This is a genomic window from Bacillus sp. XT-4, from assembly GCF_050864245.1.
GTDB lineage: Bacteria > Bacillota > Bacilli > Bacillales > Bacillaceae > Bacillus > Bacillus altitudinis.
Map to the genome: position 1 here is coordinate 1 of NZ_JBPAFI010000007.1, position 57671 is coordinate 57671.

Here is a 57671-nt window from a genome sequence, read left to right on the forward strand (position 1 = left end):
AAGCTAATAAACATGTCCACATTTCCGGCGAGTTCTTTGTAGAAGCTTTTAATGTTATCGGCACCTTTTCCAGTGAAATCATCACCGAGATTCGCCACACCCTGTAGCGCTTTTTTTAAATCAACCATTTCTTCACGGAGTTCCTGATAGTGTTTTGCCCTTGTATCCATGGCACTGGTTAGTGCTTTTGCATCAAGTATCTTACCCAGAAAAATCCACTCCCTCCATTATTGATCATAAAGTCTATTTTACCTTTCTCATCGAATTGGAAAAATAGGCTTTAAGTTACAAAAATCCAGTCTGTATATTTTTATACAAAAGAAAACAAGTGACAATTGAAATGTTTTTCCTTGTTCAACAAAAAAGTCAGTCCCCCTAATTGGAGGACCGACTACCTGCTGTTTAGAAAAAGCGTTTGAGGCTTTTCTTGAGTGGAGGGATATCCAGCTCACCTTTTTCAAAGAATTTTTTCAATAAATATTTACTAAAGCCTGCTGCTTGTGTGTATGTGATTTTACCAGGTAACGGTGGTTCATTGGTCACCGCAACATCAATGATCACAGGTTTATCAGCTTGAAGTGCTTGATCAAAGGCTGGTGCTAGTTCTTCATGTGATGACACCGAGATTCCTTTACCGCCGCATGCCTCTGCAAATTTTGCAAAATCAATATCTTCCAGCTCTATACCATAGTTGATGTTGCCTTTTACCTGTTGTTCATATTCAATCATACCAAGGTTGTTGTTGTTTAAGATCACAACGACAATTGGCAGTTTATATTTTACCGCCGTCACAAAATCTTGCATCACCATTGTGAAGCCTCCATCACCACAGACAGCAATGGCTTGGCGGTTTGGTTCGTTTAATTTAGCTGATATTGCGCCAGGTAAACCACAGCCCATTGTGGCAAGCCAGCTGGAAATAATGAAATCCTGCTGTTTCATTTCGAAATGACGTGCCATCCATACCGTCACATTACCGACATCAACTGAAAGAATGGCATCATCATCTACCGCTTCTTCTAATCTAGCGATGACTTGCTGCGGTTTAAGCGGTGATGTGGCAATAGATTTTTCCTTATCCATTTCTTCTCGCCACTTCATCATATGCTCTGTACAAGCTTCAAGGAAACCGCGCTGCTCTTTATATTCAATATAAGAGGTTAGTTCATGAAGACCATTTTTACTGTCACTTACAATCCCCACTTCTACTGGATATCTTTTACCTATCTGATCCGGTTTGATATCCAATTGAATGGCAGGTGTGTCTTCTGGTAAGTAATCCCTATATGGGAAGGAGGTTCCAAGCATGATTAATAAATCGCACTCTTCCATCGCTTCATATGCAGGCTTCGTCCCGATCTGACCTAGGTTCCCTAAAAAGTATGGATGCCTGTCTGGAACAACACCTTTTGCAGGAAGTGTAATGACGATCGGTGCAGCTGCCTTTTCTGCAAACGAAAGAAGCTCTTCTTTTGCATTTCTTAATCCTTTTCCTGCTAAGATGACTGGCTTCTTCGCATTGTTAATGAGTTGAGCAGCCTTTAGCAGTTGATCTTTCTTGGGCCGCACGTCTCCCTCTACGTAAAGAGGAGATGTATAAACGGGACTCCGCTTAATTTTCTGAGAAAATAAATCATCTGAGACAGTGAGAACCGCCACCCCTTTATGGGTATAAGCAGCTTTGATGGCTTGATTCAATAAGTCAGGCAGAGCTTCTGCTGTTTGTACTTGCTGATTAAAGACAGCAACATCGTCAAACATCCGCTCTAATTTGATTTCTTGAAATGCATCTCTGCCTACTTCAGTTGAGGCAACCTGCCCTGCAATCGCTAATACAGGTGCACCATCCGCTTTTGCATCGTATAGTCCATTTAATAAGTGGACAGCACCTGGCCCAGCAATTGATAAACAAACACCAAGTTTGCCTGTTAGTTTCGCATCAGCTGCTGCTGAAAGTGCTGCCACTTCTTCATGTCTTGTTTGTATAAATTGAATTTTGCTTGATTCATGCCTTAGTTCTTCGATTAATTCGTTAATACTGTCGCCGGGCATTCCATAAATATGTTTCACGCCCCACTCTTCCAGTAGCGCTGTTACTTCTTTTCCTGCGGTTCTTTGCGGCATGTGAGAAAACTCCTTTTTTCTTACTCCATACCACCGCACCCTTTTGATCAAACGTTTCAACTTGCTCTTGCTACTTTTTAAAGTGATATGGAAGAGTGGCGACAACAATATCCCGTTTCCATAATAAACGGAATCTTAATAAGAAAGCAGATTGATTGTGCAAAATGGTGTGCCATCTTTTTTTCGGAATAAATTGAGGGACGAGCACCATCACTCTATATTGATGTGCATTTGCTTTCGCTTCAATCGTTTCAAGAAATTTATCAAGCGGGTGAATGAGACTTCGATAAGACGAATGTAAAATCACAAGACGCACATCACTATTCAGCTTTTCCCAATCAGCTTCAATTTTCTTGTCTTTCTCTTTATCAAACGATACATGAACCGCTATGACCTGGTCTGATAAGGATTTTGCATATTGCACAGATTGTTCGACGACACGTGTGACACCTGCTATTGGGACGATGACCACATTTCCTTTGATTTCGACAGGCTCGGTTTCATTCAATAAACGTAATTGTTCTCCAACAGACAGATAATGTTTCTTAATAGAATGAAAAATAAATAGAACAATTGGCATGAAAACAAATACTGGCCATACAAGATGGAACTTGGTCAAAATGAGAATCATGAAAACCGTAAATGAAATAAGTGCTCCCACAATATTGATAGGCATTTTCACTTTCCATCCCTGTGGTTTTTCACGAATCCACTTTACACACATACCTGTCTGAGACAAGGTAAATGGAATAAACACACCGACAGCATAAAGTGGAATGAGGTGTTCTGTTTTCCCATCAAATAGCCAAATGAGCAGCATAGAAGCTACACCTAAAAAGATAATGCCATTGGAATAACCGAGTCGATCTCCTCTCACTGTAAACATGCGCGGCATATATTTATCTTTTGCTAAGTTGACAGCCAATAATGGAAAAGCTGAAAAGCCTGTGTTTGCCGCTAATATTAAAATTAAAGCTGTGACAGCCTGAATGACATAGTAGAAAAATGTCCGTCCAAATGTGTCTGATGCAATTTGTGACACAACCGTTTCTTCTGGCTTTGGCGAGATGCCAAAACCAAACGCAAGCAATGTCACTCCTACAAATAGAACGGCCAGTAATCCCCCCATCATCAATAAAGTTCTCGCTGCATTTTGTGCAGCTGGTTTTTTAAAGGATGGAATTGTATTAGAAATCGCTTCAACACCAGTTAAAGCAGAACAGCCAGACGAAAATGCCTTTAATAAAAGAAATAACGTGATGCCTGATACATGTGTGCCAAATGCTGTATGTTCAGGTGCTGGCGGCACTTGCCCTGTTAATAGTTTAAACCCGCCCACTCCAATTAAAATGAGCAATGAAAAGACAAATAGGTACACAGGATAAGCCAAAATAGATGCCGACTCTGTCAGTCCACGAAGGTTTAACACCATAATCACTAGAACTAATACGATTGAGATCATGACATGATATGGATATAGAGCTGGAAAAGCCGATGTGATCGCATCGGTCCCAGCAGAAATGCTCACTGCTACGGTTAAAATGTAATCGACGAGTAATGATCCACCAGCAACCAGCCCTGGTTTTTCACCTAAGTTTCTGCTGGAGACGACATACGCCCCGCCGCCTTCTGGATAAGCATAAATAATCTGGCGGTAAGATAGAATTAACGCCATTAAAAGGATTAATACACAACCTGCAATCGGGAGTGAGTACCAAAACGCTGCCGCACTGACAACTGATAATACAATCAAGATTTGTTCTGTACCGTATGCGACTGACGACAATGCGTCTGATGACAATAATGCCAAAGCTTTGATTTTTGATAGTTTTTGTTCTCCTGCTGCCTGTGATTTTAATGGTTTACCAATTAAAATACGCTTCATCAAACTGTACATGTGTTGCCCGCTCCTTTAGTGTCAAACGATTTGAGTTACAAAATTTTGGATCGCCAAAAAGACACAGAGGCAATAGAATGCCCCTGTGCCTATTGTTTAGATCACAGGTTGGTCTTTGCTCTCTTTAACGCTTACGAGGTTAGCTGACGGATTCGGGCGCATGAGATTTTGCCCTACCTTAAAAGGATTCACCCCACGTGGTGTTTTATACCACCACAATTGGTTCCCCCGCTCATCGAAATGATTCAGCGATTGGTCTTTTATAAAAGAGATCATACTCCCGTTTGACACCAAAGTAAAGAGATTTTTTCAAGGTCTTTTGATCGTTTAGAACTCAGTCTTTTTACGGTTTTTTCGTACGAAATAGACAATCATCACAAGCACAAAAAGGATGAGTGCAGCGATACACGCAAAGTAAATCCAAGACTCGCTGCTGCTTTGTTTTTCACTTGTTTTCAGACTGCTCGATGTGCTGCTGACGGATTGATGATTAGAAAACACGCCTTTGTTTTTACTCTCTATTGCAACTGTTGCTTTTTCTGTATTTGTTTGAAGAAATTGCATCACTTCATTTGACACGTTAGCTTCAGCTGCAGTCATTCCTGAAAAGACTGTCATTATCTGTTCTTTATTCCAAACAGATGGCTGCGTCCATACAATTCGAGCCGTTGTTTCGTTGATCATGCCGAAAGAAGATACATCATACTGATCCTTTTTCACCGGAACAATGAGCTCAGCCACTTTTTCTTTCAGAAGAGAGAATGTTTGAATGCCTCCGATGAAAATGAGAGGGTGATTTTTCAATTGTTCATTTGTGACTTGAGAAGCTTTCATTAAATGATATTGAGCTACTTCTGGCTGACTAAAAGATTCCGTCAACATGGCCATTTGATTGATTGTTTCACGTTTGATTTGATCTGGTATGATGATCAATGTATTTTTCGAAGTGAACGGGAGCGGCCATGCGGCTAAATCTGGCTTTTCACTCATTGTTCCTTCTGGTATTTGAAGAGAGCTATTTTTGTCAATGAATATCCAGCCTTCTTCATCTGTATGTCTGCAGGATTCCATGTTTTTAAAACCACTTGTGACAAATTGCAAATCAATATATTCATTTTTTTGAAGTATCTTTGAATCTACTGGAATCGAGACATGATAGAATCCATTCGCATCTTTGTTGCCTAGTTTTGTTAATGGTACGTCGTGCGGTTCGTCATTGATCATAACAGTTAACCGTTCTGTTTTGCTTGCTGCTGTATCAGATTTTTTGAATGAAAGATTGAGCTTTGCACCTGATTTTTGGTTAGCCAGTAGCGCTTTCGGATAATAGTAGTGGTCGGATGCCGTCTTGTTGGTCCCAACCGTGACATCATCTCCGCCAAAATCTTTCAAACGAATCTTGTGAGATGGTTTAGACGTTTGAGCTGCAGTCTTTTGAATCAGTAAGTCCGTTCCAGTCAGTTGACCCGTTAATTCTGACTGAGTCAGAACATTGATTTTTTCAGCAATTGTCACAGGTTTTTCCGCTGTCACAAATAAAATGGGCTGTTCTGTTTTCTTTGCTGTCAAAGTTCTCATCGCTAATGTAAGATGACTGCTTTTCGTTTTAATTCCTGCACCTTGTTCAATCGTTTTCATCCGTCCATCCCAGCTTCCTTTAGCTCCCACAGCAATCGTTGGGTGCGTCACTTGCTTGATGTCCTTTTCTTGGATAAGTTTGATCTCTTTTTGGCGATCTTTGTTTTTCAACGTACGGTATACTTTGATGGCTGCTTCTAATTCAGCTCCATCCGGTGAATTAGGAATGACAATGTCTGTCTGTTCTTTCTGATCACCCGTTTGAATAAAAGGTGATGGAAAGTTGTCTAATGCGAGGTCTTTCTTTTGAATTCCTTTGAATACAAGTTCACTTTTAGGATACACTTTTAGCCAATTAGCAGGTGTCTCTTGGTTGATACACACGCCTTCTTTTAAGACACCATAAAATGCGACCTGAATGCGGTGAGTACCTTTTTTCAATTGTGCTTTGTTCAACTTGATTTGAATCGACTTCTTCTGGTTTTTCCCTGATACAGGGATGGTCTTTTCGATCTCTCCATCAATCATAACAGTGAATGAAGAAGGTGAAATCAATAATGGTGAAGCCTCTATATTTAACGTCAATGTGCTTGACTCTGTTTTTTCCTGATCCACTTGATAGGTAAATTCAGTGCGGTCTTCTTGTCCATATAAGGTCACTACGTCTTCTGATAGATGCTGCGTTTTTGTTTTGCTTTCTTTTGAAGGTTGAACCCAATCATCTTTGACTTGAACTCGGTTGGATTGCGCCATTGCTTGACCTGCCATGAAAAAAGGCTGGATCGCTAAGGATAATCCTAATATATAAATCAACCATTTTAACGATTTCAATATGTCACCCGCTTTTCTTTTGTTGTTGATTGTAACGCTCGGTTTTGTACCATTTCACTTCTTGTTTCAATAATCGGCTTTTCGCCTCTACACATAAGGAGTACACAACAAGCGCAATCCATACTTGGGAGTAGGTAAAGTACATGAGAATCACAATGAGAATGTTTTGTTTGGTCAGCTCTGTTTTCTCTATGCTTAACGTAATCATCACTTCTGTTAAAAAGAGGAAGAAGGCTAAGCCCCATAGAATGAGTGCCACAGCTCCCACAGATAAGTGAAGATCAACGAATAAGTTTACGATAAAAATGCCATTGGAGAGCAGTACACCAAAGAAAAATAAGAAATACGTAAAGAAAAAATAAAATAAATCGAAAATCATTCGTTTTCGTTTTAATTTCATAAACTGCCTTAAAAATTTAAGCACAACATATTGGTTGCCTCTAGCCCAGCGTGTTCTCTGCCGCCACCAGACTTTCCATGTTTCAGGCTCTTGTTCCCATGTAATCGCAGCAGGAAAGAACCGAATCACATAGCCCAGGTTATACACACGAATCGTTAATTCAGTGTCTTCAGCTAGTGCATGGACATCCCAGCCGCCAAGCTCTTCTAAAATGTGCCGGCGGATCGCAAAGTTGGTGCCTGGTATTGTCGCAATGCCAAACCATTTCCATCTCCCGCCTTGCGCCATCCACTGGAAGCAGATCGTTTCTATGTTAATGAATTTTGTCAGGAGGTTTTTGGCTGCATTGATGACCCTGAATTTCCCGACAACAGCACCTGCTTTAGGATCATTCAATAATCCAAGAACCAAATGGTAGACGGCTTTCTTTTCAGGCATATTATCTGCATCGTATACACAAATAACGTCTCCTGTCGAAGCCTTCAAGCCTTCATTCAGTGCAGTAGATTTCCCCTTCCCTGCAAATGGCGGCTTTGTTTCAATTATATGGACATGATCGTATTGCTCACTAAATGATTGCACAATCTCCCCTGTACAATCAGAGGAATTGTCATTAATCACAATGATTTCAAGAAGGTGTTTGGGATAGGATAACTGGACCATGGCTTTTAGCGTCTGCCGAATGACCACTTCTTCATTATGTGCTGGAATGAGAATGCTGACGGTCGGCAGATCTTTCCCTTGTTTCGTCCATTTAGGCAGCACTTTTTCGTAAGTTAAATAGTGCTGAAAGCCTCCCTGCATCAGAAACATATGATATAGGAGCATGATCCAAATCAGTATTAATGATAGGTAAAATAAGATATCAGCCACCTGATTTTCTCTCCTTAAAGATCCGTTTTTTCATCGTCAGCCTTAAATACAATGTGTAAAAAGCAAATGCCACAATAAAGAGCAGCACCACCATTGTGAGCATTCGAAGCATATTTTCCATCCCGCTTCGTTTGTTTGTTTTTGGTTCAGCTATATTGGATTGCTCTATTTGAATATGTCCATTTCCTGTTGTTTTGATCTGGACATGCGGGGTTTCAACAGTCTGTTTTGTTTTCTTTAAATCTAGCCATTCACTAGAAGGGATCGCATCCATTTGTGTGATTAACTCTTGCAGCCCATCTATCCCCGCTTCCACATCATAGGACAGCCCAATGGCGGCGGATTGGATATGCTGCATGGATTGAATTGTCTGCTCAGCCAGTATGTTTGCACCTTCTTGGCCAGACGCTGTATCTATAGACTGTTCAGGATATAAAGTCATGCCATGAAGCATGGCGGGTGTCGACAAAAATGGTGATGCACTACTTGTTTTCCATGTACGGTCTGAGAGCTGCACCTGTCCAAATAGACTGGACACATGGCGGGAAATCACTTCATAGCCTTGCAGGGATATGGCGTCATTCGGCACTTCAAATGCAAGTGGATATAACCCCTGCTGCGTGAGCAGTTCAATGCCTTTTGTCAGCTTTTCTTCTGTATAGATGGCTTCTTGATGTTGATTGGATTTGATATACACATTAAAATCTTTTTCATTCGGAAAAAAGCTTTTGTTCAGCTGCTGATCAGCTTTCTCTGGTTCATTTGACGTAACGGGCTGATCGTACTTTACATCCCAAAATTCAAAGCCTTTACCCGACTCCTGCATTCGATACGTACGGCTAAACCCATGAAGAACGACACTAGCTCCATTGCTTTGCAATTGTTTTAACACGTGGACAAGTTTAGGTCGGTCACTCAGCGTCACTTCATCCCCTGTTGCTGGATCAATCCATATAGGGGTCACCGCCAGCAGAAAAGGGATATGGCGAGCTGTTACGTATCGTCCAAGTTCAAGTAACTTCTTCTCATCCGTGACGGGGTTAATCTTCCCAAGCTGTAAGTACTTTGTCTTCGTCTGACTAGAAGCCGGCAGGAGACTTTCAAGCACCTCTGCAAGTAGCTTGTCGTGCTGAAGGATATTTAGCATTCCGACATATGCCGCACCTTCTTTTGTTTGAATCACAAATGGCTGTTCAGCTTGATTTTTCTTCAATAAGAATTTACGTTGCAGATCTGTCCCTTGAACCGTCTGAGCTGTGATTCCTCTCTCTAGCTGACGGTATTCTTGATCATCAGTATCTTTGATTTGACTGATGTGATCTTGTTTGTGAAAAGTAAGCTTCGAGAATGGACGAAGCTGTTCCGCATTGTATCCTATTGCGATTAAACGTTTTGATTCGTTTATGAGACGTACGGTTTGTGCTTTCAACGTTCTCTTTTCTTCACCTATATAGATAACTTGCTGAAAGTCATTGAGGTTCTTTTCAGTTATTTGTTCATCAGATAAAATGGTCGTTCGTGTGGAAAAATGCCCCACAAGTACATCAAGCATATGAACAGTTGGAGTTGCCTCACCTGATTGTGTGGAATAGACGATGAGGGTCCTGAACTCTTTCTCAAGTGCACCAGCTGATGTACTGTCTTTGATCGAAAGCATAGAGAAAAGAACGAATAACAAACAACATTTCGTCAAAACATTAAAGTTCATTCATCATCATCTCGTTTTCTAGTTCTTCTAAAAATTGCTCTGGTGTCCGATAATCCGAGCTGCTTGTTAAATGACAGACATGAAAAGTTAAGGTCACTTCACGACCATTTAGCAGGACATGCGTTTGCAGTTTATCCTTTAGCTTTTCAAGAACGATCGAGACGTTTTCTGCAGGTGTGTGAGTGAGCAGCAGCCCGATTCGTTCTTCGGATAATCGAAATTTCTTATCGGTTTCTCTCACACTTTCGCGAATCTTCATACTGAGTTGCTGGAAAAGATGCTGCATTTCTTTTTCCCCATATAATGTTTTGAATTCCGCTGAGTAGTGCATATGAAGAAGGATAAAGACGAATGGCTGTTTGTATCGTTCTGCTCGTTTCATTTCCTCAGACAACTCGAGCCTCATCCGCTCTGCATTGTCAAATCCTGTGGTTGAGTCAATCGCTACAAATTGTTTGATGGCCCTCTTTTGTTGGTCAATGGTGTGACGCATCGTTTTTATTCGCTCATGCACGTTTCCAGCAGAAATAGCAAAAAAGAGAAGCGCCACGCCCCATATCACGACATCTTGCAACGTTTGATTAGAAAAGAGTGAATTTGTGTGACCGAGCTCTGTAAAGAACATCCCGCTTCCTATAAAGAACAAAATCAACAAAGTAAAAACCAATGCTGGCAAAATACCAAATAAAATGCCGCATCCTATCACGACAAATGTGAGTGTGATGATCATGACACTCTCCGCATCACGTCCATTCAAGTAGCCCATAAATAAAATGAGTCCCGCAAACGTGAGGAGCAGCGTATAATACGTGCGATAGGTGTTACTGAATAACCTTTTCATTTAGAAGCTCCCTTTCTGCAATTAGAGGCAATAAATTATCAAATGAGTGTGTATCTTTTTCGTTCATATAGCCTCCGTAATAAGGCTTGAGAGGATCTTGGATTTGCAGCTCTTTCATTCGGTGATAGACGTCTTTTGCAAAATCATCTTCTCCTTGTTTGAGTGCATATAAGATCACCAGTGCATAGACTGAAGGCGATTCATACGTCACTGCTGGCTGTAATGTGCTCAGTTTATATCGTCCATACAGTTTTCCTTCCTTTTGGAAGTTGGCTTTCAGCCATTTCATGATGACTGATGTATCAACCTGTGCACGTTCGGCATAAAAAGCCGTATAAAGCTGGTCGATCAAGTTGATTTCATGATCAAATGAGTAGACTTTCTTCGCTATGTCATAGGATTTTGGAAAAAATCCTTTTTGTCTCGGTGCATTTTGTAGAATGGCCAATTGGTTGTTCATCATTTGTTCTGTGAATAGGTGGAGGGATACTAGTTCTTTGATTGCTTTTGGGTCAAGATATGAGAGTGTGATTGTATGTGAAGTTTGCTTTGTCGATGCATCATAATAGTCGGTCAACATACCCTTGAACATGTTTTTGTCTTTTAACGCTTTTGCGATTTTTTTGGCTGTGGTTTGATACACTGACTTCTGCCACAATTGATCTGCTTTTTGAAGCGCTGTTACTACACGTAAGTCATCAACTAAAGCATTGACTTTGCTTTTTTGATGAGATTCGATTTGCCAGCTAAGAAGATCATGTTCCAGTAAGAATTGAGTGCGCAGGACGTCTACTTGTTGATCAAAAGATGTTTGATCTTTTTTTCTAACAAGATAATCCATCCAAAGTCCGAGCGATTCTGATAAGTAAGTAGGCTGTTCCGCAAGCGAGGTTCGAATCATACCTTGGTCTGTCATTAAGTGGTGAGTCATAAAGTACTCTCCTGACAATACTGGCTTTGCAGGTTCTGGTTGAGCTGAATGTTGCTGCTGTTTCCAGGTACATCCGCCTAGTAGAATGACAATGAGTATAGCGATAGCTGTACGATATATGGGTGTATCCATTCGTGTCCCCTTTCAATCCTTGTTCTCTCTAAGCATCTAACGATTTATTATAGAGCGTTTCTGTTTAAATGAAAATAAATATTTTATGCCAAATTACGAGTCTTTTCGCTTACATATTCCCATTTACAGAAAAACAACATGTCAAAATACTCGAACAAACAAAAAACCCATGCGAATTCACATGGGTTTTTACACAACTATTGATCTAATTTTAGTTTCTTCAATTGTTCTGCAAGTGCGTTATTGATCGGTTCTTCCACTTTCTTTTGTTTTTTCATATATTTAGACACATCGTGCTTACTGGCTCGTTTTTGATTGGATTGGGATTTGCGTTTTTCGAAAACAGACAGTTTCTCTCTATGACCACAAACACAGGCAAATATTTTGCCATCGCCTTCCCCGCGCAGCTCAAGCTTTTTATGACAGTTCGGGCAGCGTGCATTTGTTTTCTTTGCCACATTTTTTCGATGTCCGCATTCTCTATCCTGACAAACAAGCATGGTGCCGTTTTTCCCGTTCACTTTTAACATGAGTTTTCCGCAGTCAGGACAATGTGTACCTGTCATGTTGTCATGCTTAAAGGTTTGGTTCGTTTGTTTGATTTCAGATACGGCTTGTTTTGCATATGACTTCATTTCACTCATGAATTGAGAAGCTTTCAATTGGCCTTTCGCAATTTTAGAAAGCTTTTGTTCCCATTCCGCTGTTAACGCAGGTGACTTTAAATCTTCAGGTACTAAAGAAAGAAGCTGCTTCCCTTTCGATGTGATGAAGATGTCTTTGCCTTTTTTCTCAATTAAGAAGCTGTTAAACAGTTTCTCAATGATATCAGCTCTTGTGGCCACTGTCCCCAATCCACCCGTTTCGCCAAGGGTTTTCACTAAGTCTTTTTCCTTGTTCTCCATAAATGCAGACGGGTTCTCCATGGCAGATAAAAGGGTCGCTTCGTTAAAACGAGCAGGAGGTTTCGTTTCGCCTTTTGTCTCTTTTAATTGGCGTACGTCAAGTGACTGCCCCTCTGTTAATGCCGGCAAGTGCTGATCTGCTTCGGCTGATTCCTCGTCTTCATAGGAATCATCGTACATAGCTTTCCAACCGGCTGATTGCACAATTTTCCCTTTCGCTGTGAATGTCTCACTGCCGATCTTGGCGATCACTGTTGTTTCCTCATATTCAAAGGGGGTCATCAGTACAGCGAGGAATCGCTTGGCAATCAGGTCATATAATTTACGCTCTTTATCGCTTAATGCACCTGGATACAGCTCTTCCTCGGTTGGAATGATCGCATGGTGATCTGACACTTTGGCATCGTTGACGAAGCCTTTATGTGCTTTAATGCCTGATTGTAAAATGCGATTCACATGCTGCGCGTAAGGTCTAACGTTCATTCCTTTGAGTCGATCTTTTAATGTAGGCACGATATCTGCCGAAATGAAACGTGAATCTGTACGCGGGTATGTGACGAGCTTATGCTGCTCATACAGACGCTGAAGTGTAGACAGTGTTTCTTTTGCTGAAAAACCGTAGCGTTTATGGGCATCACGTTGCAATTCTGTCAGGTCATACAATCCTGGAGCAAAGGATTTTTTCGCTGTTTTTTTCAGTGCATCAATCACTGCAGGTTTTCCTTTACAGGCTGCCAAGCGCTCCTTCACTACATCCTCTTGGAATGTACGGTTTTGTTTGGTCTTTGCATCCTGCCAAGTCAGCGTCAGTCCGTCTACTTGTGCAGTCAGCCCAAAGAACGGCTTCGGCTGGAATTGCTGAATGTCTTCCTCTCGCTTGGCGATCATAGCAATCGTTGGCGTTTGCACACGTCCACAGGATAACTGCGCATTGAACTTCGTTGTCAGCGCTCTTGTTGCGTTGATTCCTACAATCCAGTCGGCCTCTGCACGTGCAACCGCCGAGCGATACAAGTTATCATACTCTCTGCCGTCTTTTAATCGTTTGAACCCTTCTTGAATGGCTTTGTCTGTAACAGACGAAATCCATAGACGTTTTAGAGGCTTTTTCACATGTGCTTTTTCAAGAATCCACCTTGCCACAAGCTCCCCTTCACGTCCAGCATCTGTTGCGATGACAATGTCTTTCACATCTTTTCTCGCCAGCTGCGCTTTGACCGCTTGGAACTGTTTTCCTGTCTTTTTCATCACGACAAGCTTGAGTGGTTCTGGAATAATTGGTAAATCCTCTAGACGCCAGGATTGAAATTCTTTCCCGTAGCCTTCTGGATCAGCCAGTGTCACCAAGTGACCAAGCGCCCACGTGACAATGTATTGATCTCCTTCTAAGAAACCATTTCCTTTTTTATGACACTTCAGTACACGTGCAAGGTCACGTCCTACCGAAGGTTTCTCTGCTAATACAACTGTTTTTGACACTAGATTTCACATCTCTTTCTTCTATCCATCCTTTTATTATAGCAGACGTGGAGATGCGGTTCTAATGACGGATTATTTCTTCAATCGTTTAATGATTTCGTTTGTGACCTCTTGTGTTTGATAAGCTCCGCCGATATCTGCCGTTAAAAAGCCGTCTGCTGTGACAGATTCAATCGTATCGAGAAGGTGTGTGCCTAATTCTTCCTCTCCGAAATGATCAAGCATGAGTTTAGCGGTCCAGATTTGTCCGATAGGGTTTGCGATCCCTTTTCCAGCGATATCTGGTGCTGATCCATGTACTGGCTCAAACATGGATGGATATTTACCATTTACATTGATATTGGCTGCTGGTGCGACGCCAATACTACCCATTATGGCGGCACCAAGATCCGTCAAAATGTCACCAAATAAATTGCTGGCTACGATGACATCGAATTTCTCTGGTCTTGTGACAAAGAAGGCTGAGAGCGCATCAATGTGCTGAGAATCTGCCGCCACCTTAGGGTAGTCCTTTTTGACGTCTTGAAACACTTCATCCCAAAATGGCATGGTATGCACGATGCCGTTTGACTTTGTTGCACTTGTTACATGCTTTCGTCTCTTTTCTGCTAATTGAAAAGCAAAACGCATCGCACGTTCTGTCCCTTTTCTAGAGAAGACGGCATTTTGAATCGCAAGCTGATCCTCCCCTTGATAAATCCGACCCCCAATTTCACTATATTCGCCTTCTCCATTTTCTCTTACAACTAGTAGATCAAAATCTTTTGGCTGAGCAAGCGGAGAACGGATGCCCTTTAGCTGTTTTGCCGGTCTTACGTTAATCACCTGTTCAAATTCCCGTCTAATTTTAATGAGCAGTCCCCAAAGCGAGATATGATCAGGCACTAAGTTGGCATCACCGACAGCCCCTAAGAAAATACTGTCAAAGGCTTTCAGTTGTTCCAATCCATCCTTTGGCATCATTTCGCCATGCTCTAAATAGTATTCGCAGCTCCACGGAAAATCCTGAAAAGAAAAAGTCAGACCGCCATGCACCTCTGATATCGCTTTCAAAACACGTACTGCTTCTGGTACAACTTCTTTTCCTACCCCATCACCAGGTATCGTCGCAATCGAAAAGTGTTTCATTGTATTCTCCCCCTTATGAATGGTCGACCGTCGACCGATTAAGTTGAGTTTACTAAAGAGTTCATGTTCTTTCAATAAACAAAAAGACGCTTTTTGATCAAAGCGCCTTTTTGTTCTGCAACTGTAATGGGACTGACTGTTTTTTTCTACCTGCTCCTTTTTTATCTGAAAGAAGCAATCCTCCCAAAGTCAGAGCTGTTCCGAGCAGTGACATGAAGGTCAATCTCTCATGGAGAACGATCATTGAAATGACCATCGTGATGATTGGAACGCCATAAATGTAGATACTCGATTTCACCACACCGATCGTCTTCACGGAAAAGCTCCATGTCAGAAAACAAATAGCAGATGCAAAGACGCCTAAAAACAGCAAGTGGAAGGCAAACGATGGATTCGTCAACCGCTCCCAGTCTAAACGAATCTTAAAATGCCAGATCAGTGGAATCATCCATAACAGCCCGTAAAAGAAGACACGTCTTGTCACCTGAATAATATGGTAGCCATATTGATTGATCATTTTCGATAAAATGGAATAAAATGCCCAGACAATGGTAGCCATAAATGCTAAAGCATCGCCGAGTGGATTCAATTGGAATGTCGTCATCCCGTTCAAGCTAATCAGCACAATTCCCGTCATCGCAATGAAAAAACCGATAAAAAACCGGCTATGTAGCGGCTCATCTTTTAATAAAAAATAAGACAATAGAAAAGAGAAAAATGGGACAACGGAGCTGATAACACCTGCATTCGAAGCAAACGTATAGGTAAGTGCAACATTTTCTAAAAAATAGTATAAGACCACACCGCATAACCCTGCGAGCGCAAACATCCCTTCATGCTTTCTATGCTGCACCTTCATGGTGACTGGATAAATGATCATCAGGGCAAGGTACCCAAGGAAAAAACGAAAAAATAAAATCTCTGTTGGAGAAAAAGCCGTTAATAATATTTTGGTTGATATAAAAGTAGATCCCCATAAAAAAATGGTGAGCATGGCTGCTAGATGACCAAGAAGTTGTTTATTTTTCATTTTGCTATTACCTGCTTTGAAAAAATTGCTGATACTGCCCTGGCGTGAGCCCAATAAATTCTGAAAAGAAATGACTCAAATGACTTTGATCAGAAAATCCAGCGGAGGCAGCCGCATCTACAGGCTTCACTCCTTGGGCGAGAAGCTCCTTCGCAAAGTTCACTCTGACTGTCTGTAAATAACGATACGGCGTGATGCCTCTAAACTTTGTAAAAGCACGCAGCAATGAATATTTGTTCATGGACACAAGCTCGCCTAAGTCATCTAACGATATATTTTCCGTGAGGTGTGTTTCGATATATTGCTGTACGTCTCGGACTTTTTGTTCGTTGGCACGTGTGGCTGATGCTTTTTCCTCTGAGGTATCAGCATAGGCTTCAATCAATTGTTTCATAAAGAAATAGAAGGTTTCCTGTTTATTCAAAGCAGGAGCTTCTTCTGTGATCATTTGATGTAGATCATATAATGGCTTTGTTAGTTCACTTTGTGAAAACACAGGGGCTTTAAAATGCGGTTTGTGCTGAAAGACCTTCTCTAGCACACCTGCTTCAATATTTAAGCAGCGATAATCGAGTGTCCTGTGATCAATTTGTTCACATGCGTGATTATCATACGGATTAAAAAGAAGGATATCACCTTTTTCAATGATGTATTCTTGATTTTGGCAGACCAAACGTCTTTGACCGTCTTCAATAAACCCAATCACATAATATGTATGAAAATGATTCGGGAACTTTTGCATGATGCCATGAAAGCGATATGCCTCTATTTGTAAGTCTTGATCAAAATGTACAGTTCGTTCCTCTTGTGTGTTCATGTCGATCCCTCTTTTCGCTGAACTGATCATAAGTGTAGCACACCCCTTTTCTCTTGGATTGTACGATATTGACTTTTTGATGCAGGCTTGCCTAGAGGGAAAAACTTGGATAACATGAGACAAAAGATGATGTATAAAAGAGGGAATGATGGCATGAATTCATTCGAGATGGAAAGACCAACACCGTATCACATGCAATTTTATGAACAGCTGAAGCAAATGATATTTAACGGGCAGTTCCAGCCAGGAGAGCGCATCAATGAAACACAGCTTGCCAAACAATTTGGCGTAAGCCGTTCACCAGTGAGAGAAGCCATGCGGCTTTTAGAAAAGGACGAACTTTTAATCGCTGATCCTAAATCAGGCTATTCCGTCTATACGTTAACAGAGCGGGATGTCGAGGAACTCTATCAAGTTCGAATGGCTTTAGAAACGCTTGCCGTTAAGCTTGCCTGCAAAGAAGCCACAGATAGAGAGATAGATGACATTGAACAGGTGCTCACGAAGGCAGACGAAGCAATCAAACAGCAGCTGCCATCTCAGGATATCGTTCAGTTACACGAAGCGTTTCATCAAACAATCATACAAGCCAGTCACAATCACCGTTTATCTAAACAATTAAATCACGTGAATGCGCTCATTCATTATTGCCGCATCTTTCATTTTAGCGGCGGGCCTCGGGCCGAGACGATTCAAAAAGAGCATACGGCCATTTTCACTCAAATAAAAGAACGCCGGGCTGCAGCAGCCGTTCAGGCGATGACAGACCACCTCATACATGATGTGGCGCATTTAAAGCAAGTACTCTCTGAAACAACCGAAAAGTAACGCGTGTCATTTCCCATTTTTTAAGCATTCGATGAACATATTTTGAATTTTTCGTAGATTATCGCATGTCCAGACGATCTTTCGTTTATATTAGAAGATGAGAAACTAGCTTTTATACAGGAGGATTTGTATATGCATACAAGTATCAGCCGTCTGAGACAGGCGGGTTTTATTGAGGGTATGTCTCTTTTAACCCTTCTTTTAATTGCCATGCCTCTAAAATATTTTGCGGATATTCCGATGGCGGTCACCATTGTGGGCTCTCTTCATGGCGCATTGTTTGTGATCTATATGCTCATTTTGGCATATGTGACATTTAAAGTTCGCTGGCATTTGAAATGGTCCATCGCCGGATTCTTTGCGGCATTCATTCCTTTCGGCAACTTCGCCTATGATAAGGTGCTTCGCCAGTATGATACAAAAGCTTAATCAAAAGGGCTAAAACGACATTCGTTTTAGCCCTTTTTCTACACGCTGAAATATTTTTTAAATCGATGCATACTTCACAATGGCTGCTTGACGTGTCATTTCGTGATATGCCACCCATAATTCATCACCTGGCAGTACGCTAGTGATCGGATCGATTGGCTGGTTCACTTCATACATCACGCCTTCTCTCTCAATCTGAATGATCGCTAACGGCTGGTTGCCGATGACACCGGAAAATGTGACATGGGTCACTTTTGCACTTCCTTGTTTCTCTTGCATAAGACTGATTTCTTTATCTAGCTCTTCTTGTTTTGTCTGCATCGTGATTTGAGTTCCTGGCGCGACCTCCATATGATCAGGGATGAATTGGCTGACCGTTTTTGTGATGGATTGATCTCCGCTAGAAACCGTCACATCCAGCATAATAGGCTTCTGATCATGAATTGTGACTGGATATTGCTTCACCCGTTGGATCGTTCCTGTTAATGTCACGTCTTTCCCCGAACGATTCCGCACTTCATGGCCATAGGCTGCCATTTTCAACTGACCGCTGATGTCAACGAGATCGGCTTTTTCTCCTGTTCTAAACTCAAAACCAGCGGCTTGAATCATCGGAATGGTATACCTTTTCTGATCTGCTTCAAATGTAAGCGATAAGACGGTGCCTCGTCCTACGGTTCCATATGATTCTATGTTTCTTAAAATAGCGCCTTTGATGAACTTTGGCTCGCTTGGCTGCGAGAAGTCACCCTCTTTTAAGAGCATCGCTTTTTTCTTTTTCGGATTGTAGAGAATGGCGATACGCTGACCCGGTTGCGGTATCTGAGTATAGGATACAACCGTTTTAACCGCCTTCTCGATATTTTCCCCATCATATTGAAATTGAAGCTGCATGTTGACCAGCGGCTGTTCATTGATGTAGGTACCCGTTTCTTTGACAGATACAATATTGGCTTCTAATGTGACACTGTCTTTTATCTTGTTCTTTCTCACCAGTCTCAAAATCGGCGGCAGGAAGATCGCTAGCACAAATAACAGCAGTGGGATAAAGAGCCATATCGCCCAGTTGAGAATGAGTGGTCCGCCCTTCATGACATATTGTATAAAGGTGTCAACAGACGTTTGGTGGGCTGGACTGGCATTTTCGATTGAGATGACCTTTTGCAAAGGAAATTCCTTTAGCTGTTTGCTTTTCGTCTCAAATGCCCCCGTTAATTGGTTGCCAAGTGAATAATAGAGCCAATTGCTCTTCACATTTTTATGAAAAGAGAGATCTTCTTTTTGTAAAGATTCATATGACAACGACTGAGACAGCTTGCTGGCAGACGTCGCCTTATTCGTGCGATGATTATAAATATAACCAGTCAGCTTGCCTTTTGCTTCGTCCCTTGCTGTAGAGCCTAAAAGAAGAACTTCTTCTTCATTCAGCTGGTAGATAAAGGTTTGGTACATCGGTTTTGGTGTTGGGACGACTTCCCCAAGCCTTCCCTCTGCATCCACTTTCCTTGGTCTTTTTGGATAGTTGGATTCGACAGCGACAGCAACGTTTTGTGATGATCCGATCGTTTTTTTCAGTTGCTGCACGACTTTATCTTCAATGAGGCTAAACGGTTCAGCACTTTTGGAGACATAGACCCCAAGCTGATGCTTCTCGTTTGAGATTCCGCTGACATACGCCTTCTGGTCATTTTTCAAAGTCAATTCAAACATAGGGAATGGGGTCTGCCCTCTAAAAGAATTCATGACGACATCGATGGAAACAGGTCTTGCTGGTAGCTTCAGCTCGTTGAGATTGTGGACATGAAACTGACCATTCTTTAGCTCACCGAGGACCGCAGCAGCGCCTTCCTTTTCTCCTGTAAACAAGAGTCGTCCATTCCATTGATATGTATTCGTTTTTAAAAATGAGGGAATCTGTAAGTTTTGCTTGACGAGTTCTTTCTTTGCTCCGCTTGGAGACAGTTTTTCGATCAACAGCTGCTCGTCTTTATTTTTTAAAGCAAGTAAGAGATGGTTCCCTTGAATAGATGGCAGCATTTCATTAAACGTATCGCTTTCCGTGGTCCATTCACTGATTCTTTTTCCTGATTGAGGATCATACATTGCAAAATGGAGCTGCTGGTTTTTTGATACAGCACTCACTACTCGTTTTCCTTCATCGAATGTAAATATTTGTTTGACGTCATATTGCGTCGCTTTCCCTGCTGACAAATCATCTTGGTAATGGTTCCACACCAAGACACTAAGAATGATTGCTGGAATAAAGAAGACAATATACCTGAGGAAAATCACTGGTATTCTTTTCACTTGATCGCTTCCTTTCATGGAGTTCCTTTTTCTTATACGTCAGTGCAGCGAGAATGTTTCATGCTAGAAGAATACCATTCCAACTTTCTAAATCCATATTTTACATATTTGATTGTTTACGATAAAATCCAATCAGATTCAAAAAAAAGGATGTTATCTCAATGGATAAGCTATCATCGATCATTCTAGCGGCTTGGCTGCGTGTTCCCCGTTGGTTCAAGCAAGGGGTGCTCGTATCTATTACCATTTTCTTTTTTTATATGTGCTTTGTAAAGGGGCTGACTAGCTGGTACACCTTGCCGCCTGTCACTTTGCTCGCTTGCGCCATTTGTTCCTTTTTCATCTGGATGGTGTGGCTAAACAGTCAAAAAAATAAGTAAAAAGGAGAATTTCATGAAAGAATCCATCTTTTATTTTGCTATCTCTTTTGTTCTTCAATGGGTTTGGTTTGGGGTTGTGCATCCAGATAGAGGCGTGACACTGCTGGACATGTTGATCTTCTCTATTTTGTTTACGGTGATGTTCTTTTTTATTGGCCGGATTTGGAGGTATCAGAAGAAAGGGCGAAGGGAGTAATGATGAAGCATTTCCTCTTTCTGTCGATGAGTGTTCGTTGTTCTATTGTTGGCGGCGGATCTTTTTGAAGGAGATATCATGCGGACGGTGTCCGCTTTTATCTTCCTTTTTCCTATTTTATTGTTTAAAACGTAAAAAGGCTGCCAAATAGATGGCAGCCCGTTTCTTACTCTTTTCATGCAAATAAATAATCAATGTTTAATCTCCGTCACGGAGTGTATGAATTAAGATTCGATCATATCAGTGTGTCATATGTGTTCCGAGTGAACCTACGTTTGAAAGTAAACGCCATGGAAGTTCTGGATAACAAGACAACGAAAGCCCTACCTCTCATTCGTCCTTACGGCTCCGAAGCCGTGCCAGTGTGAATTGTAAATCAAAACGTCTTTTTTCCATTCTTCCGCTTTTATAGGGGGCGGTTGCAGAAGGAAAAGAATAAGTTTGTTCGCTTTGACAGCGTCTCGTTCTTATCAAGTAGAAGCTCTATTGCTTCTCATTATGTCATAGAAAAAAGAAAGTTTACTTTCTTTATTTATTTGCTATTTCAACACTTAATATAAAACTATAACACGTTCCCCCAACTTACGCAAGTGTTAAAGTGATAATTCTGCTGGTGTCCGGTTTCCTTCGTTCATATAACGAATGGAGGTTGGGTCAATCTTAAGGATCACTAGGTTTGGATCATCTTTTCCTTTAAACCATTTCTCCATCTCATCAGACCAAAGGCGGTCGATCAATTCTGGATCATCAGTTAATGTGGCTTCACCTGCGATTTCTGCATATGTGTCCCCAAATCCTTCACCTGAATAACCAATGAGAATATGAACATTCGGATTTTTTTCAATCTCATCCGCTTTATGTGTTTCTTTGCTTGTTGGTGTATATAATGTCAGTCCTTCATGGAAAAAAGTCATATAGCGAGTATGCGGCTTATCTTGTTCAACAGTCGCCAATGTTCCAACTTTTTGTTCATCTAATAAGTTCATTACCTTTTGTTTTAACTCTTCTTGTGACATGTATCTTCACTCCTTCAAAATGTCATCCGTACTCTTAGGTTTCCACGACAATCCATTCATTAAACAAAGAAATGTGTTTTTCATAAAAAGACATCTTCTAGCTGATGCTATAAAAAACGGACACATTGAAAGGGGAAGTTGAACATGCATCATGAAACGATGTTCCATTTGAGTTCACTTGTTATTGCAGCGGTTGTTGTGGGCATTATCATATGGTCTGTCTCATCTGTACAGAAGAATCGGAAGAAATACTAAACACACCGCCCAATCAAAGCTGGGCGGCGTGCTATTGATCATGTATTCATAAAGGAACCGCCGTTGACATGAAGTGTCTGTCCCGTCATATAAGACGATTCGTCTGAAGCAAGCAGTACATAGCAGCCTACATGCTCCACAGGCTGTCCTGGTCTTCCCATTGGTGTCTCGGCCCCGAAGTTTTCGACACTGTCTTCATCAAATGTAGATGGAATGAGCGGCGTCCAAATTGGACCGGGTGCTACACCGTTGACCCGAATTCCATCTTTCACAAGCGACTGTGCCATAGAACGAGTAAAGCCGTTGATGGCCCCTTTTGTCGCCGTATAATCAATGAGCACTTTGTTGCCTCGATACGGGTTAATAGATGTTGTATTAATAATGGAACTTCCCGATTTTAAGTAATCGAGTGCCTTCTTCGTAAAATAAAAATAAGAATAGAAATTGGTTCTAAAGGTTTGGTGAAGCTGTTCACTAGAAATATCTTTAATACGTTCTTTCGGATGCTGTTCGGCCGCATTATTGACTAATATGTCCAGCTTCCCAAAGGCTTCAACTGTCTTTTCTACCGCTTTCTCACAAAAGGCTTCGTCCCCGACATCCCCTGCAATCGTTAAACATTTAACGCCTTCCTGTTCTACACGTTTTTGCGTATCTTCTGCATCCTCATGTTCATTTAAGTATACGATCGCGACATGAGCTCCTTCTTTGGCATACGCGACAGAAACGGCACGTCCAATTCCGCTGTCTCCACCTGTAATCAGCGCTACTTTTCCTTTTAGCTTACCAGACCCTTTATACGATTCATCCTCATAGATCGGCGCAGGATTCATTTCTCTTTCACTGCCCGGCTGCTGATCCTGCGTTTGGCGCGGAATGCCATTTGTTAAGTATTCACGTAAATCCATGTGTAAGCTCCTCCTTGATTTGTTGATGTATCCTTTCATTACCACTTCATTTTTTCACTCAAACATCCCTATGAGTCATCAATGCGTTTTCAAAACTGACAGGTTTCAGGATGGGAAAAATCGGTTACATAAACATAAAAAAGGAGCGTTCTCACATGCTGTCAACCATTTCTAAAACCTTTAGCAGACCAAAAGGCTGGCTCGGAAGCATCGCAGGTTTTATTATGGCAAATGAAAATAAGGCACTGAATCAATGGGCGATCCAGCATTTAGATTTATCAGATGGTGAAAACATATTGGAAATAGGCTATGGCCCCGGCTATAGCATCAAACATATGCTCAAGCATTATGACGATCTTCACATTGATGGACTAGATGCTTCTTCAACTATGAAGGAACAGGCGCATTCGCGTATAAAGAAACGATCCAAAGAGAAGCAGGTCCGGCTGTATGTCGGAAAAATTGAAAAAACACGCCTGCCGGCAGATCAGTATGACAAAGTACTTTCTGTTAACAATTATACGATTTGGGATGACCCAAAGGCTGGCGCACTCAACCTTTATCACACCTTGAAACCTGGCGGAACACTCGTCATTGTGATGCAGCCAAGAGAAAAAGGAGCAGACGCCAATCGGACAAAAGAAATGGGCGAAAGCATCCTCAATGACTTAGAATTTGCTGGTTTTGATCAGTTTTCTGTTGAATATGAAGAGATTCGTCCCACCCTTGCTGTCTGTGTCACAGCAAAAAAGCCGAGAAGCGAATAAGCTCTCGGCTTTTTTCTTACCATTTTGCCTCTTTGACAAATTGATAAAAAAGTTGATGTAATTTCTGTTCAATCTCTTCCTTTGTTCCTTGTCCATAAAGCGCCATGCTTTCTTCGCTTTCAATGATAGATGAACTGATTAGGCTAAACATTTCGGACCCTTCTTTGCCAAGCTCTAGCGGTGCCAGCATGAGGAGCATTCTGGACATAAGCTGCTGCCCGCCATCCATGCTTTTGATCTCGTATGCCTCATCAAGATCATAAATATGAAAGACCGGTTTCTTAATGAGATCATGCTTTAAGTGAAAAAGAGCAAACTCAGTTCCCGGAATGCCTAAACCACCTTGCTGCTCACGCTCAAGTAAACCGGCTGTCACTTCGTCTGCACGTTCTAAATAGCCTTGACTTTCAACCTGACGCAGCAGCGCTCTCATTGTTGACTCATGCTGCTCCGTCGTCTTCTTTTTTTCGATTGTAAAATGGGACAAGATGCTGCGAATCACTGACATATAATTCGTGATTTGCTCTGCCATCCCGATCATATCAACCGTTTCCTCCACCGATTCTTTTGCAGATTCCTGCGCTCTTTTTTTCTCAATCAGATAAGGAATTTTTCGTTTAATATGAGACTTGACCCGCACCGCGTCATCCTCGTTTAAGAGCGGGCTGACCATAATGTAATCAATATGCTCATATGGGATCGGAACGGTTGATACGATCATGTCATAGCTCGCAGCGTCGATTTCCTTTAACTCCATTAAGGAAGATAGATCGAATTTGGCGATCTCAGGCAATTCTTTTTTCAATCGTGATGCGAGCATTTTGGACGAACCAATACCGCTTGAGCAAACGACCAATGCATGAATCTTGGTTTCTTCTTTTTTAATTTCAAGCACCGAACCAAAATGAAGCACGATAAAGGCAATTTCATCCTCTGGAAATTCGATCTCAGGAAAGAAGCGCTCCACACCTTCTTCAATCGCCATGAACAGCAAGAAGTAGTCTTTTTTTATTTGTTGTGTGAGCGGATTATAAATCCGCATCTTTTCTTTCAAACGGTTCATAGCTGGTTCAAGATGAGACACGAGTCCCTCATACAATGAATCGTTTTCATTTAAATGGTAACCTGTTTTATGAGAAATAAAGTCAATGAGTTTCTTCGTTCTCAGCGCGATATCTAACTCAATCTCATCAATGCGGTATTCTGCCGTAAAGCTTCGATTTGCACTGCGCAAATGGATGGTCATGTAGCCGACCTCCGCTTCAGGAATCTCTACATTAAACATGCGTTCTAATGCTCGTGCGATTCTGAGTGAAGATTCAAATTCCTTCGTCCGCTTTAATTCAAGCAATTCTTCCTCTTCCATCCGAATGGTTTCACCGATTTGAATGCGTTCAATGGCATAGGTTAAGTGAACGACAAGTGCAATATAGGCACTATCTGACAACGAGAGAGAGAGTCTGTTTTTCAAATGAAAGAGCAGCCTTTCTACCTTGAGCAGCTGTCCTCGACTGACTACCCCAAATACCTTTTCAGTCGCTTTCGTTCGATGTTTAATATTCATCTCAATCGTTTCGAGAAATAATTGAATGTCGAGACGGTCAACGATCAGGTTCCCGACAATTTTTCGTTTGGCTTCCTCCGGCCCTTTTAATTCAATGCCGTACCCACGCTTGCGGATAAGCAGTAAACCGTAGGGAGCGATCCAGTCCGTCAGTTCATCTAAGTCGTAGCTGATGGTCGCATTTGTAACCTGCAAGTCGGCTGCAAGTGTATATAATTTCACCGGTTCTTTTGCTTCAAGCAGGGCACACAGGATTAAGAGCTTCCGTTCATCAGAACTATATTCAATTTGATCTTCATTTGAAATATGAGACAGAAGCCGCTGTTTGTCTTCCTGTTCACCGACCGCCTTCAAGCCCTTCCCCGGCTGTTTATCAAGTGATAGGTTGTAATTCTTTAAAATAGGTTTAATGGATTTAAGTTCTCTATGAATGGTTCTTGTACTTACTTGAACAGAATCGGCGATCTCACGAATGGTGACATAACGATTTTGCTGAATCATATATTTGATTACTTTCTGTTCTCGTGCCGTTATGTACATGAAATGCCTCCTTCTGCTTAAATAGGTCTATTGTCACACTTTAATATAAAACGCTTTCACTGATCGATGCAACCTGAAGTTGATCTAAATTTGGCACACAGGCTGTGACAAAATGAAAGACTCACACGTTTCTCCAAAAGGAAGGTCCATAATCCTTTTGATGAAATTGAATCGTTTGTTCATGAAATGGCAGTGTGCCCCCGACCTTTAATGAATAGGTAGGATGATAGACGGGAGAGCCAAAGCAATACTCCATCGTCCCTTCCTCCGGCCGAAACATGACGGTTCGCATCGTCCCAAACAGCTCTTCATAATTGTGCACAGTCAGACCAGCAGGGTATTCTGCCTGAAATAGTTCCGTAAGAGACTCGCTTGACGGCTGTTCTTCTAAAGCTTGAATTAACATGTCGTACCTGACAACAGAATGATGTTTCGTCAACCCTTTTGCCGAGTGATCAGCAAGCGGATGGTTCGTAGCCGCAATAAATCCACGCTCCGGCCTTCTCACCTTTTTTTGCCCATCAATCATTTCAATCACAGCCGCCTCTCCCTTCCGGTCAGCAAGCATGAGATGAACATTAGACGCGACGGGCATTTCCTGTACCAAACGGACGGCATCCTCCACCGTTTTACAGGACTCTAGCACAGCACGAATAACATGATATACTTGCAAGCCAGCAACAGCCGGCGGCTTTAAGCCTGGTTCGTTGCCAATAGGCGGACCGCATGCAGAAAATGTCACCGATAGACCATGCTCATTCATCCCATCAGATCGACCAAATAAGATTAATGATGAGCCTGTATGGACTGCTGAGCCCATTACATGTGTAGATACAAGACGCATATCATCAAACAGCGGAGAAAAATCATAGTTGCGCAGCATCACCGTTTGTTGATTGGCAGCCTCATTCCCCTGCATCACACAATGGGAACAGCCTGGCTGAAGATGCGAAGAATAGAAAAAGGTCAAATCGCTTTCATCTATTTGCATTTCATCACAAAATCCCGAGATCTCTTCTTCTAACTGAGGAAGAAACGGTCGAATCAGCTGCTTTGTTTCCCTCACAGCCTCTTTTGATAACGGTTCTGATTGAATGTATTGTTTCTTAAGCAAAGGGCGCTCCTTCAGCCAAATAGCCTGCTGCTTTCCTACCTCATAAGCTGTTCCTTTCAATTCATGAAAATACGCACTCATCTCCTGCATGCATCCACCTCTTTTGTCTTTGTTTCTTTTATCATATCGAAACAGCCCTTCATTTAAAAGAATGAAAAAACTGCAATCCCGAGGGATCACAGTTGCTAAGCGGATTGTTGAAACAGCGCTTCTGCCATTGCTTCATATCCTCTGTGGTTCGGATGAAATTGATCAATCGATAAGTATGCGCTTTGATGACCTTCAAATACACCGTAAATATCCACCACTTCTACATGTGGATTCGCAGTAAGCTGGCGAAGGTGATGGTTGTATTGCTTCAGCCATCTCTCGGCGATCGGAATCTCAGGAAAAGGATTATATAAATTCAATAAATATACGCAGTATGGATGATGTTGCCCTCTTTTTATCAGAGCGATTTCTTGAACCATTTTGCTAAAATTCGCCTGACAATGCATAGACGCTTGCAGCAGTGTCTTTTCATCTTCCCCTTTTTCATACTGCAGAACAGCTTGAACAAGATCATTCCCGCAGCCTGTGATGGTGATGATGTCAGCATGAGCAATCGCCCGTCTTACATCAGACCGCTGAAAAAGCTGCAAGATCTCTTCCGTTGTTAACCCTGATTTCGCAAATACGGACAGTTTCACCGGTATATGCAGCTTCTTTTCAAGCTTCGCCGCATATCGCTCCGTAAAACCGCCGCCAAATAAACGTGCCCCCACCCCAACCGTTAAGGAATCTCCAATCGCAACATAGGATCGTCCCACTCTTATCCCTCACTCTCTCCTGCCTTCTCTTATATATACGAAAAAGAAGAACAAATGCTTGTAGCAGATGGCTTAAAGGCATCCACCTTTTTTTCAAAAACGCAGGATGGGCGCATTTACAAACACTTTACTTGCGATATCGATCCATTTTTTGTTCAATGGGAGTAGGGTTTTTTTGCTTAAATCGCAGCTTTGAAGCGTTTCAGAAAAATTTACAAACTTTTTATCTTGATTTCAAGACTTTATACCTTGACTTCAAACTATATAGTGATTACAATGAAAATATCAGTTTTTATGTAACTGTGCTTGTTACATCTTTTTCATAGCATTCCAATATGATTAAAGATGCCACATATTCAGTGTATCTTTGGGATACGCTAAAAAAATCATTGAAACAGGAAGGATTGAATAAACATGGCAAAAGTTTTATACATCACTGCACATCCGCATGATGAAACAGTTTCTTACAGTATGGCTACTGCTAAAGCATTTATCGAATCTTATAAGGAAGCAAATCCAAGTGACGAGGTTGTACATATCGATTTGTACAAAGAAAACATTCCTCACATTGATGCAGATGTATTCGCTGGATGGGGCAAGCTTCAATCTGGTGCTGGCTTCGATACACTTTCAGCTGAAGAGCAAGCGAAAGTTGCTCGCCTAAACGAATTAAGCGATCAATTCGTTTCTGCTGACAAATACGTATTTGTTTCACCACTTTGGAACTTCTCATTCCCACCAGTTCTTAAAGCATACATCGACTCTGTTGCTGTAGCTGGTAAAACATTCAAATACACTGAGCAAGGTCCTGTTGGATTACTAACAGACAAAAAAGCGCTACACATCCAAGCACGTGGCGGATACTACACTGAAGGTCCTGCTGCTGAACTAGAAGCAGGTCACCGTTACCTTGGAACAATTGCAAACTTCTTCGGTATTCCTTCTTTCGAAGGTCTTATTGTTGAAGGTCACAATGCTGAGCCTGCAAAAGCAGAACAAATTAAAGCAGATGCGATCGAACGTGCAAAAGCTTTAGGTAAAACTTTCTAATCATGAACACGCAAAAAGCCAATGATCTTAACGGTCATTGGCTTTTTATTTGTTCAGATGCAAAACCTAATTCTTTTGAAATGCCGCTGGCCGCTTTTTTGACCTGCTCAATTAAATAAGGAAGCCGTTCCTTTTGATAGCCTGCCTCAAACCCTGCAATACTAATGCCTGCTGCCACTTCTCCGTGATGATTGAAAATGGGCGCTCCAATAGCTGCAGTATAGTTTTCAAGCTCTGAATAGCTTAACGTATAGCCGCGCCTGTTTGATTCTTCGATCATGTTTCGCAGGACATCTTTATCTGTAATGGTTCCGATCCCGATTTTCCCGAGCTCTACCGAATCAATATAGGCAAGTCTCTCTTCCTCTGGCAAAAAGGAAAGAATACTTCTCGCACAAGCTCCCGCATATAATGGGGATCTTCTTCCGACAGCGGTGTAGAGCCGGACAGGCTGCGTTCCTTCCATTTTCTCCACATAAATCGCTTCATCTCCTTCACGAATAATGAGCTGAACAGCCTCACCTACCTCATCACGCAAGTTTTCCATAAAGGGCCTTGCAATTCTACGGATATCGAGGCGATCGGCGACTAGCTGACCGTATTCAAGGAACATCAATCCTAATCGGTAAACACCTGAAGGATGCTTTTCTAATAATCCCATATCGGCTAAGGAGTTGGCCATTCGGTGTACAGATGTTTTGGGCATGCTCGAGAGCTCAATCATGTCATTTAACGTTAATTGTTCGTGTGTGATAAAAAGCCGTAATATCTCCATTGATTTCACAACGGTTTTATTTGTGTTCTGCATGTTTCTCACCTTTTCTAAAACGAAAATGCTTCGAGTTTTAATCTTGCCGTCAGGTCCTTCATCTCTGCTTCTTGTGTGAATAAGGCTTGCTCTGCTTCTTGGCGGTCAATTTGTTGAAACGTGAGATTCGCTCCAGGCATCGCCTGCGCAATGAGCGGCAAATCGACTGTTGCCACCTCACCAATACGGGGATATCCACCTGTCGTCTGGCGATCTGCGAGCAGAATAATCGGCTGGCCGTCAGGAGGAATTTGAATAGAGCCAAAAGCAACCGCTTCTGAAATCAATTCAAGTTTTTGCTTTAAACGTATCGGTTCCCCTTTCAATCTGCATCCCATACGATCAGATTGGGGAGTGACCTGATAAGACCGTTCGAAAAAAGCTTGTTGCGATTCTTCCTGAAAATGAGATAGATGTCTGCCTGCCAGCACTCGAATGACTGGTGATTTCCCGAGAGGCAAAAAATGAGCATGATTGACTGTCCATTCTGGCGCACGTTCCCCTTTGCTTTTTAACATGTGAACGAGGCTCTTCGCCAGTGGTGACGGTTCTCCAATCGGCAGGACGTCTCCTTTTTCTAGCGGACGCCCTTCTACCCCGCCTATCTTCGCTCTGACGTACGTACTTTTACTTTTCATCACCGGCTCAACATCAAATCCACCGGCTACAGCGAGGTAGGAGCGGCATCCCCTCTTACAAGGGCCAAAGGTGATCGTGCTTCCTGCTCGAATGAAGAGCGGTTTCCATAGAGGCACTTGTTCCCCGTCAATCTCAACCTCCACATCAGCACCGGTCACGGCGATCAGCTGATCCTTCTGACATGTCAACACTGGGCCGGGTCCCATTAATGTGATTTCCAGCACCGCTTCGTTTTCTTGATTCCCGGTGAGGATGTTGGCGATTCGGAGCGAGAGCGGGTCCATGCCGCCGCTCGTTAACACACCGTACTTCTGATAGCCTATTCTCCCTTTATCTTGAATGGTGGTGAACATTCCTGGCTTGATGACATGCATACTCAACGTTCTTCCTCCTTCATGCTGAAAAATTCCTTTTCAGACAGTTGAACAAATCGAACCTCGTCCCCTGCCTTTAGTAGACTAGGTCTCTCAGCATTCGGCCGAAATAAGGACAAAGGGGTTTGTCCAATGAGCTGCCAGCCTCCGGGTGTAGATATCGGATAAACCCCTGTCTGCTTCCCCGCAATACCCACAGACCCTTTCGGAATCGACATTCTTGGTGTTTCTCTACGCGGAGCTGCAATTTTTTCAGAAAGTCCGCCTAAAAACGGGAACCCAGGAGCAAACCCAATCATATAGACAAGATACGTCCCGGATGTGTGAATACGTACAACTTCTTCAGGCGTCAAACCATTGATACGGGCGACTTCTTCTAAGTCAGGACCGAGCTCTCCTCCATAACATACAGGAATGTTGACGATCCGGCGCTTTGCCTGATTCCCCTCCTGCCAGTTGTCTTCAAGGAGGTTTTCAATATAGTCTTTGACCCATTCATACGGAGAGATCGCACGTTGCTTAAGCTGAGCAGATTGATAGACCGTATAGGGCTCATAAAAGACGGTCACGTTTGTAAAAGCTTGAACAGCTTCCACATATCCTTCAAATGGATGCTGTTCAACACATGAAAACAGCTGCTTCACACGCTCATGAATGTCTTCACTTATGTCAGTCCCGGCTTGGATGACAATGGCTGCGTCTCCTAGCGGGTGGAACGTGATCGTATCTTTTATCGTTGAAAATGCCACTTTTATGACACCTCTCTTTCTACAGGACACCGAGCTTTTGATCTCTTACATCTGTGATAAACATATGACCGGGTGCATGGGTGATCGCAATGTCTGGCTTAGTGTGCATGACAATGGCTTGCGGCGTCACACCACATGCCCAAAACACCGGAACTTCCCCTTCTTTGATCACAGATGGTTCTCCAAAGTCTGGTTGATCTACATGTTCAATGCCAATCACAGCTGGATCACCTATATGGATAGGACCGCCATGTACCGATGGGAATCTAGATGTCACCTGAACACTTCTTGTGACTTGATGCGCTGGGATCGGCCTCATACTGACAACCATCGGACCATGGAATACACCTGCCCTTTCACATGGAATGTTCGTTTGATACATTGGGACATTATGACCGTCTTCAATATGGCGGACAGGAATGTCATTCAGCATCAGTGCATGCTCAAACGTAAAGCTGCATCCGATGAGAAAGCCCACCATATCATCCTCCCAATAGGAAGAAATATCTGTTACCTCTTCTTGAAGAACCCCTTTTTTGTAAACACGATATTTAGGGAAATCCGTTCGAATATCCGCATCAGGTGCTGAACGCCTTGGCACTGGATCACCTGGGTCGAGCACATCAAGCAAAGGGCACGAAGCCGGATTCCGCTGACAAAATAAAAGAAAATCGAAGGCCAGCTCTTTTTTGACGATCATTAAGTTGGCTTGCGCAAATCCCTCAGCAAAGCCAGCCGTTGGTCCTGTGATCTTCTGCTTACGAATCAATTCCCTTATTTGTGACGGCTTATAGGTTTGATATGCTTTCATGTGATCAGCTCCATAGTTTTGGAATTTCATTCATGATGGTATATCCGCCCATGATTGCCATGATGACAACAACAAACGCACCTGTTGCTGTCAAAAAGAATGGATGGCGATAATCACCGACAATTTCTTTTTTATAGGCAGCAATCAGCAATGTCCCGAGTGCAAGCGGCAAGATCAATGCATTGATGGCCCCAACCAAAATCAATATGTTCACAGGTCTTCCAATCGTGATAAAACAAATGGTCGAGAGCGCAATGAATCCAACGATAATGCCTCGTTGATTTTTCTCGATTTTTGGTGAGAAGGTTTTAAAGAAAGAAACGGAGGTGTATGCTGCTCCAATGACTGAGGTAATGGCGGCAGCCCACATAATAATCCCGAACATTTTATATCCAACATTTCCAGATGCTAATTGAAAAACAGACGCAGGCGGGTTCGACGGATCAATCTGTAAGCCTTTTGAGACAACTCCTAGAACGGCTAAAAATAAAGCAACACGCATCACGGATGTGATCAAAATACCGAAAATGGAACTTTTCGTCACTTGAGGCAATGCATCCTTCCCCTTAATGCCAGCATCCAGCAGACGATGACCACCAGCAAAAACGATATAGCCACCAACTGTCCCGCCGACAAGTGTGACAATTGATAACATGTCAATTTTCTCTGGCACGAAAGTTCTCATGACCGCTTCTCCAACTGGCGGTGCTGTGGAAATAGCCACATACAGCATCAGACCAATCATGACAAAACCAGCGATTTGTGTGAATCGGTCCATCGCTTTTCCTGCCTCTTTGATGACAAAAATGAGAATGGCAATGACTGCACTGACCCCAGCCCCTATGCGGGGATCGACGCCGAATATGACCTGAAAACCGAGACCCGCACCAGCGATATTTCCAATATTAAAGGCAAGCCCCCCAATGACAATCAAACAGGCTAACACATATCCGAGACCCGGCAGAACCATATTGGCAATGTCCTGTCCTCTTTTTTCCGAGACGGCAATGATACGCCATACATTTGTTTGCGCAAAAATGTCTAGCAAAATGGAAATCAAGATGACAAACCCAAAGCTAGCTGCGAGCTGCTGTGTGAACACCGTTGTTTGTGTTAAAAATCCCGGTCCAATGGCGGACGTTGCCATTAAAAAGGCTGCGCCCATCAGCATAGAACGGTTCCCTTTTGGAGCTTTCATGTGTTTGGCTTTCTCTCTTTTCATGCTGTTTCCCCCTTTGATGACGATTTATCGAAAGGCCTTGAGTTGAATAGTGGCTTCTTTTAGCTTCGCTGTAATGGTTTTTGCAAATTGAAGCGCGTGACTGCCATCCCCGTGGATGCACACCGTATCTGCTTTGAGCTGAACATCTTCCCCTTGCACTGTCCGCACTTTTCCCTCTCTTACCATACGGATGACCTGTTGAACCGCCCTTTCATCCTCTTCAATAAGTGCATGAGGTTCACGGCGGGATGTCAGTGTCCCGTCTGGTTGATACGTCCGATCAGAAAAAACTTCATGTGCCACTTGAAGACCGATTCTTTCCCCTGCTGACGCAAGTTCACTGCCTGACAGCGCAAATAACACAAGGTTAGGATCAATATCATACACAGCCTTCGCAATTGATTCAGATAATTCAGTATTTTTAGCCGCCATGTTGTAAAGGGCGCCGTGTGGTTTGACGTGCTGCATTGTACCGCCTTCTGCTTTCAGAAAGGCTGATAGTGCACCAATTTGATAGATCACAAGATCATAGGCTTCCTCTGCTGAGATCGCGATTGGACGTCTGCCAAAACCGACTAAATCTTGCAGACCTGGATGTGCACCAATTTGGACCCCTTTATCCAGTGCCATTTTAACCGTCTTTCTCATCACAGTTGGATCTCCCGCATGAAAACCGCATGCAATATTGGCTGAGGTAACATATTCAAGAATTTGTTCATCTGAACCGATGGTGTATTGACCAAAACTTTCTCCCAAATCACAGTTAATATCCACTTGATACATAGAACCCCTCCTTGTCGTTCCGAATTGCGGAATATAAAGTCCGAATATTCGAATTTATATTGATTATACCAACTTTGGATAGACTGCACATGAAATTGTCAGAAAATATAACAATAGAACTAGGAGAAAACAAAAAAGTGAGAGGTCATGTCCTCTCACTTTTTCTACTCATTTATTTAGACAGCACCCAATGTTGGATGGCTTTTGCTACCCCGTGTTCTGTATTAGGAGCCGTAATCCAATCAGCCGCTTCTTTCACAACTTCTTGTGCATTGCCCATTGCAATGCCTAATCCGGCTTCTTGAATCATCGCCATATCATTCAGACTGTCGCCAAGTGACATGACGTTGTCCATTGTACAGCCAATGCGTTCTGCCACTTTTGCAAGAGCTGCCGCTTTGTTAATGCCTGCTGCATTGACTTCGATATTGGTTGGACTGGAATTCGTGATTTCTAGCTGTCCATTTGTTTTCAATGTATGGAGGACTTCCTCACGAACAGCATCGTCATGAATATCAAAACCAAATTTCAACCATTCGTGGTCATGAATGCGTTCAGGGAATTCTCCTCTCCACACCTTATCCACAGTAGATGCCCAGTAATCGGTTTCGTATCTGTTTTTTAGATCCCACATCATCTGAACGTGATCGGGGTGCAGCAGTTCCCGTTCAATCAACTGGAAGTTTGAATCCCAAATTTCACTTCCGTTCGCTGTGACAAGATAGGAAGAGAGCTTCAGCGGCTCGACCAGCTCTCGGCATGTCATCAGCGTACGTCCTGTGCTAATCACCACATGGACCCCTTTGGCTTCTGCTTCTTTAATGGCTTGTTTATTTTCCTCAGGAATGACGTGCTCACTGTTTAACAGCGTGCCATCCATATCAATGGCAATCAATCGGATGTCTTTCTTATCAGCTTGTGTTGACAAATTGAGTACCCCACTTTGTATCATTTTTTGAATCTATCTTTATTTTAATATAAAGATGAAGATGGCACAAAGGGACGAGTTTGATCCCAAAGAAAAAAGACCTTGTGACAGGTCTTTTTTCTTCTTCTTAACGTTCACATGCGATGCCGTCTTTATCACGGTCAAGGTGTGTATTTTTTAAGTAGAGTGCTTTTGATACATAAGGCTTGTACTTCGTTTTTCCACCTTTGTTTTTCGTATTTTTGCTTTTTGCCACGCCGCCTTTATACACTTTGTTGAGTGCTTTGCAGTTTTTGTACTTGACTGTCTTTGCATCCGCTGTGTGAGTGTCAACTTGTGTAAAGCTAAGTAAAAGACCGAAAGATATGACGGCCACCATGATTTTTTTCAACATGTAAGTTCCCCCCTATTTTTTCTCATTTTACATTTTTATCATATGTCACCACATTTTGTTTTTCAAGACGATTGAGGTGAAAATATTGGTTTTTTTGGAATTTAATAATCCTTATGCCCTATGTGGTAAAATGAGTGGGAAACCTTTCCGGTTTTGACACGTATATGAAGAGAGGAGCTTTCCATATGAAAATGAAATATACCATTCTATATGTAAACGATGTTGAAGCAAGTATTCAGTTCTACCATCATATCCTCGGTTTCCCGATTAAATTAAGAGTTGAATCCTATGTTGAGTTTGATACAGGAGAAGTGACCTTATCGATTAATTCACGCCAAGATGTGAAAGAGGCACTTGGTCTGCCTGTTCCAGAGGCAGTTAGCTCGTCACAAACGTTTGAGATTGGCTTTGTTGTGGATGATGTGAATGAAACAATTGCGTCCTTGAAGGAAAAAGGAGTACCTGTCATCAAGGAACCTGCCAAGAAGCCGTGGGGACAAACGGTTAGTTACGTGTCTGATCCTGATGGACATTTCATTGAAATATGTGATGTGGTCTCCTAATAGCTGTCCGAAGGAGTGAAGCGTAATGAGAAAGAAACATGCTTTTTTTGTTGGTGTTTGCTCCATGCTGGTGATTTGCAGCACGGCGCTCATATTACAGCACCATGAATGGATTGGATTCGTCAGTGGTGGAATCTCTATTATTGCGTTCGTTGCATCTGGATTTCTTATGGGTGCATGGACCAACGGGGAAGAGGCACGAGCGGCCTATCACTCTGAAACAAAAGAACACCGGATGTTTCGTCTTGATACGGCTTTTCTTTTCATCATCTTTGCCCTTCCGCATATGGGTGCAGCACTGTTATATGTTTTTATGTAAATAGTTGATTTGGTTCAAAGGAGTAATTAACATGGCTGTTTTTGTCTATTTGTTGTATTTGGTTTACCTATGATCTCTGTGCTGATAGGTATTTTCGGCACATTGTTTTTAAAGAACATTTGGTTTCCCACCTTGATTGTGCTGGTAGCGAGTGTGATTCTGATGTTCACCTTTATTGGTGGAAATGAATCTTTTCTCATTTGGGTCATCGTCTACACAGTCTGTGCATTTCTCGGTGCGTTCATTACAAAGCGATTCAAAGCTGTTTCATAAATACTCATCAAAAAAAGAACAGTTTGCACTGTTCTTTCAGATTGTTGACAAAGGGCTAAAATGATTCTTTATTTTAGCCCTTTGTCTTCTTTTCAGCGTGATAGAAAACCTTTGCAGTCTAGGAAGGACGAGTACTGGAGCGGAGCGAATTTGACATTCGTGAGCACCAGCACGCAGGACTGACAAAGAATGCGAGGGTTTGGCTACACGCTGAAAGAACAGTTTGCACTGTTCTTTTTTTGATTAAATATCGGCACACCATAGCTCTATTTCGATTTTCAGCTCTGGCCACCCTAATGCAGTCACATAGGCAACGGTCATTGATGGATATGCCGTTTTGAAGATTGCATCCCACTGTGGATATAGATGGTCCCAATCAATTTCTTCTGTTGCCCAAATATTGACTTTGATGACGTGTTCTTCATTCAATCCTTCTGATGCAAGGATTCTCTTTATATTTTCAAACGTATTGGTGACTTGGTCGTTTAAGCTTGATGGGATCTGTCCATCCGCTCCTGTCCCTACTTGACCTGATGTCACAAATAACCCCGCACCCTTTGGCACCCTCGTGATATGACTGTAGTTGCCAACGGGTTTCGGCATACTTTCTGGGTTTTTTCTCGTGATTTTTTCCATGTAAATCCCTCACTCACTATGATTTTTCTGCGTGTTTTTCCTCCTGTAGACAGACTTCACCAATTTTTGTCTATCCTAAAAGAAAACAGCAGTGGAGTATCCGTAGCCACAAGGTAAGAACATCAATATTTTCTTTTTCATGGACGAAACACTCCTTTTTGATTGCGTGAGCAAGGTTTAGATTTATTTCATCCTACCTGATAAATGAACCACAGTCAAAAATAAATGATAACGTGTAACATCTTGATTCTTCATACCCATTATCTAAAATCGTTCTTTTCTTGTTCATGGTTTGTTCAAATTTCTTCTATATAGTAGATCGTAATAGGAGGTAGGATACATCATGGCAAAAATAAATAAGAAAATGATTAGTCTTTGCACCGCAGCCATTAGCAGCTTATACATCACTGGTTATGCAACTACCCATCACGCTCAAGCCGTTCAAACAGCACAATCAAATACACAAGCAGACGCTTCTAATAATACATCTCTCACATCAGATACTACCACCACTCAAACAGAAGATACCACTTCAGAAACTGAACTCAAGGATGGTACTTTCTCTGGTACTGGATCAAATGAGATTGGCTCTATCAGTGTATCTGTTACCATCAAACAAGGAAATATCACTTCTGTCGAGATTACGAGTGATAACACTAGATACGGGCAAAGCTCCATTTCATCATTACCTAATGAAGTGGTTATCAGACAAAGTGCTGATGTAGATACGGTGAGCGGTGCAACATTAAGTACTCAGGATTTTGAAACAGCCGTTGCTCAGGCTTTAGAGCAGGCAAAGGCATAGAGAGGAGACACTATGATGAAATGGTTAGGACAACAAAAACTGATGACTTATCAAAAATCCATGCTGGCTATGGGAACTGTTATCAATATTCAAGTGGTTGCCTATGAAGAAGATCGACGAGCTGTTTTAGAAGACATCAATCGCGCTTTTTCCATTTTTTACGATATCGAACATCGGTTTAGCCGTTTTCGCTCTGATTCGGAAGTCATGAAGTTAGCCAATCGCTCAAATCAAGAGGTATTAGTCAGTGAAATGCTTTTCGATTTAACAGCCTATGCGTTAGAGTTAGCTGAATTAACAAATGGAAAGTATGATCCAACCATCGGGAAAGTCATGGAACAAAAAGGATTCAATCGGTTGTACACGACAGGACAAACTTTTTCATCACATGACGTACCACATACAGCTGTTCATTACCGTGACGTCCAGTTAAACGAGACGAATCGGACGATTTATTTGAACAAACCGCTGATTTTGGATTTTGGTTCTATTGCAAAGGGATTTGCGTGCGATCTTGCCGCAAAAGAGCTTGAAGCATGGGAAGGCTTTATGATGAATGCTGGTGGGGATGTGTTGGTATCTGGATTTAACGAACAACAAGAAGAGTGGACAATTGGGATTCGGCATCCCATTCACAAACAGACCAACATCTCGATCATTCAAACGACTAATTGTGCGATTTGTACATCTGGAAGCTATGAACGGATCAGCCGTAATGATCCTCATACGCACCATTTGATTCTCCCTCAAACGAAACAGTCTGAACAAAGTTTGTTAAGCTGTACCGTCATTGCACCACTCGGTATGCTCGCAGATAGTCTCTCTACAGCTGCTTTTTTATTAGGTAGAGAAGGAGGTTATTCTTTTTTAGCCGAACATGAAATACCTGCCGTGATGGTGGATCAAGATGCTGATATGACCCTAACACCGGAGATGAAGGAGGTTCCATCATGGAATTACAGCCAGCACCAACCACAGACCAAACATTTTTGAAATCATCGCCTTCACTAAAAACCTACATTCGGACGCCGAAACGGTATGTCATCGCCATTCTTTTGGTCCTTTTAGCCGCCGGGAGTCTGCACGCTGGTTTTCTTAGTGGTCTCGCTACAGTTGCTACCAGCATCGGGACAGCACTAATTATTGACTCTTTCATCTCAAGAGTGATTTGGAAAAACAATAAACACACATTCCCTGATGGAGCTCTGCTCACAGGGCTGATTATTGGCATTGTTCTCAGTCCAGCCACTTCTTTTGCTGTATCTGCTTTCACAGCCGCAGTATCCATTTTATCTAAGCATGTCATCACTTATCAAAAGAAACCAATTTTGAATCCAGCCGCATTTGGTTTGTGGCTCTCAGTCATTTTATTTTCGCCCAATCAAAGCTGGTGGGGCGGTATGTCTCTTCTACCTTGGTGGACTATAATCCTAGTGGTGGTCGGCGGTTATTTGGTGACAAGCCGCGTACAAAAGTTCCCGCAAGTTTTCGCCTTTCTAGCAGCATACGGCCTGATCCACCTCATATTGGGATTCATCGGCCTAACGGATGCTTCATCTGCTTTTATGACGCCCTACTTAAATGCCGTCTTGTTCCTTGCATTCTTTATGTTGACTGATCCACCTACTTCACCAGCAAAGAATCGTGATCAAATCATCTTTGGTATCCTCTGTGCTGTCGTTTCGTGTGTGGACTTCTATTTATTTAATAGCTTATCTTACTTACTCACAGGGCTTTTATGTGCCAATGCTTGGAAAGCCTATCGAACGTACCAAACAAATCAAAAGCGACGGGCAAAAAGGACGAAAGTCGTCTAAATAAAAAAACGGACATCGACTTTTCGACGTCCGTTTGGCCATACCTTATAAACGATAACGTGCAATATCTTGATTCAATCGCATGCTTAGCTCATTGAGCCTTTCTGCTGCCTTCGCCACATTGGAGATGGCGGTGACTTGTTCGTCAGTAGATGCAGTGATTTCTTCAATCGCAGCGGCATTTTCTTGAGAAATATGCGCTGCACCATGCATCGCTTTTGTGATGAGGTCGTTTTGTTCCAGTAATGTGTTCAGCTCTTTTGCCATCGCATTCGTTTCAACGATGGTTTGTGAAATCGATGTAGAGATGGAATTGAATTCTTGTTCTGTTGCATGAACCGCTTCATCAAGCTCGGCAAAACGATCCATTGTTTTGGACATCATGCCAGCTGTAGCCGTCGTTTCTTCTTTAATGCCTTGAATCATCTGCTGGATTTGAACAGCTGATTGCTTTGTCTGTTCAGCTAAATTCCGCACTTCACTCGCCACAACCGAGAATCCTTTGCCATGCTCTCCTGCACGAGCTGCTTCAATGCTCGCATTCAGGGCCAGTAAGTTCGTTTCGTTTGAAATGCTTTCAATGGTATCTGTAATTTGAGAAATATCTTGTACTTTTGTACTTAACTGCTCAATTCCTGATCGAATACCTTGAGATGCCTGAATGGATTGCTCATTTGATTGTTTTAATTGCTGGACAATTTGCTGACCCTGCTGGGAAGATTGGTTCGACTGGTCTGAAATTCGTTTGATCTGGTCGCTTTGTTCTTTGACGTTTTCAATGGATTGATTGAACTGAGTCATTTGTTGATTGGCTACCTCAAGGTCTGATGCCTGATGAAGGGTCCCAGTTGAGATATCTCCAATCGCTCGGCCAATTTCTTCACTGCTGGCGGATGTTTCTTCAGAGATGGCGGATAGATCTGTCGCAGATTCGACGAGCTGGCTGCTCGTTTCCTGCAAACCGCTCACAAGTGCTCTAAGCTCTCCTGACATATGATTAAAGCCTTTTGCCAGCTGTCCAATTTCATCCGAGGTTTCTTTTAAGCTGGTGCGTTCAATATTGCCCGCCGCAATTTCTTTTGAAGCAGCCGTGACTTGCTTGAGCAGTCTCACTTTTCCTCGAGCTGCCAAATAAAAGACACCCATACTTAAAAGAGCGACACCTGCTGTAATGAGAATAATATAGAGCTTCATCTGCTCTAGTTCTTTATAAAATTCATCCTGAAATACGGCGATTCCTATACTCCAATTCCACGGTGTAAACTGATTCATATAAGCGAGTTTTTGCTTTTCTTCCCCGGTGGCATCGTCTTTATCCATATAGGTGATATAGTGTGCATCTTCGCCTTTTGCTGTGGCGCCAGCGACCATTTTTTGACGGTTTGTCGTATCATCTGGGATGACGCCGATGTCGTTAACCGGATGAACCTGTGATGAATAATCGGCTCCATATGCGACAAGGTAGCCTTTATTTTTATAGATAAAATCTGATTTTTGAAATTGGTACCCTTTGCCGTTGTCATTTTTAGGCCCGCTCAAGTAAATACGGGCTTGTTCCTGCGCCTGTTCAAGCGTCAGTTCTTTGTTCTCCACACGGTCGTTCAATTGTTCAAGAGTGGCCATCGCTCCATTTACGATGTGTTTTAAATCTGCTTTCCCTGCATCAATTAAGACATTTTTCGCTAAAAAATACCCCGTTGTTCCTACAAGTCCGCCTGTTAAAATTGTAATAACGATAATGGCTGACATCAATTGAAAAAAGACACTCCTTGAAGCAAACGCTTTCTTTTTCATGTTCTAATTCCCCCTTACTACATATATCGTCATGCAGGGGAAAGTATTAAAAAAGTCATAGAAAAAATCCCTTTCACGTTAGAGAAAGGGATCTCAGATTGTTGACAAAGGGCTAAAATTGATTTTAGCCCTTTGTCTTCTTTTCAGCGTGATAGAAAACCTTTGCAGTCTAGGAAGGACGAGTATCGGAGCGGAGCGAATGAGAGATTCGTGAGCACCGACACAAAGGACTGACACCGAATGCGGGGGTTTGTCTATACGCTGAAAATCCCTTTCACGTTAGAAAGGGATTTTTTGATTAAAGCTCGATTTCTTTGAGGATGGCTTGATAGAGATCGTCTTCAGGTTTGAGTCCACATACCTCTTGAAGCACACCTTCAATGCCTTTTTCTTTCCTTAATGCCTGCAAGCGGACCGCTTCTTCGTCTTCTGCAAAGTCGTAAGCCAAAGCAGCAGCAATCCCTTTGATTAAGTACACTGGCTGCTTGATCTTTTTCGCTGGACCGATTAAACGGTCATCTGCTCCCAGCTTTCTAAGAGGAGATCGTGCGACTCGAGTCACTTCATCGGAGATAAAAGCATTTTCAAATCGTTTGATGATTTTTTGAATGTACGCATCATGTTCTTCTTTTCGGAAGCCATATGCGTCAATTAAATAACTGCCCGTTTCATGAAGGGCACCTTCGACCACTTGACGAATGTCTGGTGTATCAACAGCTTCTTTAATGGTTTTTACGCCTTGCTGATACCCGACATAAGCCGCTAGTGCATGTCCTGTATTGACGGTGAAGAGCTTCCGTTCAATATACGGCGTCAAATCTTGGACAAAGATCGCTCCGTCAATTTGCGGAACATCTCCAATAAAGCCCGTCTCATCAATGACCCACTCGAAAAATGGTTCAACCGACACTTTGAGAATGTCCTCATGGTGCTGAATCGGAACAATGCGATCAACCGCAGCGTTTGGAAAGCCCACGGTTTGTGATATCGCTGCTTGCTCATCTGCTGTTAAATGAGAGAACACCGCTTCTTTTAAATGAGCACTTCCCCCAATCATATTTTCACATGCCACGATGTTGATGATATGGTCAGGCTTTTTTTGTTTTAATCCTTCAGCAATCGATGAGGCAATGATCTTCAATACGGCTGGTCCAACAGCTGTTGTAATCAAATTGGCTGTGGCAATCGCCTCTGTTAATGCTGCTGGATTTTGCGAAGAATTGATCGCTGATACGGGCCCGACGATTTCTTGCTTCTGCCCTGGTGCTGCGAATTCAACCGTGTATTCTCCTCTTTCATTCAGCTCATGGATGACCGCTTCATTCACATCGGTAAAGACAAGCTCAAAGCCTGATGTCTTTAACAAAGATCCGATAAACCCTCTGCCGATATTCCCTGCTCCAAAATGAAGTGCCTTCATATTAGTTCACCTCATTAAAGATGGCGATCAGTTCATCCTGATCCTTTGCATGAATGATCCGTTCTACATTTTCTTCTTCTGAACAGACAATCGCAATTTGAGACAGAATATCAAGATGCTCGTTGTTTTTTCCAGCAATCCCAAAGACGACTTTCGCCACATTTCCTTCACCATATTCAACACCATCTGGAATTTGGATAATCGAAATCCCTGAATGAAGGACAGCCGCTTTCGCATCCTCTGTTCCATGAGGGATTGCAATGCCGTTCCCCATAAATGTAGAAGAGATCTCTTCTCTTTCAAACATTTTGTCGACATAATCACTTGTGACATAGCCGTTTGCTACGAGGACTTCGCCTGCTTTTTTGATGGCTTCTTCTTTAGAACCTGCTTGTTCGTTTAGAAAAATATTGTCTTTAGAAAGTACTTGTTTCATACATGATCACACACCTTTTTTAGAATAAAAATCAGGAAAACAACCAAAACGGGGAGTTCAATTAGGAAAAATTGGACTCAACCCGTTTCGTCATGTTATTTTTTCAATTTCTCAATCAGCTCATCATATTTCGGGCTGTTTAAGAAATTATCCACTGAGATATGCACAGCGCCTGGCAGCTTTGCCTTGGCTCTGTCTGTTAAATCTTTATGAGTAAAGACCACATCCGCATCGTCTGGGATGTTGCTGATCGATGTGTTTGTCACATCGATATCAAGCTCTGCCTTTTTCACTTTGTTTTTCAGAATGGACGCACCCATTGCACTTGAGCCCATCCCTGCATCGCAGGCAAAGATGATTTTATTCACGTCATCTGGATTGACGTCACTTGGAGATGCTACTTGCTCGTTTGCTTCAGCGTTTTCATTTTGTGCTGTAAGAGCAGCGGCCGCTGCACTTTTCTTGCCTTTCATGTCCTGCATCTTTTCTGTTGCTGCTGTTAAATCTTCGTCAACTTCTTTAGATGCTTTCAAAATGACCGATGCGACAAGGAACGATACGATAGCTGCTACGACAACACCTGCTAAAACGGCAAGGTGACCGCCTTTTGGAGACATCAGCATAAGCGCAATAATACTTCCTGGTGACGGCACAGCTTTTAATCCTGCATTTAATAATGTAAACGTCAGGACACCACTTGCTCCCCCTGCAATGACAGCCAAAATAAGTTTTGGTTTCATTAAGATGTACGGGAAGTAAATTTCATGGATTCCTCCTAAGAACTGAATCACAATGGCACCTGGTGCAGACTGTTTCGCATTTCCTCTTCCAAAGAACATATACGCAAGAAGAACACCTAAACCTGGCCCTGGGTTTGTTTCAAGCAAGAACAGAACAGACTGCCCTGTCTTCGCTGCTTGCTCCACCCCTAACGGACCTAAAATACCTTGGTTAATCGCATTGTTTAAGAACAATACTTTTGCTGGTTCAATGAAGATACTTGCCAGCGGTAGTAAATGAGCATTGACAATGATATCTACACCTGCCGCAAGGGCCTTATTCAGACCTAGTACCACTGGGCCGATGGCATAGAATGCAATGGCAACGAGAATGGCACCGAGGATACCTGCCGTAAAGTTATTCACAAGCATTTCAAAGCCAGATTTGATTCGGTCTTTGAACAGCTGGTCAATTTTCTTTATGAGATAACCGCCAAGCGGTCCCATGATCATGGCACCTAAAAACATTGGAATATCTGAGCCAACAATGACGCCAATCGTAGCCGTAGCACCGAGCACTCCGCCTCGATGGTCATAGACGAGTTTACCGCCTGTGTAACCAATTAAGAGCGGTAGTAAGTAGTTAATCATCGGTCCAACGAGTGTAGCTAATTGCTCATTCGGAAGATAACCACTTGGAATGAACAAAGCTGTAATGAGTCCCCATGCAATAAATGCACCAATATTCGGCATAATCATGCCGCTTAAATAGCTTCCAAAGCGCTGTACTTTCACGCGGAATCCGCTTTTTTCCTGCATCTGTGAAAACCCCTTTCTTCTCTCCCTTTATTTCGGGCTTTATAGGTCAAAAGATATAAGAACGAGAGTCAGTGAAGCCCTTATACCTATCGTAAAACGCTTTCACTTTCCCTTCAATTGAAACTAAATGTCACTTTGTCACTTAGTGTGTGACAAAATTGAAAAATAATGTGACACCTCTCGGCATACCATAGATGATAGCGGGGTAAAAGTTGAATCTACTGTTGTTTTGGCGCAAAATTCATTGGAATTTCACAACTTTCAAATCGTCACTTCTTGTTTCCTCTTCTTAAATCGAATAGGCTTATATTGATCAAACCTATTTAAACAAGAAATGTCTGCGCAGACATGACACAGAAAAAGTGAACCATCTTGCTATTTGTTTCGTTTACCTTTTAGAGTAGGCGGTACAATAGAAAGAGCGGTTTTTTCTGTGACTCACAGTTTACTGCCGCTTTCTTTCTGATACATGAGACATTTTCATAGGTAGAAAGGCGGTTATTCACATTGTTGAAATATCGTAAGTGGCTTCTGCTGCTCATCTTCATGTTCTCCTTTTTCATGCCAAAAGAGGCATTTGCTCATGCATATGTGGTGAGCTCAAATCCAGTAGCAAATGAAGAGCTGGATCAGCAGCCTCCTGCAGTCTCGATCACCTTTAGTGAAGGAATCGAAAGCGGATTTCATGCCATTAAGGTGTTTAATGCAAAAGGGGATCGTGTGGATCAAGGAGATACGGTCATCAAAGAGCAAAAGATCATGGAAGCAGCTTTAAAAAAGAATTTACCTAAAGGCATTTACACCATTCAGTGGAATGCGGTATCAGCCGATGGGCACTCTGTGTCTGGCATGATTCCTTTTAGTATCGGAAAAGCGGATGGAGGATTTGATCAATTAGATCAAGGACAATCTAGTGAATCCATCGATATGGCTTCAACCATTGACAAAGCCTTTCTGTATACGTCATTTAGCTTATTTCTTGGAACCATTTTATTTGGGCTTCTATGGTTTAAAGCGGCCATAACCGACGTTTTAGCTCGGCGAATGAAGCGACTCTTAACTGTTTCATTGATCATGATGGGCGGAGCACTCTTGTTCCAGCTGCCGATTCAAACTAAGTCAGCGGCAGACGTGTCCTTTTTAGGGGCATTTCAACCATCGCTTTTACAAGAAACCATTGCGTCGACTTCGGGTGGGAGTCTGTGGATGATGCTGATGGCGTCCTTTGTTCTTCTGATGATTTGGACGATTGTGGCGATGAAAAAAGGAATGTTCACTTCCTTTCGAGTATGGCTGTTCCCGCTGCTCATTTTCACTGTGCTCCTTTGGCTGAAAGCACAAATCGGTCATCCAGCCGCTACAGATAATAAAATACTGACAACGTCACTTGATTTCATTCATCTCGTTTCTGCATCTATTTGGGTCGGCGGCTTAACAGCCATTGTCCTTCTTTTGATGAAGAAACTGCCGAATGAAGATCAGCCGCTCATACGCAGCACCCTGACAGCTTTTCATCCGTGGGCACTGCTCTCAGTTGGACTGATTGTGTTTTCTGGGTTTGTGAATGCGATTTTTATTCTGCAATCATTTGATGCCCTTTTCCAATCAGCTTATGGACGCACCTTCTTAATCAAACTTGGTTTATTTATCATCATGGGTCTCCTTGGGCTCGTCCATTATTTGATGCTGAGATGGGAAAAGAAGCAGAAACGAAACGTATCTTTACGAGCAGAGTGGATCATTGGGATCGCTATTTTACTATTAACAGCCGTATTCACCAATATCCCAAGCCCTCCGCCGCCTGCACCAGAGCCATTCTTTGGAGCCAATCAGGTGGAGCATCGTGACCTTGTGTCTTTGAGCATTACCCCGAATGCTCCAGGTAAAAACACGTTCGAGGTGGCATTTACGAAGAAGGATGGACAAACGATCACAGACATTCAATCTGTGACAGCTAAGATCCACAAAGTCTCCTTGTTCGGTGATGAAACGCCAAACGAGTTTCAGCTGAAACGATTAAAGAATGGACACTTCTCGGCTGAAAACCTCTTACTAAATGAAAAAGGCACTTGGAAAATTGAGATTCATGCATTAACTGGTTCTTTTGACAACATCGATACGACATTCATTAGAAGAAACTAAAAGGAGTTCATATCATATGAAAAAATACGTTAAAGCTTTATTACCAATGCTTCTCGCTTCATTTTTACTGGCGATTCCTGTGAGTGCACACGTGACAGTCAAACCTGATACATCTGCAACGAATGCTTGGGAAACCTATACGTTAAAAGTACCTTCTGAAAGCGACAGTCCGACAACAAAGGTTGTCATCACGATGCCTAAAGGCGTAGAATTCCAGCAATACGAGCCAGTGCCTGGCTGGAAAACAACAACTGAAGAGAAAAACGGAAAAGTCACAAGAGTCACTTGGGAAGCAACTGGCGATGGTGTCCTTGCTGGACAGTTCCAGCAATTCGTGTTTGTCGCAAAAAACCCTGAAAAAGCTGGCGAAGCGGCATGGGATGCGTATCAATATTACAAGGATGGAACAGTAGTTGAATGGACTGGCGACAAGGACGCTGATAAGCCTCATTCGATCACAAACATTGTTGCGTCTAATACCGTAACGGATTCACATGGTCAAGAAAAACCAAAAGAAGAAAAGGCATCTGAAACAGCCTCTTCTTCTTCTTCTTCTTCACCACTTGTTCTTGGTCTGTCCATTGCAGCCTTAGTTGTGGCATTGATTGCACTTGGACTTGCTTTTAGAAAGAAATAAGCCTTACATGAGCGATCGTTTTTTCAAGCGGTCGCTTTTTATTTTCCCAACCTATCATTTCCAATATAGGATTGAATAGGATACTCGTGCATGCCATAATGAGACACATGACCACCTAGGAGGCTATGAGATGAACCATCTAATCATATTTGCTCATCCCCAGCAAAGCTTAAATCAAACCCTATTAGATCTTGTTGTAAGCACTCTTTTGAACAATGGTCATGATGTGACGGTTCGTGATGTGTATAGCATTGGCTTTCCGCCAGAGCTGACAACAGCAGAAAAGGTTGCCATGAGAAACGGACATGTGCCGGTACCGGTTCAAAGAGAGCAGAAGCTGATTCAACAAGCTGATGTCCTCACGTTTATCTTTCCAATATGGTGGACAGGCTTGCCGGCGATGCTAAAGGGTTATGTGGAGCGCGTTTTTTCAGAGGGGTTTGCGTATGAGATCAATGAAAACGGAGTGGTGAAAAATCTGCTTCGAGACAAAAAAGGGGTCATTATTAATACGCATGATGCACCGAGGACCTTTCTTGATTCAAATATGATCATCACCCCCAGCCATCACATGACGACAGATACAGCCGCCTTTGATCTGATCGGCGTTGAGCCAGTCGAACGGCTCTTGTTCAGCAGCATGGAACAAGCATCTGCAGACGACATCCACGAGATTCTCAAAGAAACAAAAGAAACGGTGGATCAACTTTTCCCACCGGCTGTTTAACATAAAAAAGACTGTCGAGGCTTCTCGGACAGTCTTTTTCACATGTTATTCGTCTAAACCAATTGACACATACTTCGTTTCTAAATAAGGCTCGATGCCTTCGATGCCGCCTTCACGACCAATACCACTCTCTTTCATACCGCCGAAAGGTGCCTGCACAGCGGATGGTCCCCCGTCATTCCAGCCAATAATCCCGTAATCTAGATTCTCAGATATATAGAGACCATTGCGGTAATTCTCTGTAAAGAAATAAGCCGCAAGTCCAAAAGGTGTATCATTTGCTAATTCAATGGCTTCATCTAATGTGCTAAATGTCGTAATGGGTGCAACTGGACCAAACGTCTCTTCATGCATAATGTTCATTGAAGGGTCGACATGAGTTAGCACCGTCGGCTGAACAAAATAATACGACTTCTCATCGTCAAAATGTGTATCGCCGCCGACAAGAACTTTCGCCCCTTTATCCACGGCATCTTGTATTTGGTCGACAATTTTATCGAAGCCTCGCTTATTGATAATCGGTCCGATGGACGTGCCTTCCTCAAACCCATTTCCTACTTTCAGCTTTTCCACTTCTTTGCTGAAACTTTGCGCAAATGCTTCATGAATTTCTTCATGGACAATTAATCGATTGGCACAAACACACGTCTGACCTGCATTACGGAATTTAGATGCCACTGCTTGTTTCACAGCCAATTCAAGGTTGGCGTCCTTATCTACGATCAGCGGGGCATGACCGCCAAGTTCCATAGAAACGTGTTTCACTGTGCTCGCACTGTTTTTGATGAGATGTTTTCCAACTGGTGTTGAGCCAGTAAACGTGATCTTGCGGATCAATGGACTATCTGTGAAGATTTCCCCCACTTCTTTTCCATCTCCAATCACCCATTGCAAGGCATCCTCTGGAATTCCGGCTTCATGGCCTAATTTCACAAGCTCAATGGCCGTAAGCGGCGTGTCTTCAGCAGGTTTCACGATAAACGTACAGCCCGCCGCAAGCGCTGGTGCAGCCTTCCTTGTAATCATCGCCGCAGGGAAATTCCATGGTGTAATCGCCGCAACAGGACCGACTGGCTGTTTTGTGACAAATAGGCGTTTGTTTGTCGTATGAGACGGGATCGTTCTGCCGTAAATCCGCTTTGCTTCCTCTGCGTACCATTCAATATATCCAGCGGCATAGACGATTTCCCCTAATGCTTCTTGATACGGCTTCCCGTTTTCTTCTGTGATGATTTTTGCAAGTCTTTCTTTATGCTCGATCATGAGATCAAACCATTTGCGAATGATATTTGCACGTTCATGGGCTGACGTTTTTGCCCATGTTTTGAATGCTTTGTGTGAGCGAGTGATCGCATCTTCAATCTGTTCTTTTGTATGCTGAGCAACTGAGGCAATTTCTTCTCCGGTTGCAGGATTATACACTTTGAGTTCGTTTGTCATGCTCTACCTTCTCCTTCGTTCTTGGATTCATTACATATAGTATATACCCAATGAGTGCCCAACCTAAAAGCAAAATCCATTCAGCTGGCCATGATAAGGAAGCCGGCATCCCTGGAAAATAAAATGATAGAAAAAGGAGACTGAGTCCAATGGCAAAAACGCCGGTCGTCCGCCAATATTTAATGCGGTATGGACGCTCAAGCTCAGGTTCTGTCTTGCGAAGTTTCATAAAGGCAATGGACACAATCAAATACCCAACGATGATGCCCACACCCCCTGCATTGACAATCCACACGAGGGCAGGTCGGCCTAGTAATGGTGCAAAAAAGGCCAATGCACCTAAGAACAAAATGGCATTTGTCGGTGTTTTATACTTCGGATGAATATACGCAAACCATTTGGAAATCATGCCTCTTTCCGCCATTGCATAGAGGATACGGCTTGCACCAATGATAAATGCATTCCAGCTCGTCACAATGCCTGCTACACCACCAATGACAAGCACAGTCCCAAACGCCTGATGACCAAGAAGCTGTACCATGGCATCTGCTGTTGCCAGTGATGAAGCCTCAAGCTGACCTTTTGACAATCCTGCCGCTACTCCAAAGACAATGAGTAGATAAAATACAACCGCACTCACAATGGAGATAATCAAAATTCTCCCGATGATCTTCTTTGGTGCGTTAATCTCCGCCGCTACCTGCGGGATGACATCAAACCCAACGAATAAAAAGGGAATCATCACTAACACAGCCATCAGACCGCCAACCCCGCCCTGAAACATCGGCTCAAGGTTTGCAAAATCTCCATTAAATGTAGCTCCGCCTAATAGAAGAAAACCTGTCAGGATAATGGCCACTGTGAACACCGATTGAAAAATGGCAGCAGGCTTTGCGCCAATGTAGTTCAGAGCTGTTAAAAACAGCGCACCGCCAGATCCAATCAACACCCATGTAAAGTAAACATCCCATCCTCCTATATTCCATAGGAAACCAACATGCTGTGTTGGAATGACATAGTCAATGACTGTCGGAAGTGCGACAGCTTCAAACGTAATTACGGACACATAACCGAACAATACGCCCCATGCGGAGACAAACGCTGATTTGATCCCAAATGCCCGCTGGACAAAGACGAGTCCTCCGCCTGTTTCTGGAATCGCAGAGGAAAGCTCTGCATACGTTAGTCCAATAAAGATGACGAGAATGCCCCCTATGACAAAGGCAATCACACTTCCTAAAAATCCAGCTGTTAAAATCCAATCTCCCGAAAGTACAACCCAGCCCCAGCCAAGCATTGCACCAATGGATAAAAACAGTACGTCTGACTGCGACATGGTTTTAGCCATTTGTTGTTTTTGCATACAACCATCCCCCTTTGTTGTTTAGCGTGCTGTGAAGGCGTCTTCGATAATCCCTAGTCCTTCTTGCAGCAGCTCATCTGTGATGACAAGTGGTGTTAAAAAGCGAATAATATTCCCATTGATCCCTGCCGTTAATAAGAGTAGTCCGTGCTTGTTTGCATAGGCTGCAATCGCTGCGGCTGTCTTCTTATCTGGTGTACGCGTTGTTTGATCTTCCACAATTTCAATGGCCGCCATTGCCCCTAATCGCCGGACTTCCCCGATGAATGAGTACTTACTTCTCCACTCATTCGCTTTGTCCTCAATGACTTGTCCAATGTGTTCAGATCGTTCATTCAGTTGTTCTGTTTCAATAATATCAAGTACAGCCAAAGCTGCCACACAGCCTAATGGACTGCCAGCATACGTTCCTCCTAGCTCCCCTGGGTCCGCTGCATCAAGTAATTCTTTTCTGCCAACAACACCGCTCAGCGGCAGGCCAGCTGCAAGGGATTTTGATACAGTGATTAAGTCTGGCACCACATCGAAGTGCTCAATCGCAAAGTATTTCCCTGTTCTTGCAAATCCTGTTTGGATTTCATCTGCCACGAATACGATTCCATGCTGCTGACAGAATGAAGCGACATGCTGGACAAAACGCTTCGATGGTACAATGAATCCGCCCTCCCCTTGGACTGGCTCCATCACCACACAAGCGACTGTTTCTGGTGCAACGGTTGCGACAAAGAATTGATTGAACTGATCGATGATGTATTCGTCGTAGGCTGCATCGCTTAATCCTTCAGGTTTTTGATAGTAATAAGGATACGGCGCTTGATAAACCTCTGACGCAAATGGTCCGAATCCAAATTTATAAGGCTTGACCTTGCTTGTCATGCTCATCGTCATATTCGTTCTTCCGTGGAAGCCTCTTGTAAATGAGACAACCGCTTGTCTTTTCGTATATTTACGGGCAATTTTCACTGCGTTTTCAACCGCTTCGGCACCTGAATTTAAGAAAATGGCTTTTTTGTCGTGGTCGCCTGGTGTGAGGTGGCATAGCTTTTCTGCCAATTCGATATAGGATTCGTACATCATGACATTAAATCCTGGGTGAATCAGGCTGTCTGCCTGCGCTTTGACTGCTTCCACAACCTTTGGATGGGAGTGTCCTACATTTAATGTACCGATGGCGCCTGCAAAATCGATAAAACGATTGCCATCAATATCGAAAAGCTCGGCTCCCTTCCCTTTCGCTGCAAGATGACGGTTGCCATTACTTACGCCTCTTGCGACGTATTGATCTCTTTTCCCCTGCCATTCCTCTGTTGAAAAACGGTTTGTTGTCGTTTGACTCATTGTCATCCATCCCCTTTATGTCTTTTTTATTATTCTGAATATTTTTTGGTATGATAGAAAGTACCAATATCATTTTTTTCATGGTACCAGAAAGGATGGAATGGCGAGATGCTGACAATTCAACTAGATCAAACAGGGGAAAACGGATTTATTTATCATCAAATTTATACAAAAATTAAAGAGGAAATTTTAAACCGTAACCTGCAGCCGCACGATCAATTACCGTCTAAACGAGAGTTAGCAGATACTTTAAACGTCAGCGTCAATTCAGTGAATGGCGCCTATCAGCAGCTGCTTGCCGAGGGATATTTATATTCAGTTGAACGGAAAGGCTTTTTTGTGGAATCACTGGAAACATTTCATGAATCAGGTCAACTGAAACCCTCTTCCCTTCCAGCAGATTTAAAAGAGAATCCGATTGAGCGAGATGACTGGTATTCCTTTTCTCATATTTCTGTTGATACAGCTAATTTTCCTTTTAAAAGCTGGCTGAAAAGTGAGCAAAAAGCGATTCATCTCCACCAAGACGCCTTTGGTGAGCTGCCGCACCCACAAGGCGTCTATGAGCTGCGGGAAACAATTGCCCGGCTGATTGGACTTGCACGAGGGGTCAAATGCTACCCTGAACAGCTCATTTTAAGTGCAGGTACACAGTCGCTCATTCATTCGTTATCTAGCATCCTTCCAGCTGATCAAATATACGGATTAGAAAACCCCGGCTATCGCAGACTGTATCAAATGCTGAAAAACAATCATCACCGGATTGAAACGATTGGCATTGATCAAAAAGGGGTGCGGATGAGCGATATTCAGAAGAAAGAGCCAAATGTCTTGATCATTACGCCTTCTCATCAGTTCCCAACAGGGGTGATCATGCCGATTTCTAGGCGGATACAGCTATTAAACTGGGCAGCTGATCAGCCAGATCGCTATATCATTGAAGATGATTATGACAGTGAATTTAAGTACGGCACAGACAGCATTCCGGCGCTGCAGAGCCTTGACCGCTATGACAAAGTCATTTATATGGGGACCTTTTCGAAATCATTGCTGCCCGGCTTGAGGATCAGCTACATGGTGCTGCCGCAGCATTTATTAAGACGCTATAAAGAAGAACAGCACTTTTTTATTCAAACGGCTAACCTTTTTACACAATACACCCTTCTTTATTTTATAAAAGATGGCGCCTATCAGCGGCATATTAAAAGAATGAATGGGCTATATGAGGAAAAACGAAAACAGCTCATTGGAGAGCTCGACACTGTCTTTCGTGACAACGTACGGATTATCGGGGAAAATGCAGGGCTGCATTTTATCGCAGAATTCCGCTCAGATCGGACGCAGCATGAGATTTTACAACGCGCCAAAGACCGAAAGCTGAAAATGTACGGGATGGACCGTTTTACCCTTGATGAGCATGTGCCTGGTCACAAAGAAGGCTTTGTCCCGCTCGTCCTCGGTTTCTCCCATATGCGGCCAGAGGATATTAAGCCAGCGGTGAAACGCCTGTATGACTCGATTTATGGGAAATGAAACAGCTCATGTAGATGAATCGTGGCGCTCCTTTGACGGGACTAAACCGACAGAGGAGTGTTACGATCACATTCTTTCATAAACGTAATAGTTGATGTGAATATTTTTTTCTAGCAATTTCACGAGTGTTTGAAGGCTTTTTAAGTTGGTTGGCAGTAACGCAATACCATCTCCCTGTTCAACGATTTTGAACATTCCTTCAAACGAATCTAACTCAAATAGGGTTCGATCACCCAGCATACGTCTGGCCTCATGTCTTAATGGGCAAAGCTGATCACGATTCACGACCAATGAGATATCATCATCGTATATTTCTTTAGATTTTCCATATACGTTCAATGCCAAGCTCTTTACCTCTTTTAATTGATATTCCGGTTTTTCCATTTGATTAAAAGAAATAATTTGATCATACACATCCTCTGTTAACTTTTTGTTGATCGTACTTGATGAAGCAATGATAAAATCAGTGGCTTGAATATCCTCTAAAACTCGTTGCTCGTACAAAACGTTAAATAGAAGTTCAGAGCATAAAACGGTCTTTTTCTGTGAAGTCAATTTTTGTTGAATGTCCTTCGTTTCTTTTACGATTTTTTGAGCGTATTGATAAAATAAATCCCCCTGTCCTGTTGAACTGATTCCATGATGATGCCGGATAAAAAATGTTGAATCATATAACGTTTCAAGCGCTTTGATTCTTTGAGAAATATTGGATTGCGCATACCCTAAAGCTTTAGCCGCTTGATTAATCGATTCTTTTTGATACACCTCTATAAAAATAATCAAATCATTTATATTCATCATGATCACCTATCACTTTTTGTGATAACAATAACACAAATATGTATTATTCAACTGGTTTGAAGTCGATTATGATGGCTATTGAAAGGGAGTGTTTCTATGCATGCCATGCAATATCATGTGGATCTGCCTGCGGATTATGATATGAATATCATTAGAAAAAGAGTACGAAACAATGGATGGAAAACAGATGGATATCAGGATTTATTATTTAAAGCTTATTTGATCACTGAAAAAGACAAACATAGGAGTTTACACAACAGCTATTGCCCATTGTATATTTGGAAACAATCGGAGGGCATGACGGATTTTGTGTTTAAGGGGTCATTTGATCATATTTTACGTTCTTTTGGCTGGAAACAAATTAATATTGGCATCACATATTCCGTTCATTTAACAGATGATTTTCATCGTAGCACATTCGTTCTTGAAGAGTATGTGACGATTCATCCTACTGATTGCCTGGAAAACCTAGATATCGCCCATCTCTTTTCTCATTTTAACGACAATAAGGGTGAAGTCATCGTATATAACCCCGATAAATGGAAATGCGTCAAATATTCTTTTCTGGACTCATTACCAGAGAATATAGAGCAGCAGATTCACATTTATGACATTGTCCATCTGTCTATGGATCATTCAATGGCCTAATTCCGTTTTACACGAGACGCATGACAAATCCCCAAGGTTAAAATGCCTTGGGGATTTGTCATTTGTTGATGCAAGATTCTCTTACCACCGCTCCTTGTCTACAGCTAATACGGATGACAAGAGGCCTGGAAAAGCGGAATCAATGTCATCCTTTCTGAGAGAGTAGTAACGGTGCTTCCCGTCAATTCTCACTTTCACGATGCCTGCCTCTCTTAGTACTTTAAAGTGATGCGACAGCGTGGACTTGGCAATGTTCATATGATACGTACCGCATGTTCTCTCACCCGCTTCTGCTAAGCAGCGGACAATCTCCAGCCGAACAGGGTCAGCCAATGCTTGCAGCACAGAAATGAGTCTCATGTTTTCTTGGGTTGGATGATTTGGATTATTCATACGATAAATGTATCGTATTTTGTTCTAACATACAATCTTGTTACTCGCCTATGACAAAAAAGACAAAGGGCTAAAATCAAGTTCATTTTAGCCCTTTGTCAACAATCGGATACATGTCATTGAGACATGTATTTTTTTAAGTTCATTTTCTTGTCATGTGTCATTGGTTTTGTTATCATAGCAAAAGTGACCACTCGGTTTCCATTGTGACCATATGGTTTTGCCGATTCGGAAAGGACTTATGAAGATGAACGAAAAGCAAGAAGAGATTTTGCGGGTATCGAAGAAATTATTTTCTCAAAAAGGCTATATGAGTGTCTCCATGCAGTCAATTGCTGATGCCTGTAAAATATCAAAAGCGTCAATTTATAAACTGTTTGATTCAAAGGAAGCTCTTCTATTGGAACTGATTAAATACAATCAGCGCAAAATGAGAGAGATTTCTCAGATCATTCATTCCGAAACGACGCTGTCCAAAAAGGAAAAATTCACAAAAAAGATTAAGCTTGAGCTTGAAGAGTTTAAAGAGAATCATAAATTTTTGAATATGCTGTCCTTTGAAGCTTTTTCACAGCATTCGCCCATCGTCATTAAGCATTTACGTGAGACACGCTCCATTATCATGCAGCGACACAGAGACATCATTTTAAGCACATATGGTGAATCTGTTGCGCCTTATGTGTGGGATCTTGTGATTGTCCTCAACGGATTAATGAGAGAATTCATCTTGATGTTGGCGATTGAGCACAAGAACATCCAATTAGAAAATGCCGCCGAAATGATCATCGGTGTGATGGACCGTGTATCAATAAAGCCTTGCTCCATTGAGCCTGTGCTAACAGATCAGCTGATGGACTCTTATTTGCTTTCCACACAGGAAGAATATGATGAAGAAAAGCTTGTCATCTCGTACTTAACAAAGATGAAACAAGAGCTTCACACACTATCAAACGGAGAAGAAAAGGACGATCTCCTCTCTGCGTTTGAACTGCTGAGTCAAGAACTGTCAAAGGACCAACCGAGAACCTTTTTAATTAGCTCATTGCTTGATTATTTAGGCAAACACAGCGTTTTATCTCAAAACGTGTCACAGCTGAAAAGCATTATTTTATAGATAAAGAAGGGATAATATGAACCAATCAACAACATCGTATAACCGGTCTGTGATTGTTGGGATTTTCCTCGTTGGGGCGTTCGTTGCGATCTTAAACCAAACGCTTCTCATTCCAGCGATCCCGCATATCATGGAAGAGTTCAATATTGATGTCAGTAAAGGCCAATGGCTGACCACAGCCTTTATGCTGACAAACGGGATTCTCATCCCAATTACGGCCTTTTTAATTGAGAAATTTTCAAGCCGTTCCTTAGTCTTAACGGCTCTTAGCATTTTTACAGCAGGTACCATTCTTGCTTCGTTCGCCACGAATTTCCCAGTGTTACTTGCAGCACGTATCGTGCAGGCAGCTGGCGCAGGGATTTTGATGCCGCTCATGCAAACGATCT

The 57671-nt window shown here is 42.5% G+C and carries 54 protein-coding genes, 1 pseudogene and 1 riboswitch (1 of these 56 running past the window's edge); of the genes and pseudogenes, 19 read left to right on the forward strand and 36 right to left on the reverse strand.

Features of this window, described 5'->3' with window-relative positions; genetic code table 11:
* The 12 genes from ACRRMM_RS16315 to ACRRMM_RS16370 all read right to left on the reverse strand — a co-directional run.
* The coding region (locus ACRRMM_RS16315; protein WP_432450917.1) for a T7SS effector LXG polymorphic toxin at nucleotides 1-209 on the reverse strand (209 nt) is incomplete at its 3' end.
* Between the two features lie 193 nt (nucleotides 210-402).
* On the reverse strand, nucleotides 403-2124 hold the full coding sequence (locus ACRRMM_RS16320) for a pyruvate oxidase (RefSeq protein WP_224559245.1): 1722 nt from the start codon (nucleotides 2122-2124) through the stop codon (nucleotides 403-405).
* Nucleotides 2125-2194: 70 nt separating this feature from the next.
* Nucleotides 2195-4021 carry an APC family permease gene (locus tag ACRRMM_RS16325; protein WP_007498061.1) on the reverse strand — a complete coding sequence of 609 codons (1827 nt, stop codon included), beginning with the start codon at nucleotides 4019-4021 and terminating at the stop codon, nucleotides 2195-2197.
* 113 nt (nucleotides 4022-4134) lie between these two features.
* Nucleotides 4135-4282: riboswitch (cyclic di-AMP (ydaO/yuaA leader) on the reverse strand.
* A 66-nt stretch (nucleotides 4283-4348) separates the two neighbouring features.
* Nucleotides 4349-6430 carry a cellulose biosynthesis cyclic di-GMP-binding regulatory protein BcsB gene (locus tag ACRRMM_RS16330; RefSeq protein ID WP_428828784.1) on the reverse strand — a complete coding sequence of 694 codons (2082 nt, stop codon included), beginning with the start codon at nucleotides 6428-6430 and terminating at the stop codon, nucleotides 4349-4351.
* 4 nt (nucleotides 6431-6434) lie between these two features.
* Entirely contained in the window at nucleotides 6435-7658 is a 1224-nt protein-coding gene (locus tag ACRRMM_RS16335; protein ID WP_428828968.1) for a glycosyltransferase family 2 protein, read from the reverse strand.
* A gap of 37 nt (nucleotides 7659-7695) precedes the next feature.
* The gene (locus tag ACRRMM_RS16340; RefSeq protein ID WP_076822721.1) at nucleotides 7696-9411 is read right to left on the reverse strand and encodes a DUF2334 domain-containing protein; all 1716 of its coding nucleotides are present in this window, start codon (nucleotides 9409-9411) and stop codon (nucleotides 7696-7698) included.
* Nucleotides 9401-10252 (reverse strand): GGDEF domain-containing protein, encoded by an 852-nt coding sequence (locus ACRRMM_RS16345; RefSeq protein ID WP_025206779.1) that lies wholly within the window; start codon nucleotides 10250-10252, stop codon nucleotides 9401-9403. Before ACRRMM_RS16345 ends, ACRRMM_RS16340 begins: the two co-directional genes overlap by 11 nt.
* A complete protein-coding gene (locus ACRRMM_RS16350; RefSeq protein ID WP_202733949.1) occupies nucleotides 10233-11315 on the reverse strand; it encodes a glycosyl hydrolase family 8 in 1083 nt (360 codons plus the stop codon). Before ACRRMM_RS16350 ends, ACRRMM_RS16345 begins: the two co-directional genes overlap by 20 nt.
* Before the next feature lie 197 nt (nucleotides 11316-11512).
* Nucleotides 11513-13699, reverse strand: coding sequence for a DNA topoisomerase III (locus ACRRMM_RS16355; RefSeq protein ID WP_202733950.1), 2187 nt, complete (start codon nucleotides 13697-13699; stop codon nucleotides 11513-11515).
* 72 nt (nucleotides 13700-13771) lie between these two features.
* Nucleotides 13772-14827 carry a tartrate dehydrogenase gene (locus ACRRMM_RS16360; protein WP_017366640.1) on the reverse strand — a complete coding sequence of 352 codons (1056 nt, stop codon included), beginning with the start codon at nucleotides 14825-14827 and terminating at the stop codon, nucleotides 13772-13774.
* A gap of 97 nt (nucleotides 14828-14924) precedes the next feature.
* Entirely contained in the window at nucleotides 14925-15857 is a 933-nt protein-coding gene (locus ACRRMM_RS16365) for a DMT family transporter (protein WP_008347149.1), read from the reverse strand.
* Between the two features lie 7 nt (nucleotides 15858-15864).
* The gene (locus ACRRMM_RS16370; protein WP_234922812.1) at nucleotides 15865-16674 is read right to left on the reverse strand and encodes an AraC family ligand binding domain-containing protein; all 810 of its coding nucleotides are present in this window, start codon (nucleotides 16672-16674) and stop codon (nucleotides 15865-15867) included.
* A 153-nt stretch (nucleotides 16675-16827) separates the two neighbouring features.
* Here ACRRMM_RS16370 and ACRRMM_RS16375 point away from each other — a divergent pair, with 153 nt between their 5' ends.
* Nucleotides 16828-17502: a GntR family transcriptional regulator gene (locus tag ACRRMM_RS16375; protein ID WP_202733952.1), complete on the forward strand. Its 675-nt coding sequence runs from the start codon at nucleotides 16828-16830 to the stop codon at nucleotides 17500-17502.
* Between the two features lie 132 nt (nucleotides 17503-17634).
* Nucleotides 17635-17931: a DUF3817 domain-containing protein gene (locus ACRRMM_RS16380; RefSeq protein WP_008347156.1), complete on the forward strand. Its 297-nt coding sequence runs from the start codon at nucleotides 17635-17637 to the stop codon at nucleotides 17929-17931.
* A 57-nt stretch (nucleotides 17932-17988) separates the two neighbouring features.
* Here ACRRMM_RS16380 and ACRRMM_RS16385 read toward each other — a convergent pair whose 3' ends face one another.
* Entirely contained in the window at nucleotides 17989-20238 is a 2250-nt protein-coding gene (locus tag ACRRMM_RS16385) for a hypothetical protein (protein ID WP_428828783.1), read from the reverse strand.
* Between the two features lie 161 nt (nucleotides 20239-20399).
* Here ACRRMM_RS16385 and ACRRMM_RS16390 point away from each other — a divergent pair, with 161 nt between their 5' ends.
* Together ACRRMM_RS16390 and ACRRMM_RS16395 are read left to right on the forward strand one after the other, a co-directional pair.
* Nucleotides 20400-20618, forward strand: a complete 219-nt coding sequence (locus ACRRMM_RS16390; RefSeq protein ID WP_024720228.1) for a hypothetical protein — start codon at nucleotides 20400-20402, stop codon at nucleotides 20616-20618.
* Nucleotides 20619-20631: 13 nt separating this feature from the next.
* On the forward strand, nucleotides 20632-20814 hold the full coding sequence (locus ACRRMM_RS16395) for a hypothetical protein (RefSeq protein WP_041091160.1): 183 nt from the start codon (nucleotides 20632-20634) through the stop codon (nucleotides 20812-20814).
* Between the two features lie 593 nt (nucleotides 20815-21407).
* Here ACRRMM_RS16395 and ACRRMM_RS16400 read toward each other — a convergent pair.
* Both ACRRMM_RS16400 and ACRRMM_RS16405 read right to left on the reverse strand, forming a co-directional pair.
* Nucleotides 21408-21830, reverse strand: coding sequence for a pyridoxamine 5'-phosphate oxidase family protein (locus ACRRMM_RS16400; protein ID WP_110487651.1), 423 nt, complete (start codon nucleotides 21828-21830; stop codon nucleotides 21408-21410).
* A gap of 293 nt (nucleotides 21831-22123) precedes the next feature.
* Nucleotides 22124-22993 carry an SDR family oxidoreductase gene (locus tag ACRRMM_RS16405; protein ID WP_432450891.1) on the reverse strand — a complete coding sequence of 290 codons (870 nt, stop codon included), beginning with the start codon at nucleotides 22991-22993 and terminating at the stop codon, nucleotides 22124-22126.
* 155 nt (nucleotides 22994-23148) lie between these two features.
* Here ACRRMM_RS16405 and ACRRMM_RS16410 point away from each other — a divergent pair, with 155 nt between their 5' ends.
* Nucleotides 23149-23760 (forward strand): class I SAM-dependent methyltransferase, encoded by a 612-nt coding sequence (locus tag ACRRMM_RS16410; RefSeq protein ID WP_041091156.1) that lies wholly within the window; start codon nucleotides 23149-23151, stop codon nucleotides 23758-23760.
* 16 nt (nucleotides 23761-23776) lie between these two features.
* On the opposite strand, the gene ACRRMM_RS16415 is transcribed toward ACRRMM_RS16410, so the two are convergent.
* The 3 genes from ACRRMM_RS16415 to ACRRMM_RS16425 all read right to left on the reverse strand — a co-directional run bounded on the left by ACRRMM_RS16415 (nucleotide 23777) and on the right by ACRRMM_RS16425 (nucleotide 27787).
* Nucleotides 23777-25864 (reverse strand): BglG family transcription antiterminator, encoded by a 2088-nt coding sequence (locus ACRRMM_RS16415; RefSeq protein ID WP_428828782.1) that lies wholly within the window; start codon nucleotides 25862-25864, stop codon nucleotides 23777-23779.
* Nucleotides 25865-25985: 121 nt separating this feature from the next.
* Complete coding sequence (locus tag ACRRMM_RS16420; protein WP_217816161.1) at nucleotides 25986-27068, reverse strand: C45 family autoproteolytic acyltransferase/hydolase; 1083 nt, start codon at nucleotides 27066-27068, stop codon at nucleotides 25986-25988.
* Nucleotides 27069-27163: 95 nt separating this feature from the next.
* The gene (locus ACRRMM_RS16425) at nucleotides 27164-27787 is read right to left on the reverse strand and encodes a GDSL-type esterase/lipase family protein (RefSeq protein WP_428828781.1); all 624 of its coding nucleotides are present in this window, start codon (nucleotides 27785-27787) and stop codon (nucleotides 27164-27166) included.
* 414 nt (nucleotides 27788-28201) lie between these two features.
* Here ACRRMM_RS16425 and ACRRMM_RS16430 point away from each other — a divergent pair, with 414 nt between their 5' ends.
* Nucleotides 28202-28837 (forward strand): FMN-dependent NADH-azoreductase, encoded by a 636-nt coding sequence (locus tag ACRRMM_RS16430; protein WP_024720223.1) that lies wholly within the window; start codon nucleotides 28202-28204, stop codon nucleotides 28835-28837.
* Between the two features lie 34 nt (nucleotides 28838-28871).
* Here ACRRMM_RS16430 and ACRRMM_RS16435 read toward each other — a convergent pair whose 3' ends face one another.
* From ACRRMM_RS16435 to ACRRMM_RS16470, 8 genes are all read right to left on the reverse strand, one after another.
* Entirely contained in the window at nucleotides 28872-29645 is a 774-nt protein-coding gene (locus ACRRMM_RS16435; RefSeq protein ID WP_007498093.1) for an IclR family transcriptional regulator, read from the reverse strand.
* 14 nt (nucleotides 29646-29659) lie between these two features.
* Entirely contained in the window at nucleotides 29660-30664 is a 1005-nt protein-coding gene (locus ACRRMM_RS16440; protein ID WP_303622211.1) for a biotin-dependent carboxyltransferase family protein, read from the reverse strand.
* The gene (gene pxpB / locus ACRRMM_RS16445) at nucleotides 30661-31407 is read right to left on the reverse strand and encodes a 5-oxoprolinase subunit PxpB (protein WP_217816163.1); all 747 of its coding nucleotides are present in this window, start codon (nucleotides 31405-31407) and stop codon (nucleotides 30661-30663) included. Before pxpB ends, ACRRMM_RS16440 begins: the two co-directional genes overlap by 4 nt.
* Nucleotides 31408-31426: 19 nt before the next feature.
* Nucleotides 31427-32218: a putative hydro-lyase gene (locus tag ACRRMM_RS16450; RefSeq protein ID WP_136944935.1), complete on the reverse strand. Its 792-nt coding sequence runs from the start codon at nucleotides 32216-32218 to the stop codon at nucleotides 31427-31429.
* 4 nt (nucleotides 32219-32222) lie between these two features.
* Nucleotides 32223-33440 (reverse strand): NRAMP family divalent metal transporter, encoded by a 1218-nt coding sequence (locus ACRRMM_RS16455; protein WP_202733964.1) that lies wholly within the window; start codon nucleotides 33438-33440, stop codon nucleotides 32223-32225.
* Between the two features lie 24 nt (nucleotides 33441-33464).
* On the reverse strand, nucleotides 33465-34223 hold the full coding sequence (locus tag ACRRMM_RS16460) for a LamB/YcsF family protein (protein WP_008347192.1): 759 nt from the start codon (nucleotides 34221-34223) through the stop codon (nucleotides 33465-33467).
* A 172-nt stretch (nucleotides 34224-34395) separates the two neighbouring features.
* Nucleotides 34396-35175: a Cof-type HAD-IIB family hydrolase gene (locus tag ACRRMM_RS16465; protein ID WP_370539173.1), complete on the reverse strand. Its 780-nt coding sequence runs from the start codon at nucleotides 35173-35175 to the stop codon at nucleotides 34396-34398.
* Nucleotides 35176-35278: 103 nt separating this feature from the next.
* Nucleotides 35279-35542: an excalibur calcium-binding domain-containing protein gene (locus ACRRMM_RS16470; protein ID WP_024720214.1), complete on the reverse strand. Its 264-nt coding sequence runs from the start codon at nucleotides 35540-35542 to the stop codon at nucleotides 35279-35281.
* A 188-nt stretch (nucleotides 35543-35730) separates the two neighbouring features.
* On the opposite strand from ACRRMM_RS16470, the gene ACRRMM_RS16475 reads away from it, so the two are divergent.
* From ACRRMM_RS16475 to ACRRMM_RS16485, 3 genes and pseudogenes are all read left to right on the forward strand, one after another.
* Nucleotides 35731-36108 (forward strand): VOC family protein, encoded by a 378-nt coding sequence (locus tag ACRRMM_RS16475; RefSeq protein WP_217816164.1) that lies wholly within the window; start codon nucleotides 35731-35733, stop codon nucleotides 36106-36108.
* Between the two features lie 25 nt (nucleotides 36109-36133).
* Nucleotides 36134-36427 (forward strand): DUF5316 family protein, encoded by a 294-nt coding sequence (locus ACRRMM_RS16480; RefSeq protein WP_217816165.1) that lies wholly within the window; start codon nucleotides 36134-36136, stop codon nucleotides 36425-36427.
* A 60-nt stretch (nucleotides 36428-36487) separates the two neighbouring features.
* Nucleotides 36488-36700, forward strand: a pseudogene (locus ACRRMM_RS16485) (DUF2651 family protein); the annotation flags it as partial.
* 243 nt (nucleotides 36701-36943) lie between these two features.
* Here the strand turns inward: ACRRMM_RS16485 and ACRRMM_RS16490 are convergent.
* A complete protein-coding gene (locus ACRRMM_RS16490; protein WP_007498112.1) occupies nucleotides 36944-37336 on the reverse strand; it encodes a RidA family protein in 393 nt (130 codons plus the stop codon).
* Nucleotides 37337-37679: 343 nt separating this feature from the next.
* Here ACRRMM_RS16490 and ACRRMM_RS16495 point away from each other — a divergent pair, with 343 nt between their 5' ends.
* The 3 genes from ACRRMM_RS16495 to ACRRMM_RS16505 are packed head-to-tail and all read left to right on the forward strand — an operon-like array spanning nucleotide 37680 to nucleotide 39958.
* Nucleotides 37680-38141: an FMN-binding protein gene (locus ACRRMM_RS16495; RefSeq protein WP_217816166.1), complete on the forward strand. Its 462-nt coding sequence runs from the start codon at nucleotides 37680-37682 to the stop codon at nucleotides 38139-38141.
* A 15-nt stretch (nucleotides 38142-38156) separates the two neighbouring features.
* On the forward strand, nucleotides 38157-39134 hold the full coding sequence (locus ACRRMM_RS16500; protein ID WP_428828780.1) for an FAD:protein FMN transferase: 978 nt from the start codon (nucleotides 38157-38159) through the stop codon (nucleotides 39132-39134).
* Nucleotides 39092-39958: an RnfABCDGE type electron transport complex subunit D gene (locus tag ACRRMM_RS16505; RefSeq protein WP_217816168.1), complete on the forward strand. Its 867-nt coding sequence runs from the start codon at nucleotides 39092-39094 to the stop codon at nucleotides 39956-39958. Before ACRRMM_RS16500 ends, ACRRMM_RS16505 begins: the two co-directional genes overlap by 43 nt.
* Nucleotides 39959-40003: 45 nt before the next feature.
* Here ACRRMM_RS16505 and ACRRMM_RS16510 read toward each other — a convergent pair whose 3' ends face one another.
* The 4 genes from ACRRMM_RS16510 to ACRRMM_RS16525 all read right to left on the reverse strand — a co-directional run bounded on the left by ACRRMM_RS16510 (nucleotide 40004) and on the right by ACRRMM_RS16525 (nucleotide 45146).
* The gene (locus tag ACRRMM_RS16510) at nucleotides 40004-41752 is read right to left on the reverse strand and encodes a methyl-accepting chemotaxis protein (RefSeq protein ID WP_202733968.1); all 1749 of its coding nucleotides are present in this window, start codon (nucleotides 41750-41752) and stop codon (nucleotides 40004-40006) included.
* A 298-nt stretch (nucleotides 41753-42050) separates the two neighbouring features.
* Nucleotides 42051-43172, reverse strand: coding sequence for a mannitol-1-phosphate 5-dehydrogenase (locus ACRRMM_RS16515; RefSeq protein WP_217816169.1), 1122 nt, complete (start codon nucleotides 43170-43172; stop codon nucleotides 42051-42053).
* A 1-nt stretch (nucleotide 43173) separates the two neighbouring features.
* Nucleotides 43174-43608, reverse strand: a complete 435-nt coding sequence (locus tag ACRRMM_RS16520) for a PTS sugar transporter subunit IIA (RefSeq protein WP_019743148.1) — start codon at nucleotides 43606-43608, stop codon at nucleotides 43174-43176.
* A 95-nt stretch (nucleotides 43609-43703) separates the two neighbouring features.
* Nucleotides 43704-45146, reverse strand: a complete 1443-nt coding sequence (locus ACRRMM_RS16525) for a PTS mannitol transporter subunit IICB (protein WP_008347217.1) — start codon at nucleotides 45144-45146, stop codon at nucleotides 43704-43706.
* 507 nt (nucleotides 45147-45653) lie between these two features.
* Between ACRRMM_RS16525 and ACRRMM_RS16530 the strand changes: the two genes are divergently transcribed.
* The 3 genes from ACRRMM_RS16530 (at nucleotide 45654) to ACRRMM_RS16540 (ending at nucleotide 48652) form a co-directional block, all read left to right on the forward strand.
* On the forward strand, nucleotides 45654-47288 hold the full coding sequence (locus ACRRMM_RS16530) for a copper resistance protein CopC (protein WP_217816170.1): 1635 nt from the start codon (nucleotides 45654-45656) through the stop codon (nucleotides 47286-47288).
* Nucleotides 47289-47304: 16 nt separating this feature from the next.
* The gene (locus ACRRMM_RS16535; protein ID WP_432450899.1) at nucleotides 47305-47925 is read left to right on the forward strand and encodes a YcnI family copper-binding membrane protein; all 621 of its coding nucleotides are present in this window, start codon (nucleotides 47305-47307) and stop codon (nucleotides 47923-47925) included.
* A gap of 130 nt (nucleotides 47926-48055) precedes the next feature.
* Entirely contained in the window at nucleotides 48056-48652 is a 597-nt protein-coding gene (locus tag ACRRMM_RS16540) for an NAD(P)H-dependent oxidoreductase (RefSeq protein ID WP_065459847.1), read from the forward strand.
* A 45-nt stretch (nucleotides 48653-48697) separates the two neighbouring features.
* On the opposite strand, the gene ACRRMM_RS16545 is transcribed toward ACRRMM_RS16540, so the two are convergent.
* The 3 genes from ACRRMM_RS16545 to gabT are packed head-to-tail and all read right to left on the reverse strand — an operon-like array spanning nucleotide 48698 to nucleotide 52793.
* Nucleotides 48698-50092: an NAD-dependent succinate-semialdehyde dehydrogenase gene (locus ACRRMM_RS16545; protein ID WP_007498133.1), complete on the reverse strand. Its 1395-nt coding sequence runs from the start codon at nucleotides 50090-50092 to the stop codon at nucleotides 48698-48700.
* Complete coding sequence (locus ACRRMM_RS16550) at nucleotides 50067-51455, reverse strand: APC family permease (protein WP_007498135.1); 1389 nt, start codon at nucleotides 51453-51455, stop codon at nucleotides 50067-50069. Before ACRRMM_RS16550 ends, ACRRMM_RS16545 begins: the two co-directional genes overlap by 26 nt.
* 21 nt (nucleotides 51456-51476) lie before the next feature.
* Nucleotides 51477-52793, reverse strand: coding sequence for a 4-aminobutyrate--2-oxoglutarate transaminase (gene gabT / locus ACRRMM_RS16555; RefSeq protein WP_017358513.1), 1317 nt, complete (start codon nucleotides 52791-52793; stop codon nucleotides 51477-51479).
* A 108-nt stretch (nucleotides 52794-52901) separates the two neighbouring features.
* On the opposite strand from gabT, the gene ACRRMM_RS16560 reads away from it, so the two are divergent.
* Nucleotides 52902-54326, forward strand: coding sequence for a PLP-dependent aminotransferase family protein (locus tag ACRRMM_RS16560; RefSeq protein ID WP_007498139.1), 1425 nt, complete (start codon nucleotides 52902-52904; stop codon nucleotides 54324-54326).
* A 66-nt stretch (nucleotides 54327-54392) separates the two neighbouring features.
* Here the strand turns inward: ACRRMM_RS16560 and ACRRMM_RS16565 are convergent, their stop codons facing one another.
* Nucleotides 54393-55124 carry a LysR family transcriptional regulator gene (locus ACRRMM_RS16565; protein WP_217816171.1) on the reverse strand — a complete coding sequence of 244 codons (732 nt, stop codon included), beginning with the start codon at nucleotides 55122-55124 and terminating at the stop codon, nucleotides 54393-54395.
* 99 nt (nucleotides 55125-55223) lie between these two features.
* Here ACRRMM_RS16565 and ACRRMM_RS16570 point away from each other — a divergent pair, with 99 nt between their 5' ends.
* Nucleotides 55224-55775 (forward strand): DUF4865 family protein, encoded by a 552-nt coding sequence (locus tag ACRRMM_RS16570; RefSeq protein WP_217816172.1) that lies wholly within the window; start codon nucleotides 55224-55226, stop codon nucleotides 55773-55775.
* Nucleotides 55776-55856: 81 nt separating this feature from the next.
* Here the strand turns inward: ACRRMM_RS16570 and ACRRMM_RS16575 are convergent, their stop codons facing one another.
* Nucleotides 55857-56168, reverse strand: coding sequence for an ArsR/SmtB family transcription factor (locus ACRRMM_RS16575; protein ID WP_035390457.1), 312 nt, complete (start codon nucleotides 56166-56168; stop codon nucleotides 55857-55859).
* Between the two features lie 247 nt (nucleotides 56169-56415).
* Between ACRRMM_RS16575 and ACRRMM_RS16580 the strand changes: the two genes are divergently transcribed.
* Together ACRRMM_RS16580 and ACRRMM_RS16585 are read left to right on the forward strand one after the other, a co-directional pair.
* A complete protein-coding gene (locus tag ACRRMM_RS16580; protein WP_224559208.1) occupies nucleotides 56416-57282 on the forward strand; it encodes a TetR/AcrR family transcriptional regulator in 867 nt (288 codons plus the stop codon).
* 16 nt (nucleotides 57283-57298) lie between these two features.
* Nucleotides 57299-57671, forward strand: the 5' end (the start) of a protein-coding gene (locus ACRRMM_RS16585; protein ID WP_047946163.1) for an MDR family MFS transporter. Its footprint extends 1061 nt past the window's final position; 373 of the gene's 1434 nt are visible here — the first part of the coding sequence; the start codon lies at nucleotides 57299-57301; the stop codon falls past the right edge of the window.

What these genes read in the sequence shown, in the direction of transcription:
- ACRRMM_RS16320 (WP_224559245.1), bottom strand. Translation starts at nt 2,124, where the DNA reads ATGCCGCAAAGAACCGCAGGAAAAGAAGTAACAGCGCTACTGGAAGAG.
- ACRRMM_RS16325 (WP_007498061.1), bottom strand. Translation starts at nt 4,021, where the DNA reads ATGTACAGTTTGATGAAGCGTATTTTAATTGGTAAACCATTAAAATCA.
- ACRRMM_RS16335 (WP_428828968.1), bottom strand. Translation starts at nt 7,658, where the DNA reads ATGCTCCTATATCATATGTTTCTGATGCAGGGAGGCTTTCAGCACTAT.
- ACRRMM_RS16340 (WP_076822721.1), bottom strand. Translation starts at nt 9,411, where the DNA reads ATGAACTTTAATGTTTTGACGAAATGTTGTTTGTTATTCGTTCTTTTC.
- ACRRMM_RS16345 (WP_025206779.1), bottom strand. Translation starts at nt 10,252, where the DNA reads ATGAAAAGGTTATTCAGTAACACCTATCGCACGTATTATACGCTGCTC.
- ACRRMM_RS16350 (WP_202733949.1), bottom strand. Translation starts at nt 11,315, where the DNA reads ATGGATACACCCATATATCGTACAGCTATCGCTATACTCATTGTCATT.
- ACRRMM_RS16360 (WP_017366640.1), bottom strand. Translation starts at nt 14,827, where the DNA reads ATGAAACACTTTTCGATTGCGACGATACCTGGTGATGGGGTAGGAAAA.
- ACRRMM_RS16365 (WP_008347149.1), bottom strand. Translation starts at nt 15,857, where the DNA reads ATGAAAAATAAACAACTTCTTGGTCATCTAGCAGCCATGCTCACCATT.
- ACRRMM_RS16370 (WP_234922812.1), bottom strand. Translation starts at nt 16,674, where the DNA reads ATGAACACACAAGAGGAACGAACTGTACATTTTGATCAAGACTTACAA.
- ACRRMM_RS16375 (WP_202733952.1), top strand. Translation starts at nt 16,828, where the DNA reads ATGAATTCATTCGAGATGGAAAGACCAACACCGTATCACATGCAATTT.
- ACRRMM_RS16380 (WP_008347156.1), top strand. Translation starts at nt 17,635, where the DNA reads ATGCATACAAGTATCAGCCGTCTGAGACAGGCGGGTTTTATTGAGGGT.
- ACRRMM_RS16390 (WP_024720228.1), top strand. Translation starts at nt 20,400, where the DNA reads ATGGATAAGCTATCATCGATCATTCTAGCGGCTTGGCTGCGTGTTCCC.
- ACRRMM_RS16395 (WP_041091160.1), top strand. Translation starts at nt 20,632, where the DNA reads ATGAAAGAATCCATCTTTTATTTTGCTATCTCTTTTGTTCTTCAATGG.
- ACRRMM_RS16400 (WP_110487651.1), bottom strand. Translation starts at nt 21,830, where the DNA reads ATGTCACAAGAAGAGTTAAAACAAAAGGTAATGAACTTATTAGATGAA.
- ACRRMM_RS16405 (WP_432450891.1), bottom strand. Translation starts at nt 22,993, where the DNA reads ATGGATTTACGTGAATACTTAACAAATGGCATTCCGCGCCAAACGCAG.
- ACRRMM_RS16410 (WP_041091156.1), top strand. Translation starts at nt 23,149, where the DNA reads ATGCTGTCAACCATTTCTAAAACCTTTAGCAGACCAAAAGGCTGGCTC.
- ACRRMM_RS16415 (WP_428828782.1), bottom strand. Translation starts at nt 25,864, where the DNA reads ATGTACATAACGGCACGAGAACAGAAAGTAATCAAATATATGATTCAG.
- ACRRMM_RS16420 (WP_217816161.1), bottom strand. Translation starts at nt 27,068, where the DNA reads ATGCAGGAGATGAGTGCGTATTTTCATGAATTGAAAGGAACAGCTTAT.
- ACRRMM_RS16430 (WP_024720223.1), top strand. Translation starts at nt 28,202, where the DNA reads ATGGCAAAAGTTTTATACATCACTGCACATCCGCATGATGAAACAGTT.
- ACRRMM_RS16435 (WP_007498093.1), bottom strand. Translation starts at nt 29,645, where the DNA reads ATGCAGAACACAAATAAAACCGTTGTGAAATCAATGGAGATATTACGG.
- ACRRMM_RS16450 (WP_136944935.1), bottom strand. Translation starts at nt 32,218, where the DNA reads ATGAAAGCATATCAAACCTATAAGCCGTCACAAATAAGGGAATTGATT.
- ACRRMM_RS16455 (WP_202733964.1), bottom strand. Translation starts at nt 33,440, where the DNA reads ATGAAAAGAGAGAAAGCCAAACACATGAAAGCTCCAAAAGGGAACCGT.
- ACRRMM_RS16460 (WP_008347192.1), bottom strand. Translation starts at nt 34,223, where the DNA reads ATGTATCAAGTGGATATTAACTGTGATTTGGGAGAAAGTTTTGGTCAA.
- ACRRMM_RS16465 (WP_370539173.1), bottom strand. Translation starts at nt 35,175, where the DNA reads ATGATACAAAGTGGGGTACTCAATTTGTCAACACAAGCTGATAAGAAA.
- ACRRMM_RS16475 (WP_217816164.1), top strand. Translation starts at nt 35,731, where the DNA reads ATGAAAATGAAATATACCATTCTATATGTAAACGATGTTGAAGCAAGT.
- ACRRMM_RS16480 (WP_217816165.1), top strand. Translation starts at nt 36,134, where the DNA reads ATGAGAAAGAAACATGCTTTTTTTGTTGGTGTTTGCTCCATGCTGGTG.
- ACRRMM_RS16490 (WP_007498112.1), bottom strand. Translation starts at nt 37,336, where the DNA reads ATGGAAAAAATCACGAGAAAAAACCCAGAAAGTATGCCGAAACCCGTT.
- ACRRMM_RS16495 (WP_217816166.1), top strand. Translation starts at nt 37,680, where the DNA reads ATGGCAAAAATAAATAAGAAAATGATTAGTCTTTGCACCGCAGCCATT.
- ACRRMM_RS16500 (WP_428828780.1), top strand. Translation starts at nt 38,157, where the DNA reads ATGAAATGGTTAGGACAACAAAAACTGATGACTTATCAAAAATCCATG.
- ACRRMM_RS16505 (WP_217816168.1), top strand. Translation starts at nt 39,092, where the DNA reads ATGGAATTACAGCCAGCACCAACCACAGACCAAACATTTTTGAAATCA.
- ACRRMM_RS16510 (WP_202733968.1), bottom strand. Translation starts at nt 41,752, where the DNA reads ATGAAAAAGAAAGCGTTTGCTTCAAGGAGTGTCTTTTTTCAATTGATG.
- ACRRMM_RS16515 (WP_217816169.1), bottom strand. Translation starts at nt 43,172, where the DNA reads ATGAAGGCACTTCATTTTGGAGCAGGGAATATCGGCAGAGGGTTTATC.
- ACRRMM_RS16520 (WP_019743148.1), bottom strand. Translation starts at nt 43,608, where the DNA reads ATGAAACAAGTACTTTCTAAAGACAATATTTTTCTAAACGAACAAGCA.
- ACRRMM_RS16525 (WP_008347217.1), bottom strand. Translation starts at nt 45,146, where the DNA reads ATGCAGGAAAAAAGCGGATTCCGCGTGAAAGTACAGCGCTTTGGAAGC.
- ACRRMM_RS16535 (WP_432450899.1), top strand. Translation starts at nt 47,305, where the DNA reads ATGAAAAAATACGTTAAAGCTTTATTACCAATGCTTCTCGCTTCATTT.
- ACRRMM_RS16540 (WP_065459847.1), top strand. Translation starts at nt 48,056, where the DNA reads ATGAACCATCTAATCATATTTGCTCATCCCCAGCAAAGCTTAAATCAA.
- ACRRMM_RS16545 (WP_007498133.1), bottom strand. Translation starts at nt 50,092, where the DNA reads ATGACAAACGAACTCAAAGTGTATAATCCTGCAACCGGAGAAGAAATT.
- ACRRMM_RS16550 (WP_007498135.1), bottom strand. Translation starts at nt 51,455, where the DNA reads ATGCAAAAACAACAAATGGCTAAAACCATGTCGCAGTCAGACGTACTG.
- gabT (WP_017358513.1), bottom strand. Translation starts at nt 52,793, where the DNA reads ATGAGTCAAACGACAACAAACCGTTTTTCAACAGAGGAATGGCAGGGG.
- ACRRMM_RS16560 (WP_007498139.1), top strand. Translation starts at nt 52,902, where the DNA reads ATGCTGACAATTCAACTAGATCAAACAGGGGAAAACGGATTTATTTAT.
- ACRRMM_RS16565 (WP_217816171.1), bottom strand. Translation starts at nt 55,124, where the DNA reads ATGAATATAAATGATTTGATTATTTTTATAGAGGTGTATCAAAAAGAA.
- ACRRMM_RS16570 (WP_217816172.1), top strand. Translation starts at nt 55,224, where the DNA reads ATGCATGCCATGCAATATCATGTGGATCTGCCTGCGGATTATGATATG.
- ACRRMM_RS16575 (WP_035390457.1), bottom strand. Translation starts at nt 56,168, where the DNA reads ATGAATAATCCAAATCATCCAACCCAAGAAAACATGAGACTCATTTCT.
- ACRRMM_RS16580 (WP_224559208.1), top strand. Translation starts at nt 56,416, where the DNA reads ATGAACGAAAAGCAAGAAGAGATTTTGCGGGTATCGAAGAAATTATTT.